Raw genomic sequence first — 57,671 nt, 5'->3', positions numbered from 1 at the left:
GTCGTCGATGCTGCCGTAGAGCATCGCCGCCCAGGCCAGCCGGGTGTGCCAGGCCGACCGCCGCCCCGGGTCGAGGCCGCCGCCGAGCCGGTCGAGCACCTCCACCGACGCCAGCGCCTGCTTGATCTGACCGACCTCCACGTACGCGAAGAGCAACGCCTCCTGGGCGTCCGCCCGCGCCTCGACGTCGCCCTCGGCGGCCAGCGTCTCCTGGGCACGTTCGAGCAGTGTGACCGCCGAGCGGGCGGCCCCCTGGGTCAGTGCCCGCCGCCCCGCCTCGGTGAAGAGCAGGCCGGCGGCGACCCGGTCGCCGGCGGTGAGCCGCAACGTGGCCGCCTGCTGGCACCACTCGCCGGGCAGCCCCGGATGCAGCTGCTCGATCGCGTCGGCGGCACGTTCCGCCAGCCGGGCCCGCCGCCCGGCCGGGAGCAGGGCCAACAGCGACTCCGCCAGCAGCGGGTGGTGGAACGCGTACCAGTCAGGGTTTTGCTCGTCCGGGGTCACCAGGTGCGCCGCCGGGCTGCCGCCGGAGAAGTGTCCGAACAGGTCCCGGTCGTCCAGCCCGGTCACGGCCTGCACCACGGCCAGCGGGAAGCGGTGCCCCAGGACCGCCGCCGTCAAGAGCACCTCACGAGCCTGCTCGGAGAGCTGCTCGAGCCGGTGGGTGAGGCTCGGTGCGACGGTCATCGGCAGCGCGACCGGCACCGGGCCGCCCACCACCCAGCCCCGCTCCGTATGCCGCAGCACCTCGCCGTCGCAGAGATCGTTGAGCAGCTCTTCGGCGTGCAGCGGGTTACCCCCGCTGCCCGCCCAGAGCAGATCCACGACGGCCTCCGGCACGTCGGCCGGTGGCGTCTCCAGGCAGCTCGCGGCGAGATCGCGCACCGCGGCACGGTCCAGTGGGCCCAGCCGGACCTGCGCCGCGAGCCGGCGCTGCACCGACGAGCGGGCCAGCGCCGGCGCGGCGCCGGAGTCCGGGCGGAAGGCCGCGACGAGCAGGGTGGCCTGCCGCCCGAGGTTGTGGATGAGGTACTCGAATACCGCCAGGCTCTCCGCGTCCGCCTCGTGCAGATCGTCGAGGACGAGCACGCAGCCGCCGTCTCGGGCGACGAGGCCGGTGAGCCGCAGCACCGCCTCCGCGATGATCACAAGAGAGTCACCGGCCCCGCCCGCCGCCGCGCCGCCGCCGCCGGCCTCGTCCCAGTCCGGCACGAGGCGGGACAGGATCGGCCGGTACGGCCCCAGCTCGGCGACGTTGACGCGGTGCCCCGAGTGGCGCAACGACAGCAGCAGCTCGGTAAGGCACCGAAAGGGAAGGATCGGCCCGATCGCGCTGCCCCGCCCCCGCAACACGCACATGTCCGCCGAGAGCCCCCGCTCGACGGCCACGTCGGCCAGGCGCGACTTGCCGATCCCCGCATCTCCGGTGATGAAGAGCGTGCCGCCCCGGCCGGAGTGGGCGTCCTCCACCGCGCGATCGATGACGCCTAACTGGACATCGCGGCCTACTACAGCCGCCGCGCGGGCGTACACGTTTCGGATCCTAATGAGACGGCCCACCTCGGGATAGACGCGCAGGGGTTCCGCCGGCGATGCTGCCGCTTCATTCGGTGGGGGGCGGCGGAGACTCGTTCGAGCAGCAGGTCGAATTCCAGGAAGGGGACGGGATGACCTGTACGACCTCCCCGGCGGGCGAGGCGGAGTAGGCGGGTCCGGTCGCCGCAGCCACCCCGAGCAGGGCGGCGACGCCGGCTCCGAAGGCGAACGCGCGGATCGCCAGTGTCCGGCCGGACGGTGCAGGCCCTGCCGGATCGCCCGACTCGTCCGTCACGTGAGGATCTTCCGAGAAATTAGCGCTGGACATCAGATTTCCCCTTCCGAGCATTTCCTCATTGACTGCTTCTTTTGCCGATTCCTACCTGGACGGTCCCGAAAAGGAGCACGGACGGCACCTGCTCCGCAAAACCGGCGCGGAGCAGCCCGTACCCGATGCCGGCCAAACCGTTGAGCAGGCCAGGCGTCGGGACGCCGCCGGGCGTCCCGCATCCCGCGCCGGCGCGGGAGATCACGTCGCAGACCTGGCCCGCCCGGCGGCGGATGATCCACGCCGCCCGGCTCTCCCGCCGGACCGCGAGTGCTTCGAGGATGCCGAGCTCCCCGTGACAAAGGCTCAGGTCGCGGAGCACCGGCCGGGTGGCGTAGCCGTCCAGCACCGCGGGATCGTCGGCGATGCCGGCAGCGTGCCGGGCCGCGTGTACGCCCGCCTGTCCGGCGCACCACCCGTACTCGTCGCCGGTCGTCGCGGCGCCGCGCAGCAGGCGGGAGCCGAGCACGTCGAGGTGAGCGGCGTCCGGCACCGCCGCGCCGGACCTCGCGTGGCGCACCAGCGCCCAGCCGATGCCCGCGTCTCCCGCGGCGAACCCGGTTGAGGTGGAGGGCGCGTCGACCCGCTCCGCGAGGAGCGTCGCGCAGCGGCGGGCCGTGTGCGCCGCCTCGGGCAGGTCGAGCTCCTCGTACACCGCCGTCATCGCCGCCAGGCACCCGGCCACCCCGGTGAACACGCCCAACGGCGCGTCCGGGACGACGCACCGCTCGGCGAGGCCGATCGCGGACCGCGTCCCGTCGCACAGCGAGGCGTCGTCGAGCCGGCCGGCGAGCCGGGCCAGCGCGTACGCGATGCCGCCGAAGCCGGTCATGCCACCGCAGCCCACCGCGCGTACCGTCTCGTCGCTGCCGGAAAGGGCGGCCAGCAGCGGCGGCACCCGGCGGACCGCCGCTCGGGCGACCGACGCGTACCGCTCCACGCCGGTCAGGGCCCACAACTCGGCCAGGAAGAGCGCGACGCCGGTGTAGCCGGTGGCCAGCCCGGCGCCCATCGGCAGCGCGAGCCACTGGCGCTCCTCGACAAGCTCGAGCCCCAGCCAGTTGACCTCGCCGTGCCGGCGCGCCGCCAACGCCACCAGTTGGTCGGCGATGCCACGCGCGGCGGCGAGCAACCGCGCCGGATCCACCGCCGTGGCGCGGCCCTCGGCGCCGGGTCCACCCCGGTGGCCAGCGGGCGGACGGCGGGTGGCCAGCGTCGCCGAGATGATCCACTCCTGGTCCCGGCGGTCCGCGTCGCTCATCGCGTCGAGCTGGCCCAGCGCGCCGGCCAGCCCCGAGCGCTCGAAGAGCCCGTCCACCAGGGTGCCGTCCGCGGTCCGTACGCCTATCTCGGCGGGAGTCGTGGTGAACAGCGGCACGTCGCCCGACCACAGCTCGGCCAGTTCGTGCCGGAACAGCTGGGTCGATCCGGGTTGCGACGTGGCGGCCACCGCCCACAGGGCGTCCAGCACGCGATCCCGATCGAGCGCGTCGCGCAGCACGGCCGGGTGGTTCGACCGGTCCAGAAGCGTCCGGTACAACTGGGTGGGGCGGACCACGACGCGCGTCTCGACGTCCGCGAAATGGCGCAGCAGCGCGCCCACCCGCACGCGATCCCGCATGATCGCGTTGTAGGCGGCGCGGAACCCGGCAAGCAGGTCCGGCTCGTGGTCGACCGGGTCACGCTCCACGCCGTCGAGACGTACGCGGTTGCCACGGCTGGCCAGCGGGGTGCTCCGGCGGCCCAGGCGCATGCGGTCGGTGCCGGGCTCGTCCCAGAAGGCGACGCCCGCGGGTGCGGCGCCGTCGCCGCCGAGCGCGGACATGTCGGCCCGCCCGTGGTCGCCGACCAGCATCATCGGCAGCACACCCGTGCGGTGAACGGACGACGCGAGCCGGTCGGCGGCGGGATCGCTGGTCAGCCACGGCACGGGCGTCATCGGATGCAGGACCGTCTCCACGTCGACCACGACCGGCTGGTCACCGGCGGCGACGAGGTTCTCCCGGTGGATGTCGACGGCCCCCACCAGGTGCAGCAACGCGAGCAACGCGCCCTGCCGGCGGTAGAAGCGATCGGCGGCGGCCAGGTCGGGGACCGGCTCGCCCGCGACGAACTCCAACCAGCCGTAGCCGTCCCGGGCGATCACCGCGGGCGTACGCAGGGCGGTGCCGGCCAATGCGCCGTTGAGCCAGGCGACGAGCGCGGCAAACCGGACGTGTACCGCCACGGCGCGCGGCTTGTAGATCACCCGGCGCCCGTCGGAGAAGACCAGGGCCGCCACCGACCGGCCGCCGCGGTGGGCGTCGGCGCCCATGTCGTGGACCGCGACCAGCCGGCCCGGGTCACGCCCGGCGAGCAGGCCGTCCACGACCACCGGCCGGTCCGCGACGAAGCGGGCGAGCAACTCGCGCCGGCTGTCGACGGCCTGCTGCGCGTGCTGCCCGAGCAGGCGGCCGAGGACCGGGTACCGGGCCAGCAAGGCCGCCAACCGGCCCGGTGCGGCAAGCTGCCGGACAAAGTCGGCGAACCGCTCCCCGCCCTCCGTACCGGACAGCTCACCGCGCCCCTTCGCCGCGTGCAACTCGGCGACCAGGACAGGCGCGGCGACGGCGGCCAGCCGCCGGCCGAGCCGTGCGGCGTACGCGTCATTCAAGGTCGCGGCGTCGACCAGGTCAGACAGCGGCTCGGCCGCCAACTGCCGGCGGATCTCCTCGACGAACGGGTGCACCACGCCGGCGAAGACGTCCGACCCGCGCGCCTCGGCGTCGACCACCGGCAGCGGCGAGATCCCCAGGGCACCTTCCACCACCCGTACCCACGACGGTCGCGAAGCTCGCGCGCCCAGGTGGGACGCCGGCTCGGCGAGCAGCGCCCGCAGCCCGGACTCGTCGATCCCGGCATCGGCCAGCCGCAGCGTGAACTGGCCGGCGCCGGCCCCGTCGCAGGTGCCCCGCCAGGCTTCGATCCGTGCGTCGACGTCAGGATCGGCGCTGGCCAGCTCTGGTACGCCGGCGGCCAGCCGCTCGCCGAGCGCGAGAGCAGCCGCCCACCAGCCCTCCACCGCGGCGGGCGGAGTGGCGGCTGGGGTGGTGGACGATCCTGTCACGCCCCGATCGTGGCAGACCACCCGCGGCCGGACATGGGTATAGGCCGCGTACATTCTCGTCGCGATCAAGTTCGCCGAGTACGTATGTCCACAGCGGACCGGCGGTCAACCCCGCGCCCACATCGCGACTGTCTTGACTGCGGTGATCATGAAGTTAGCGTTGGGGAGAGCGCTTGCCCGGACGCTAACTTCATGATCACCGACCTCAGCGGAGCTGGTGGCCTGGATCTCGAAGTATGGCCCACAGCCATCGGTTCCAGCGGTGGGACTACCGCTATTGCTCCAGTTCCGGAAGACCGAGCCTGATGCGGCCCTGACCTGGACGCCGTAACCGCCACATCCTCCGGCGTATACGCGAAGCTGCGCGAATGCGACGTTCCCAAAATTGCCGTACCGCAGCCGGAACTGGCATGCGGCATCGCCGGCCGAGGCGCCTTGTCCCCTCAGCACCGGGGTGAAGGTGAGGGAGTTCAGGTTGTAATGCAGGTGTGAGTCTGCCGACGCGGGCGCCGCGGCGACCCCGAGTCCGGTCGCTATCAGGGCAACGACGAAGAGAGTCCTCGTCAGCGCGCGAGAGACGATTTTCACATAGACCTCCGCTCGGATTCCAAATTCCCAGAAGACGAGTAGGACGCGTCGCGTACGGCTGGCTTCATTGACCTGGGAGGTAGGCTTCGGGAATAGACAGACGTCATGAAGCTTGATGCCACAAGATCGAAGGCGACGCGAGATCCAGGGGTCCGGTTCGCCGTGGGTTTTCCGGTCCGGATTCGGCGGGGGCGACGGAACGGTAGGTGCCTGAGGTGGGCATGGCGTTGGGACAGCGGGGCACGTTCGCCGATCGGTTCGCTCTGCTCTACGCCGAAGCGGGTAACCCGCCGTTGAAACGGGTGACGGTGGCGGTGGCGAGCGCCGGGCGGGTCGATGAGCGAGGGCGGGCCGTACGCGTGTCCGCGCAGCGGGTGAGCGACTGGCGGCGTGGCCGCAACGTCCCCGCTCGGTTCGCCGTCTTGGCGACGGTCCTGGAAATGCTGATCGGGCACGCCCGCAAGCGGCAACCCCAACCCGTCGTAGCGGGCCTGTACGACCTGGAGGCATGGCGCGCCCTATGGAAAGAGGCCCTGGCGAGTCCCGCCGCTGCGCCCGAGCCGGAAAACGTCGACGAGCAGCCCAGCGCCGAGGACGATTCAGCGCTGTGCCCGTACCAAGGGCTGGCAGCGTACGGCGAGGCGGACGCCGCGCGGTTCTTCGGCCGCGAGCGGGCCACGCGGGCCCTGGTGGCTCGGCTCGGTCAGGCGCTGATCACCGGGGGATCGTGACGCTCGTCGGGGCCTCGGGCTCGGGGAAGTCATCGCTTCTGCGAGCCGGGCTCATCCCCGCGCTGGCCCGCGGGGCGTTGCCGGCGAAAGGCTCGGCGAACTGGCCGGTCGTGCTGACGGTCCCCGGGGCGGATCCCGTGCGTGCGCTGGTCGACCAGATTCCTTGCCTGTCGGAAGCCCTGGACGCATCCGCGGACACGGCAGGGGAAGAGTTCGCCGCCAAGGTGCGTGCGGCGTGTGTATCGCACGCAGAACGACTAGCCAGACCGGAAGCGCGACTTGTGCTCGTCGCGGACCAGTTCGAGGAGGCTTTCACCCTCTGCCGCGACGACGCCCGGCGGTCGGCGTTCATCCGGGCTCTCCAGGCGGCATGTACGCCGGCTACTCCGGGCGGTCCGGTGCCGGCCGTCGTGATTTTGGGATTGCGCGCCGACTTCTACGGTCGGTGCCTGGAGTACGCGGAACTGGCCGGAGCGCTTCAGGACCGGCAGATGGTACTCGGGCCGATGACATCGACCGAGCTGCGAGACGCGATCACGCGCCCGGCGCAGGCCGTGGGTCTGCGTCCGGAGGCCGGCCTCGTGGAGGTGCTGCGACGGGATCTCGGCGGCACTCCCGGCGCGGGCGGCGCAGGTGCGTACGATCCGGGGGCTCTGCCGCTGCTGTCGCATGCGCTGCTCGCCATCTGGCAGCGCAGGCAGGCCGGCAGGCTCACGGTCTCCGGATACCGGGCGGCTGGGGGAATCCACGGCGCCGTGGCGGCGACGGCGGAGCGGGCCTGGGCGCAGCTGCGCCCGGATGGTCAGGCCGCCGCGCGCCGACTGTTGCTGCGGCTCGTGCGGATCGGCGAGGACACGCGGGATACCCGCCGGCGCACCTCGTCCGCGGAGCTGACGCGGCATTCCCCCGACAGCGCGGCGGCGGCGGAGGCGCTGGAGGTACTCGCCAGAGAGCGGCTGGTCACGCTCGACGCCGGGTGTGTGGAGATCAGTCATGAGGCGCTGCTGCGGGCCTGGCCGCGGCTGCGGCGATGGATCGACCAAGACCGGGCCGGAAACCTGGCGCGGCAGCGCCTGGAGGAGGACGCCGCGGCCTGGGAGCGACAGGGGCGGGACCCCTCGCTGATCTACCGCGGAGCCCGGCTGGAGACGGTCCGCTATCAGATGAAACCAGCGGAACGGGTCGAGTTGACCACCGCGGCCCGGGCCTTCCTGACCGCCTCGACCCGACACCGACGGCGGGCGATCTGGGCCCGCCGCGGCGCCGTGGCCGCTGTGGCTCTGGCCGCGGTCGTCGCCGTCGCGGCCGCGGCGGTGGCCGTCCGGCAACGCGACGAGGCGGTGTTCCGGCAGGTGCTGGCCGAAGCAGACCGCCTGCAGGCAACAGACCAATCCCTTTCGGCGCAACTGAATCTGGTGGCTCACCGGATGCGCCGGGACGACAAGGACGTGTACACCCGGCTGATCTCCACCACGAACACTCCCCTCGCCACGCCGCTGACCGGGCACACCGGAGCGGTATACCTGACCTCGTTCCGTCCCGACGGGCGCGTCCTTGCCACGGCGAGCTACGACAACACCGCCCGGCTGTGGGACCTCCGCGACCCGACCCACCCGGCACCGCTTGGCAAACCGCTGGCGGGACACACCAGTTGGGTGACTACGGCCGTCTTTCGGCCGGACGGGCGCTTGCTGGCCACCGCGGGAGATGACAAGACCATCCGCCTGTGGGACGTCACCGACCCCGCCAACGCGTCACCCGTTGGCCGGCCGATCACCGGCACCAACGGCACGGTCTACCTGGTCGCGTTCAGCCCCGACGGGCATACTCTCGCCACCGCCAACGAGGACCACACCGTCAGGCTGTGGGACGTTCGCGACCCGGCCCATCCGGCGCCCTTGGGCCGGCCCCTGACCGGACACACCGCGGCCGTACGGTCGGTCGCGTTCAGCCCCGACGGGCGCCTGCTGGCCAGCGCGGGCGACGACCAGACCATCCGCCTGTGGAACGTGGCGAGCCCAGCCCACGCCGTGCTCATGGGCCGGCCGCTCACCGGGCACAGCGCGCTCGTCCACTCCGTGGCCATCAGCCCGGACGGGCGCACGCTCGCCAGCGGCAGCAAGGACAAGACCATCCGCCTGTGGAACGTCAGCGACCCGGCCCGTCCGGCACCCCTGGGCGCACCCCTCACAGGACACAACGGTCCAGTGTGGTCGGTCAAGTTCAGCCCCGACGGGCGCGCGCTGGCCTCGGGCAGTGTGGACAGCACAACCCGGCTGTGGAACCTTGCCGACCCGTCCACCGCCAACCAGCTCGGCCCACCCCTGACCGCGAACACCGGCATCGTTTTCGCTGTCGAGTTCAGCCCGGACGGGCGTACCCTCGCCGCCGGCAGCGCGGACAGCGTCGTCCGCGTCTGGTCGATCCCCCGGGCATCCTCGCCGGTCACACCGCCAGCGTCGTGCGGGTGGCCGCCAGCCCGGACGGAGACACGCTCGCCACCGCGAGCGACGACCAGACCGTCCATCTGTGGAGCGTGGCCGACCCGAGCCGTCCCACTCCCCTGGGCCAAATCACCAAGCACAAGGGACTCACCTACTGGGCGGCGTTCAGCCCCGACGGAAACACCCTCGCCACGACAAGCAATGACCAAACCATCCGCCTTTGGAACGTCACCGACCGGGCCGGCCCCGTTCCGTTCCGGAAACCGATCGCGACACACAACAGGTACACGGCGCCGGTCGACTTCCACCCCGGCGGACACATCCTCGCGACGACCAGCGACGACCAGACCGTCCAACTGTGGAACACCGTCGACCCCGACCGCCCGACCGCCCTTGGCCCACCGCTCACCGGCCACACCGGCTACGTCAACTCCGTCGCGTTCAGCCCCGACGGGCAACTGCTGGCCACCGCGAGCAGCGACAAGACCGTCCGGCTGTGGGACGTACGGGACCCGACCCACCCGGTGCCTTTCGCGCATGTGCTTTCCGGCCACACCGGGCCCGTGACGCACGCCGTCTTCGCACCCGACATGCGAGTCCTCGCCACCGCGAGCGACGACAAGACCATCCAGCTGTGGGACGTACACGACCCGAACAATCCGACCGCGCTCGGGCCACGCATCAACGGCCACAACGAGTCGGTGAGCTCCGTCGCGTTCAGCCCCGACGGACAACTGCTGGCCACCGCGAGCAGCGACAAGACCGTGCGACTGTGGAGCCTGCACGACCCGGCGACCCCCAAGCCCCTTGGGGAGATCCTGACCGGACATACGGCGGGCATCCGCTCGCTGGTGTTCGGCCCCGAGAACAGCACACTCGCCACGGCGAGCACCGACAGCACCATCCGCCTGTGGGACCTGGACGGCGAACGCGCCATCAAGCGGATCTGCGCGACCACCCGAGGCGTGTTGACGCCCGAGCAATGGCACCAACACATCCCCCAGCTTCCCTACGACCCACCCTGCGCCTAAACGGCGAGCGGGGGGCTCAGGACAGGCTCGTCGTTGTGGTGGGATGGATCCGCGCGACTCCTCTGCGCCAGGGGAACATAGGGTACCCGGCTGTAGTCTCGCCGCTTTAGTTCATCACCCAACCACAGAAGCTCGGCGCAGTACCTGTCATATCCGATTTCTTTGCGCCTGGTCTTGATAAACGGCGCGTAGTGCTTGACCGTATTGATGAGTCGCGGTCCACAGAGGGAGTCCATCACTTCGATGTCGTAGACTCCGCTGGCCACGCCGACCGAAAGGGTCTCAAGGTGACCGAGGTACTCCTTGAGCACGCTGGCGGCAGCAGCATCACCGGCCGCTATGCGTTTCAGGAATGCCGCGACATCTCGTCCATCCCAGTCATCAGGAAGCTCTTTCCTCAGGGCTGCCCATAAAGGAGTCAGAACGCGACCCTCTTACGCAGCAACTTGTCCGCAGCTGGCTGCAGTCCGAGCAGGTGCCGCGCCTCACCGACCCAAACGGGCGGTTCGAATCTGTTGTCAGTGATCAGGGTGATCGACAGGGCGATCTCGTCGGGCCCGGGCGGGACAGCGGGCAGTGCGAGGAGGCCGGCGACGCGTGCCGTCAGGAGTTTGAAGGCTTCGTACGATGGGCTTCCCGAACTGTCCCAACTGTCCAGGAGTTGGCCCGACGGCTGGTACCACGACGGCGTCGCCACACCGATCGGCCGGTCGTTTTGGATGGATTTCCGCAGCGTCTGATATGCCTGTCGGAAACATCCGAGGAGGTGGATATCGTCGTTATTCAGGGTCCGCTCGGTCGCGATCTTCATGATCATTGTCTCGACTCGGGCGTCGGCCGTGCAGCTACGGCGGTACAGCTCGTGGCGGAGGGCCTGGCGATCCTCCAGAGGAAATTTGTCACGGAGGATGCCATCCCACTCTTTCCAGATGCCGAAGAAGTCGCCGTATGCGGCGTAGAAGGACTGGACCGTAGCGAGATCCTGCTCGCGATGCTTGCGTGTGAGGTCCCACTTCGCGGTCACGCGGTTGCCGACAAACCAGCCGAGGGTGAGGGTCGCGAGCGCGGTAACGAGTGATGGAAGACCGTTGATGACGATGTGGCCCAGCGAGTCACCCATTGACGCGTTGCCCTATCGCTCGTCGGTGAGGCGTACGCCTGGCGCGAACGCGTTCAGCGCCTGGGCGAGCTTGTCGGTGTCCAGCCGCCAGCCTTTCAGCGGTTTGCTGAACGCCTCCCGGTTGCCGCGGCGCACGGCGGTGATCACCGGCAGGTACGGGGCCTCTCGTTGACGGGACAGGCGTACCGCCCGCAGTTCGGACCACGGCACGTGCCGGGTGGTCGGCTCGTAGCTGGTCGGCGCTCCACCGAGCGTGAGGCCGGACTCGTCCACGCGCAGCGCCGCCAGCACCGTGGCCCGGATGCCGAGGACGAGCAGCACCAAGCCGCCGCCACCAAAGACGATCAGCTCGACCAAACGCACGGCCGCCGGCAGTGGCACGAACAGGCCGCCGAAAACGAACGCGGCGCAGACGAACAGCAGCCGCGCATAGCCGCCCGGGAACCCGTACCTCACCTCGTACCCCTGCACGGTCGACATGACGTTGATCGTGCCAGGCGGCACCCGCGCAGGCCGACCCGGGAGCGCCCGGATGCGGAGCTGATCCTTGCTGATCTTCGCCGCCGGCGCTGACCGTGCCTAGACTCGGGCTGATGAGTACCTTCGTGTTGATCCACGGCGCGGGTGACGTCGGCTGGTACTGGCATTTGGTCGCGGCCGAGCTGGACGCGCACGGGCACGACGTGGTGGCTCCCGACCTACCGGCCGACGACGATTCGGCGCAGCTGACCGACTACGCCGACGCGGTGGTGACGGCCGTGGGTGACCGGACGGACCTTGTTGTCGCGGGACAGTCGTTCGGCGGGTTCACCGCATCGCTGGTCGCCGACCGGCTGGCGGTGCGGGCGCTGGTATTCGTCGCCGGGATGATCCCGGCACCGGGCGAGCGACCCGACGACTGGTGGACCAACACCGGCTACCGCGCCGCGGTACAGGAACAGGCGGCTCGCGACGGTGGCCTGACCGGCAACGACGACCCGTACGTGTCCTTCTATCACGACGTGCCGCGGGCGCTGGCCGAAGAGGCGATGAGCAAGGAGCGGAACCACCCCTCGTCCACCGCCATGCGGGTGCCCTGGCCGCTGATGGCGTTGCCGGACGTGCCGACCGGGTTCGTGCTGTGCACGCAGGACCGCTTCTTCCCGCCCGACTTCATGCGCCGGCATGTGGCCGAGCGCCTGGGCAGCGTCCCCGACGAGATCGCCGCAGGTCACTGTGTCGCGCTCAGCCGGCCGAAGGAGCTGGCGGACATCCTGCGGCAGCACGCCCGCACCTGAGATGTGGGAAGGTCCATGCCGACAACGATGCGTGCCGTCGTCCTCACCGCGCCCGGACCGGTGGACAACCTGCAGATCCGCGAGCTGGCGGTCCCGGAACCGGCGCCGGGGTGGGTGCGGATCGCGGTGCGGGCGTTCGGGCTCAACCGGTCCGAGTTGCACCTGCGGCGGGGACTGGCCGAGGGTGTGCGGTTCCCGATCGTGCCCGGTATCGAGGCTGTCGGCACGGTGGACGCCGCACCGGGCAGCGACCTGCGCCCCGGCGAGCAGGTGGCCGCGCTCATGGGCGGAATGGGCCGCGCCTACGACGGCGGGTACGCCGAGTACACCGTCGTACCTCGCAGTTCGGTGATCCCGTTCCACTCCGACCTGCCGTGGGCGGTGCTCGGCGGCGTACCGGAGACGTTGCAAACCGCGTACGGCTCGCTGACCACCGGGCTGGACCTGCGGCCCGGGCAGACGTTGTTGATCCGCGGCGGCACCTCCGCGCTCGGCTACGCCACCGCCGCCCTCGCCAAGGATCTGGGCGCCACCGTCCTGGCCACCACCCGCCAGAAAGATCGGCTGGACACGCTCGCGGCACACGGCGTCGACCACCCCATCCTCGACGGCGGCGCCGTCGCCGCCCAGGCCCGCCGCATCGCACCGGACGGCGTCGACGCCGCACTGGAACTGGTGGGCACACCGACCCTGCCCGACACCCTGGCCGCGACCCGCGTCCACGGCACCGTGTGCTTCGCCGGGATGCTGTCCGACCAGTGGACCGTCCCCGACTTCTACCCGATCGGCTACCTGCCCACCGGCGTCCGGCTCACCGCCTACGGTGGCGAGGCCATCGACCTGCCCGCCCCGGTGCTGCAGCGCTACCTCGACCGGATCGCCGGCGGCACCTTGAGCCTGGGACCGTCCCACACCTACCGGCTGGACCAGATCCGCGAGGCGCACCACGCCCTGGACACCAACACCGCCAGCGGGAAACTCGTCGTGCTGACCGGATCGGAGTCGTAGTCGTTCAGCGCCTGAAAGGCAATCATTCGAGCGCCACAGCACCAGCGCTTCGGGCTCGGAGTGCGTTGCGTTGTCGCGGGTTCAGGCGGTCTGGCCGGGTGGTGACGGCGTACGTGTCGGCCCCGGTTGAGGTCAGTGCGAGTGGGTCGGCGAGGGCTGGTCGACATTCGATGGCGCTTAGGGCGTCGGTGACCCGCTTTCGGGGCCAGTCCAGCGCCGCGGCCAGTTCGTCGGCGGCGAGTGGCTCGGCGGCGTAAATAAGGGCGGCGAGCACGGTGTGCGCATCCTGCACGACCATGTCGGCGAGAACGCTGTGGCTCATCTGCTCGCTCAGCCACGCGAAGAACTGGCCCATCTTGTGCAGCCGGGCTCCGGCAGGCGTGTCGGCACCGAGGATTTCGGCTCCTCGCTGTGCCGCGGCCGCGACCTGAACATGCGCACCGGTGTCGGCCCGCCAGGCCCGTAGCCACACGTCGTCGACGATGACGTAACGCTCACGGCGGCTGCCGGCGTCGGGCCCACGGACGACCAGTTCCATCGCTTCGAGGTAGCCGATGGCCTTGGACACCGAAGCCGGGCTGACCTGGAGTTGGCGGACCAACTCGGCGGCCGTCAGGCTCCCGGAGTCGCAGGTGAGCAGGCTGACGAACACGCGGGCGCTCATCCGGGGCAGACCGGTGCCGGCCAGCAGGGCCGCGAACGGTTCCGCGAAGGCGCGCACCGACTGGGTCGGGCGCCGATCGCTGGCTGGTTGCTGCGTCTGGGTCAGCTTGCGACGCCGGGGGCGCGTCGTGCCGCGGCGTACTGCGCGCGGTCGGCCCGGTAGTCGCCAGGCTCCCCGTTGCGCGCGACCTCGCGGCTGATCGTGGACGTCGGCCTACCCAGCCGCCTGGCGATCTCGGCGTACCCCAGCCCGTCGTCCAGCGACGCCGCGATCTGCCGGCGGTCCTCGTGAGTCAGCCTGGCTCCGGGCATCGGATGGCCTCCGCGTCGTCGATGGATCTTCGCGCCAGTTTTGCATTCGTCGACATTCCATTGCAACGGCGGCCTCGATTGCATTAGCTGGCAGACCTGTTGCAACGGCCGAATAATCGTTGTCCTGTAACGGGTTTGACGATTACAGAAGTTGACGGAATGCAAAATGCAACGTAGCTTTCCTAGGCAGGAGAAGGAGGACGGGAGATGCACGTCATGGTCGTTTCCACCGTGTCGGACGAGAAACGCTTCTGGGCCGGGTTGAAGAAGGCGCATGGCCGGCTCCCCAGGGAGGCCAGATGGACGCTGGCGGTGGCGAGCACCGACGGCACGAAGGCGGTGAACGTCATCACGCACGACTCGGTCGACGCGGTCCGCGGCTTCTTCGAGGAGCACGCGGGCCCCTTCGCCACGACGGAGTACTTCGAGGCGGACGCCGCCAACGCTGTCGGCCTGCCGAAGTAGCCCCGCTGATGCCGATCGACACGCGACGGGTGCGCGCCCGGATCCACGAACTCCTTGCCGAGTACGGGATTCCGAGCGCAGTGGTCGGTGTGCTTCATGAAGGCGAGGTCACCGACTTCGCCGTCGGCGTCGCGGACGTGTCGACGGGCGAGCCCGCAACGACCGACACCATCTACCAGTGCGGCTCCATGACCAAGACCTGGACCGCCCTGGCCCTCATGCAGCTCGTAGACGAAGGGAAGGTCGGCCTGGACGAGCCGGTGCGAACCCACCTGCCCGAATTCCGGGTCGCCGACCCCGAGGTCGGTGCGAAGGTCACACCGCGCCATCTGCTGTACCACACCAGCGGCATCGAGGAGGACTTCGGCGACCCGGGCGAGGACGACGACGTGTACGAGCGCATGGTGGCCGACATCGCCGACGCTCCCCAGGTCCACCCGTTGGGCCACACCCACGGCTATAGCGCGGCGCTGGGCTACGCGATCCTCGCCCGCATCATGGAAGTGCTCGACGGCAAGCGGTGGGACACCATCATGAAGGACCGGCTCTTCGACCCCCTCGGCTTGACCGGCACAACCAGTTGCCGTACCCAGGTGGACCACCGGCGGGCCGCGACCGGGCACCTGATCCGGTCCCTCGACGAAGGCCCCATCGTCACACCGGTGGACTACCTGCCGCGCTGCTTCGGCCCTGGCGGCAACGTCAACTCGACAATCCGGGACGTGCTCACGATGGCGCACATCTTCCTCGACGCGGGCAAGGCGCCGAACGGGACCAGAATCGTCTCGGCCGCCGGCATCCAGGAGATAATGCATTCGCGGGTACCGCTGCCTGACCCGTACATGTTCGGGCCGGCGTGGGCCCTCGGGCTCATCGTGTGTGACTGGCACGGCGAGACGGTCTACGCGACCGATGGCAGCACCATCGGCCAGAACGCGCGACTGCGCATCCTGCCCGACTCGAACACCGCTATCGCGATGCTGACCAACGGTGGACCACGAGAAACCTTCTACAAGACCGTATTCAACGAGATCCTGACCGACCTCGACGCGGCCACGATCCCGGACCTACCGCGACCAGACCGGCCTGTTGACCTCGACCTGCCCAAATACGAGGGCGTCTACGGGCGGCCCGGCACGCGCTACGAGGTGGCGGCCGAAGGCGGCAACCTTTATCTCACCTTGGCCCTCGATCCGGTACAGGCGCAATTCCTCGGCAAACCGGACCGCATCAGGTACGAGCTGCTTCCGGTCAGCCACACGCATTTCCTGATGCCCTCGAACGATCCGCTTGAGGACACCCAGACCGTCGCCATCTACGACTTCACGCATGGCTGCGCGCAGTACCTGCACACCAACTGCCGGGTGAACCCCAGACTGGGCTAGAGGTGGGGCAGGATGTCGGTGGCGACGGCGTCCAGCACAGCCTCGTCCCCGGCGTACCAGCCTGCGGCGCGAGGCCAGTAGGTGACGGTATCGGTGAAGCCGTGCTCGGCGGCCCGGCCGACCGCGTCGGCGAAATACTCGATGCTGGACAGCGAGTAGACCGGCGACGCCGGGTCGAGCATCAGATAGCGGTCCACAGTGGATGGATCCCGCCCGGTAGCATCGAGGGCGTCGTCGAAGCGGTGCGCCATTTCGGATACGGTGCGCCACCAGCCGTCCACGTCATCGGAGCGGGTGCCGGTGGTTACCCAGCCGGCGCCGTAGCGGGCGGCCAGGCGCATGGAACGCGGTCCGGTGGCGGCCACGACGAACGGGACGCGAGGCGATTGCACACAGCCTGGCGTGCTGCGCGCGTCGACCACCGCGTAGTACTCGCCGTGCCGGGTAACCGGCTCGCCGCGCAGGATGGCGTCGAGCAACTCCACGAACTCGGTGAACCGGTCGACCCTGCCGCGCGGCGTAAGCGGTCGTTGGCCAAGTACGTGGTTGTCGTAGCCAGCGATGCCGCCGGCGCCGACGCCGATCACGAGCCGGCCGCCGCAGATGTCGTCCAATGCGGTGATCTCGCGGGCGAAGTGGGCAGGATGGCGAAAGTGCGGCGAGGCGACCATCGTGCCCAGCCTGATCCGGGAGGTGGCCAGGGCCGCCGCGGTCAGCGTGGGTACCGCGTCGAACCAAGGCCCGTCGATCAGGTCACGCCAGCCGATGTGGTCGTACGTCCAGACGTGCGCGAAGCCGTACGACTCCGCACGCCGCCACCGATCCGCAGCGACCGACCATCGCTGATCCGGGAGGATCAGAATCCCTACCCGCATAGCCTCGGACGCTACAGGGCGGGCCGGGAGGATAGGAGGCTGGCTATGCCGTCCAGGAGGCGCTGCAGGCCGAACTCGAAGGTTTCGTCCCAGCCAAGGCTGAAGGCGTCCTCGCTGAGCGCGGCCATCGCCGGGTAGCTGCCGGACGTCATCGCCTTGCTCAGCACGGGGATGTGGTTGCGCCAGAACTCGTCGTCGGTCACGCCGGTCTCGTCGGGTAGCGCGGCCTGCTGGACGCGCTGCCGGGCCAGTCCGGTGACGAACCCGTCAACCATGATCATGATGGAGATCTTCTCCTGGTCGGTGACGGGGAGGCCGGCGAGGCCGCGGACGAACACCTCGACGCTGGCGAGCGTGTTCGGTCCCATCACGGGGCGGGTCCAGTTGATCTGCAGGAGCCAGGGGTGCCGCAGGTACATCTGGTACGAGCCGCGTGCCACCATCTCCACCACGGCTCGCCAGCCGGCACCTGCCAGGCCGGCGGCCTCCTCCCCGGGTCGCTGACCTTGTCCAGCATCAGGGCGAGCAGTTCCGCCTTCCCGGGGACGTGCCGGTACAGCGACATGGTGCCGGCACCCAACTCGGCGGCGACCCGGCGCATGGAGAGCGCGTCGATGCCCTCGCGGTCGGCCAGGGCGATCGCGGCGTCCACGATCCGGTCGAGCGTGAGGCTCGGCTTGGGGCCGCGGGCGGGCCGGGCCCATTCGCCCCAGAGCAGATCGATGGTGCGGCGCAGTTGCTCGGTGGGGTCGTGCTGGCTGGTCATCGTGGTCATCCTAATAACCGGATGGATTCTGGGTACGGCGTACGCTAAGCTGCGTACAGCGTACCCAGTTTTGGAGGACTCTTGCCTGGATCCGACTACGCGGTGGTCGCGCACGGCCTGCGCAAGCGATACCGCGACACCATGGCCCTGGACGACCTGCATCTCGCCGTGCAACGCGGCACGGTCTACGGCCTGCTCGGGCCGAACGGCGCCGGCAAGACGACCGCCGTGCGCATCCTCACCACGCTGATCCGGGCGGACGGCGGTCGCGCCGAGGTTGCCGGTCACGACCTGCGGACCCAGCCCCGCCTGGTGCGCCGCCGGATCGGCCTGACCGGGCAGCAGACCGCCGTCGACGACACGATCACCGCCCGGCAAAACCTGGTCATGTTCGGCCGGCTGTTCCACATTGGAAAGGCGGCGGCCCGGCGGCGCGCCGACGAACTGCTGCACCAGTTCGGCCTGGCCGACGCCGCCGACAAGGCTCCAAAGACGTTCTCCGGGGGCATGCGGCGCCGGCTGGACCTGGCCTCCAGCATGATCCTGGCGCCGGAGGTGCTCTTCCTCGACGAGCCGACCACCGGGCTCGACCCGGCCGGGCGGCGGGAGGTGTGGCAGCAGGTCAGCAGCCTGGCAAGCGCCGGCACCACCGTGCTGCTGACCACGCACTACCTGGACGAGGCGGACAAGCTCTGCGACCGGATCGGCGTCGTCGAGCACGGCCGAAACCTGGTCGAGGACACGCCGGACGGGCTCAAACGCCGGATCGGCAACGAACGGCTCGAGGTCGTCGCCGCCGAGCCCGACGACCTGCCCCAGATCACCGCGCTGCTCAACAAGGCCGCCGCCGCCGGCACCGAGGCCACAGTGGACAGCACCGGCCTGGCCGTGAGCGTGGCGGTGACCGATGGAGTCAGGGTTCTCACCGAGATCGCCGTCGAGCTACGCGAGCGGGCCATCACGGTGGCGGACCTCGGGCTGCGCCGACCGACGCTGGACGAGGCATTCCTTCACCTGACCGGACACAGCAGCACTGCGGAGGCCGTCAAATGACCACAGTGGACCTCGTGCCGGACCTGGACGACTCGCTCGCCAGCCGCGCCCGGTGGGCGGTCGCCGACAGCTGGACCGTCGTGCTCCAGGAGCTGACGCACCTGGTCCGCCAGCCCTCGATGTTCGCCTGGCAGCTCGGCTTCCCGATCGTCATGGTGCTGATGTTCGTGTACGTCTTCGGCAGCGCGATGGACGTCTCCGGGCAGGGCGCCGGCGCCGGCTACCTCGAGTACGCCATGCCCGGCCTCTTCGCACTCACCATGGCGTTCGGGTTCATGAACACCGCCTTCGCGGTGGCCCTGACCAAGGAGAAGGGCTTCATCGACCGCTTCCGGTCCATGCCGATGGCCTCTTCGGCGGTGGTCACCGGCCGCGGCGTCGCGGACCTCATCCACGCCACCGTCGATCTGTTGATCCTCGTCGTGATCGCCCTCGTTCTCGGCTGGCGCTCCGGCGGTGGCCTCGGCGACACCCTCACCGCGTTCGCGCTCCTGCTCTGGCTACGGTTCGCGCTCATCTTCGTCGGCATCTACCTGGGGCTGCTGGTGAAGAACAGCGAGATGGCCGGCAACCTCTTCGCCCTCGCGTTCCCGTTCGGGATGGTCTCCTCGGTGTTCGCCCCGCCGGGCCTGATGCCGGGCTGGCTAGGCGCGATCGCCGCGTGGAACCCGGTCTCCTCCACCGCGGGCGCCATCCGGGAGCTGTTCGTCTCCCCCGCCGTCTCCAGCGGCTACTGGATCGAGGCACACGCGACGACGGCCGCGATCCTGTGGCCGGCCGCCATTACCGCCATCTTCCTGCCCCTCGCGGTGCGGCGCTACCGGAACCTCAGCCGCTAGGGCGGCAATCATTTGAGGCCCGAGTGGGCGATGCCTTCGACGAACTGGCGTTGGGCCAGGACGAAGACGACGAGCATCGGCAGTACGGTCATGGTGGCGGCCGCGAGTTGGGTGTTCCACATCTGTCCGCCGTAGGCGTCGGTGAACCGGGTGAGTGCCTGCGGCAAGGTGAACAGCTCAGGTGACGTGATGTAGACGGTTGGTTCCAGGTAGAGGTTCCAGGAGGCGAGGAAGGTCAGGATCGCGACCGCGGACAGCGCCGGCTTGGCCAGTGGTACGCAGATCCGCAACCAGATCGCCGGCCGGCCGAGACCGTCGAGCCGGGCCGCCTCCTCCAGTTCGACCGGAAGCGCGATGAAGAACTGCCGCATGATGAAGGTGGCCAGGACACACGGCGCGGCCAGCGCGGTGACCAGGATCAGCGGCCAGTGGGTGTTGATCAGGCCGGCCCGTTTGAACAGCTGGAACAGCGGCACGATGGTCACCTCGCTGGGCACCAGCAGGCCGGCCAGCACCACCAGGAACAGGGCATTCGCGCCGGGGAACCGGATGCGGGCGAAGGCGTACCCGGCGAGGCTGGAGACGAGCAGGGTGATCAGGGTGACCAGTACGGCGATGTAGACACTGTTCAGGTACTGCCGGGCGAACGGCTGGAAGGTGAAGGCTTCGGTGTAGGCGGCCAGGGTGGGGTGGTCTGTCCACAGTGACGGCGGGGACGCGAAGATTTCGGAAAGTGGCTTCACCGAGGAGGCCACCATCCAGATCGTCGGTATCACGAACGGGATCGCCAGTACGCCCAGCGCCCCCACCAGGAGCGCACGGCGTCCCCATCGTGCGGACTTACTGCTCATAGAAGACCCACTTCCGGCGTAGCTGCCACTGCACGAGCGTGAGGATCATGACGAAGCTCAGCAGCAGCAGGGCCAGCGTCGAGCCGTAGCCGATGTCGTTGAACTCGAATGCCTGCTGGTAGACGTAGTAGACGAGCACCGTGGTGCTCAGCTCCGGCCCGCCCTCGGTCAGCACGGCGATCTGCGCGAACGACTGCAACGCACCGACCACCGTGACGATCACGGCCAGCAGCAGCGTCGGTGAGATCAACGGCAGGGTGATCCTGGCGAAGATCGCGCGGCTGCTGGCCCCGTCGATCCGGGCGGCTTCGTACAACTCCCCGGGCACGCCCTGCAGCGCGGCCAGGAAGAGCACCATGTTGATCCCGACGCTGCGGATGACCTGGGTGATGATCACCGAGGCCATCGCGGTGCCGCCGTGCTGCAGCCAGTTCGGGCCGGTGATGCCGACCGTACCGAGAAGGCCGTTGATGCCGCCGTTGTCCTGCAACAGGAAGCCCCAGACCAGGGTCCAGGCGACCACGGAGACCACGACCGGGGAGAAGAACAGGGTCCGGAACAGCGTGACGCCGCGGAACCGGCGGTTCAGCAGGACAGCGATCAGCAGGCCGAGGGTGATGTTGACGATCACGACGCCGCCGGAGAAGACGGCGGTCGCCAGCAGCACCCTCGGCAGTTGCGGATCGCTGGTCAGCGCCGCGTAGTTGTCGCCACCGACGAAGGTCTGCCGGCCGGTGAAGATGTTCCAGTCGTTGAGGCTGTACCAGATGGCCATCCCGACCGGCAGCAGGACGAACAGCGCGACCCCGGCGAGCTGCGGCGCGATGAACAGGTATCCGGTCAGCACATCGCGCCGGCGGGTGGTCCAAAACGACATCACTTGGACAGGATTGGTTGGATCGCCGCGCACACCGAGTCCAGGACCGCGGGGATGTCCGCGTCCGCCTTCCACATCGCGTCCAGGGCGGTCTTGCCCTTCTGGGCGATCTCGGCCGGACTGGTGTGGTTGGGCAGGGTGACCGCGCCCGGCAGCTGGTCGACCACCGCGGCCTGCAGCTGAGCGGCGTTCAGCACCTTGTTGTTCGCGGCGAGCTTGGCACCGGTCAGCAGCGACTTGCGCGGCGGCGGGAAGAACTGGGCCAGCTTCTCGGCGTTGGCCGGATTCGTCAGGTAGGCGAGGAAGTCAGTCGCCTGGTCCTTGTGCTTGCCGGAAGCGAGGACGCCCACGCCGGCCTGGCCGAGTACGGCGTACCGGCCGGCCGGGCCCGCCGGCAGCGGGTACAGGCCGAACTTGAACGAGCCGGTCAGGAGTGAGGCGCGGGAGACCTGGGCGATGGTGAAGGCGGCATCGCCGGCGAAGAAGTCCGCCGTGGTGCCGGGGCCGGGCATCGCCTTGGTCGTGAACGCCGCGTCGTGCAGGAAGGTGAACGCCTGCCGCATCTGCGGGCTCCCGAAGGTGCAGGTCTTGCCGTCCGGACTCCACGCCGCCGCGCCCCAGCCGGTCCAGACCGTGGCCAGCGTGTTCCACGACTTGTAGTCGAAGTCGCGGATGACGAAGCCCGCCTTGCCGGTCTTGGCGTGCACGGCCGCGCCGGCCGCGGCGACCTGATCCCAGGTCAGCGTGGCCGGGTCGATCTTCTGCCCGGCCGCGGCCAGCAGGTCGGTGTTCACATACAGGGCGAACGGCGAGTTCGAGAACGGGTAGGCGTACAGCGTGCCGTCCCGGCTGAACTCCGCGGTCGCGCTGTCCACCAGGTCGTCGTACCCCCAGCCCTCGGTGGCCTTCAGCTTGTCGGTCAACCCGACCAGCGCGTCGGCGGCGATCAGGTCCTTCGACAGGTCGCCCATCCAGGCCAGGTCGGGGGCGTTGCCGCCGGCGATCTGCGTGGTCAGGGTCGTGTTGTAGTCGGCGAACGGCAGGCTCTCGAACGTGATCGAGGTGACCTCGGGGTGGTCGGCCCGGTAGGCGTCGCCGATCGAGTTGAGCAGCTTGAGCTGGGCGTCGTTCGAGGTCCAGACCGTCATCCGCAGCGCGACGTCGGTGGCGTTGCCCGTCTCCGATCCGGTGGAGGACGAGCCGCAGGCGGCCGTCAGCGCCAGCGTGGTCGCCAGCGCGAGCGCGCCGAACGGTTTTATGTTCATGGTGGGTCCTTTCGTGCGTTTCGGATTTGCTAGTAGCCGGCGATCTCCGGCCAGTGGAGTTCGACGCCGGCCTCGGTCAACCGGCCCTGGAGCCGGTCGACGAGGGTCGCGTCGGTCGCGATCTGCTGCGGGCTCAGGCCGCGGTCGAGGCAGAAGGCCACGAGTTCGCCGGCCGATTCGCCGATGTTCCACTCGACCGGATGCAGCCGGTAGGCGCCGTTGGTGATGTGTGTGGTGCCGATGTTCTTGGCGGCCGGCACCAGGTTCTTGGTGCCCACCGGTACCAGCGCGCCGAGCGGGATCTCGAACGGCGCGCACTCGACGTCGATGTAGTTGTCCCCGCCGGTGGAGGGGTGCAGGTCGATCCGGTACATCCCCACACCGACCGAGCCGTCGAACCGGGCCGGGCCGTCGTACCCCGGGCCTTGATCGAGATGTCCTGCTCGCGCACCGTGGTGAGCGCCCTGATCCGCCGGGACTCGCGGATGTACGGCGCCTGCGCGAACCCGTCGTCGGTGCCGACCAGGTCGCCGCGGAGCCGCAGTCCCGGCCAGCCGCGGCCGCCGTCCGGGCGAGGTGCCTCGGTCTGCAACCAGTACACGTACGCGCGGGACTGGGCCTTCGCGGCGATCAGATGCGACAACCGGTCGTCGGTGTCGATGATCGAACCGCGGACGTAGTCCAGCTGCGGCCAGTTGGCCAGCACGATGTCGCTGTCGTAGAGGCCGTCGACGAAGTTCTGCCGGGCGGCGATCCGCCGGAACTGCCACAGGTCCCGGTCGCCCGAGTCGAACCGGGGATCCCCCGTTGCGTCACTGGCGGGGTTGACGTTCATGGTCCGCTCTTCCGGCACCAGGGTCCGCGGGTTCGGAGCGGTGAAGGACAGCATCGGCGCGCCCCAGAACGGCAGCTCGAACGAGCGCCAGAAGTCGTAGTCGTCCGGTCGCGCGATGGTGTGCTCGCCGGCGACGTGATCGAAGACGAAGCACCAGGCGATCGACTGCACGTTGCCGGCATCGGCGACCTCGGCGGCGCTCGGCTCACCGGTGTCGGCTCGCGCCTCGGCGCCGACGACGTACTCGGTGCCGGTCAGCGGCAGCAGGTCACCGGTCTCGGTGCCGTCCAGGACGAACTCGGCGGCGAGCACCGTCTCGGCGCCGGTGCGCGGGTTGGCGACCGTGACGGTGCGTACCGTCGAGTCGCTCACCTCGGCGGCGACCGGCACCGCGGGCTGCAGGACGGTCAGTCGCCCGCTCGACCGGTACGGCGCGAGCAGCGCGGTGATCACCGCATGGGCCACCCGGGGTTCGTGGCACAGCCGGCTGACCCGGCCACGGCCCGGATTCAGCTCCCGGTCGGCGCTGGCCGCCGGCGACAGCGGGTAGTGATCGCGGTAGTAGCGACGGATCCCGTCCCGCAGCGCGCGATAGCGGGCGGTGACGCCGAACTGCTCCACCCAGATGTGCTCATCGGGCGGCACGGCCTGCGAGGTGAGCTGCCCACCGAGCCAGGCGTACTCCTCGGTCATCACCACGCGGCGGCCCCGCTGCAGCAACGCGAGCGCGGCGGCGACGGAGCCGAGGCCGCCGCCGATGATCGCCACCTCGGTAGTGATCCTGTCGGTCATCGCTCGTCCGTCCGCTCGACGATCGTGTCCCCCGGCTCGACCGCCGCGACCAGCAGGCGCCGCGTGTCCATGCCCGCCCACTCGTGCGGGTCGGTGGTGATGAGGAGCCGCAACAGATCGAGCGCCTCGGCCGCCAGCTGTTCCCTGGGGACGTGGAAGCCGGCCAGGGTCCGGCCCTCGACGCGATGGCCACGCACCTCGCCGAGGGCGGCTACGGAGATCTCGTCTGGCACCGCGACTCCGGCGCCGGCCAGCGCGTACACGACGTCCTCGGTCAGGAACGCGTCCTCCGCGATGATCAAGGTGGCGCCGGTCGCCCTGGCCAACCGGGGCAGCTCGGTGATCCGCTCCTCGCCCACCAGCAGGAAAGCCAGCCGGCCCGCGGCCGAGGCGGCCTCGACGGCGCCGCGCCGGTCCCGCGCGGTCGGTGTGTCCCGGCCGCGGTGAACGTACAGCGCCTGCCGATGCCCGGCGGCCGCGGCCTGATCGATCAGTGTGGTGGTCGGGGTGATGTAGTCGATGGCGACGTGCGGCACCGCGACGGCGGTCTCGTCCCGGCGGCCGATCGCGACGAACGGGAACTGCTCGGCGACCAGCCGCTCCAGCTCGGACGTGACCATCTGCTGCCCGAGCAGGACACAGCCGTCCGTCAAGCGCAGCCGGGTCTTTCGGTGGAAGAGACTCCGGGTGCCGTTCTCGATCGGCGACGAGGTGAAGAACAGCAGATCCCAGCCGATCCGCTCGGCCGCTCGCTCGATTCCGTTCAGCAGCGGACCGTAGAAGTCCATGCTCTCGGGGGACAGCGCGACCTCGTAGGTGAAGACGCCGATGATCTGGTTGTCCAGACCGGCCAGCCGGCGCGCCGCGGGGTCGGCGACGTAGGTGAGCTGCTCGATCGCCTGTTTGACCCGCGCCCGGGTCGCTTCGGGGATGCGCACGTTATTACCGTCGCGGTCGTTCAGCACCACCGACACGGTGGTCTGGCTGACCCCCGCGAGCTCGGCGATCTCGCGCTGGGTGACCCGGCGAGGTCTCGATGGCATCGGTCCTCCGTCGTGATAATGCCTATCTTCAAGGACTGGCAGTGACCTTAACCCAGCAGAAACCACAGCGCAATGACCTCTTGACACTCGGGTTCCGCTCTGGGAGCGTGCCGTTCACGAACGTGAAGATAGGCATTATCAGGCAGGAGTGGACCATGACACTTCTCAACCGCCGCGGCTTTCTCGGCGCGACCCTCGCGGCCGGCGTCGTACTCGTCGCCGAGCCGTCACCGACCACCGCGCACGCCGCGGCTGGCGACGTCACCCTGACCGCCGGCGGCATCAGCCTGCTGGCCAGTCCCGGCGGCCGGCTCGCGATCCGCGACGCTGGCGGCGTCACCCGGTCGGCCGGGTCGAAGTTCCAGGTCAAGGACCGCGTCACCGGCATACACCTGTCCACCGGCGGCACCCCGACGCTGAGCGCGCTCGCGGACGGGACGCCAGCGATCCGGATGGACTACACCTTCGCCGCCGCGGCCGGCCCGACCACCGTCACCGGCTGGTTCAGCGTCGCCACCAACCACGCCGTACTCGAATGGCGGGTCACCGGCGCGGACACGCTCGTCCCGGACGGCTTCCTGTTCAGCCGGGCGATCCAGGCACCGACGGTGCCCGACGACTACATCGCGATCACGGAATGGGTCCGCGACTCCCGCGGCGGTATCCCGTACGAGGACACCGTCGGGGTGGCGCACACCTCGACCTGGGGCAGCCTGCACGGCCTGTTCCTGCTGGACCGGTCGCGGCAGGCATGGACGAACGCGACGTGGGTGCACGCACCGGGAGCACCGGACCCGGACGGCGGGTGGACCAGCCGGGCCGACTTCTTCTTCTCCGCGACCCGCCCGTCGGCCACCGCCACCATCGGCCGCGGCCGCGAACTCGGCCTCGAACTCACCACCAACCGCGACTTCAACCTGTACGAGTCGGCCGGCGAGCAGATGGAGCTCACCGCCTTGGTGGCCAACGGCGGCGCCGCCCGAACAGTCGAACTGGAGCTGCGGGTACGCAGCTTCGACGGCGTGCTGCTGGCCGCCACGACCGTGACCGGCAGCGTCACCGCGGCCGGCACCTGGCAGCACACCTTCACCCTGACCGCACCGCCCGGCGGGATCGCGCTGGCCGAAGTGGTGGTCCGGTCCGGTGCTGACGAAGCGTTCGCCCGGACCAACCTGGCGACGCTGCCGCCGTACGACTACCAGGCCGGCGCGGACAGCATGTTCGGGATCGCCAACTATCCATGGCTGCAACGACCGAGCGCCGACGCCGTGCTGGACCTGTGGGAGCGGGTGGGCATCGGTCTGGTCCGGATCGCGTACGACGGTGGCCCCGGGCTACCGCCCGCCGCCTTCGACGCGCGCGGCATCCGGCACAACATCGAACTACAGCCGTCGCTGGAGGCGACCGACGCCGAGGCGGCCACCTGGGCCGCGGACAAACTGGCGGTGGCGGTGGGCGCCGGCGCCGGCTACTTCGAGGTCGGCAACGAGCTGAACCGGCCGTTCAACACCGGTGCCGCCGCGCAGTCCTATCTGGACAAGGCGCTGCGGCCCGTCTTCGACCGGCGGGCCGCCACCGGCGACACGGTCAAGCTGATGAACAACGGGCTGGCCGGGATGGACAGACCGTGGGTGGAGAACTTCATCGCGGCGGGCGGCTGGGACCTGATCGACGCCTTCGCCTACCACCCGGGACGCGGCAACTTCACCCCCGACTACGTACCGCCGGGTGACGACTGGGGCACCGGCTCCGACGGCAGCTACTGGAACTTCTATGGCGGCCTGCGACAGCTGAAGGCGCTGATGGCCGAGCACGGCGAGAAGGAGATCTGGCTGACCGAGGCGTACGCCCCGACCAAGCCCAACAGCTGGTGGCACGACACCTACCGGCACGCCGCGGAGAACGTGCTGCTCACCTTCGCACTGGCCAAGGCCGAGGGCATCCGATGCGTCTGCTGGTACCAGTTTCACGACAGCGTGCTCGGCATGCCGCAGGTCGCCGACCCGGACAACGTCGAGTACCACTTCGGCCTCATGAACCGCGACCTCAGCCCGAAGCCGTCGCTGCTGGCCTACGCGACCGCGGCTCGCACCCTCGACCAGGCCACCTTCCGGGGCCGGCTGACCTTCGCCGACCCGTTGACCTTCGGCTTGTGGTTCGACACACCCACCGGCCCGGCGGTCGTGCTGTGGAACCGGGCCGACGGCTACCTGCTGAACACCACCGGCCAGCGCACCGACTGGCACTTCCCGGCCCCTGAGGTCTGGGTCGACCCCTGGCCGACCAAGACACCGCTCACGGTCACCGCCCGTCCCGCCACCGCCGTACGAGGGGTGGACCCGATCGGGCAGGTCCGGCAGCTGCCGGTCACCAGGGGCGCGGTGACGCTGACCCTCGACGGCGCGCCACGGATCTACTACGGACTCCTGCCACGGCCGGACGGCAAGGGTCGCTACACCCTCGCGGGCTGCCGCCCTACGGGTGTGCGAACCGAACGGTGATGGCCAGGCCGCCTTCGGGCCGGGCGCTGGTGGTGAGGGTGGCGTGGTGGGCCTGGGCGACGGCGTTGACGATGGCGAGGCCGAGACCGTAGCCGTCGCGGCGGCTGCGCCGGTCGGGCGCCAGTCTTTGGAAGGGTTGGAAAAGGCGCTGGATCTCGTTGTCGGGGATGACCGGCCCGCTGTTGGTGACCGTGAGGCTCACCTGCGTGCCGGAGGTCTCGGTGGTGATCCGTACGTGCCCGTCAGGGTGGTTGTGGCGGATGGCGTTGTCGATGAGGTTGGCGATGAGGCTTTCGACCAGCCTCGGGTCCCCGGCCGTCACCGCGGGCGCCAGGTGTTCGGCGAGGGCGATGCCTGCCTGTGTGGCTTGGTCGCGGCGGGACGCGAGCACTCCCGTGGCGACGTGGGCGAGGTCGAGGGTGTCCCTGCGGGTGAGGCCGCGCTCGCTGGTGGCCAGGGCCAGGAGTGCCTGGACGAGCCGTTCCTGGTGTCCGCCCAGCGCGAGGGCCTCCTGGCAGGCCGTGCGCAGAGCGTCGGCGTCTGCGTCCGGGTCGGCGAGGGCGACTTCGAGGAGGGTTCGCAGGCCGGCGAGGGGGGTGCGTAGCTCGTGGGAGGCGTTGGCGACGAAGTGTCGCTGAGCGTCGAAGGAGGCTTGGAGGCGGGCGAAGAGGTCGTCGAGGATGTAGCCCAGTTCGGTCAACTCGTCGGCGGGTCCGCCGAGGTTGAGGCGCTGGTGGAGGTTTCCGGCGGAGATGGCGGTGGCGGTGGCGGTGATGGCCCGCAGGGGCCTGAGGAAGCGGCCGGCGACGAACCAGCCGGCGGCGAGGGCGATGGGGATGAGGATGGCGAGCGCGACGGCGGAGCCGACGAGGAGCTGGTGCGGGCCGATCCCGTTCCCGTCCCCGGTGCCGGTGACGGTGGCCGGCGCTGAGCTGTGGGCGGGAATGGTCGACTGGATGCCGGCCAGGGGGACGGTGACGATGGCGAGGACCACGATCCCGGCGACGTAGATGCCCGCGGCGTAGAAGAGCGCGAGCCGGGCCTGGAGAGACCGCCTGGTCACGATTCCCCGATCCGGTAGCCGCCTGCACGGATGGTCTGGATCACTGGCGGGTCGCCGAGTTTGGCCCGCAGCCGGTGCATGGTGTGCTTGACCGCGGACGTGAACGGGTCGGCCGCTTCGTCCCAGACCCGTTCGAGGAGTTCCTCGGCGGACAGGACCAGGCCAGGCGAGCCCAGCAGGCATTCGAGGAGCGCGAACTCCTTCGTGCTGAGCTCAAGACGCCGGCCGGCGCGGAACGCCACCCGGCGAGCCGGGTCCAGGGTGATGTCCCCGCAGGTGAGGGTGGGCGGAAGCGGCGGGGTGGCCCGGCGGGCCAGGGCTCGTACCCGGGCGACCAGTTCGGCGAAGGCGAACGGCTTGGGCAGGTAGTCATCCGCGCCGAGACTGAGTCCGTCGACGCGATCTTCGATCGTGTCGGCCGCGGTCAGCATCAACACCCGGGTGTCGGAGCGGTCGTTGACGAGTTGCCGGCAGATCTCGTCCCCGTGGACGCCGGGCAGGTCGCGGTCGAGGATCACCACCTCGTAGCGGGTGACGGCCAGGCGGTCGAGGGCGGCGGTCCCATCCAGGACGACGTCGACGGCCATGCCCTCGCGGCGCAGCCCCGTGCCGATGGAGCGGGCGAGGACTTCGAAGTCCTCGACGACGAGGACCCTCACCGTGTGGGGAGGCCGAACCGGCCGGGTCGAGGTGCCATGCCCTTCACGATGCCAGACCCCAGGTCGCAGCCGGGTCGCAGCCGCTGCGACCGGGCTGGAACCGGGTGCCGCGTACAACCGTCGGCATGAATCCATCAGGAATCGTCGTCGCCGGACTGCGCAAGCGGTACGGGGCCACCCTGGCCCTCGACGGCATGTCCTTTACCGTCCGTCCGGGTGTGGTGACCGGCTTCGTAGGGCCGAACGGGGCCGGGAAGTCCACCACGATGCGGGTGATCCTGGGCCTGGACGCGGTCGACGAGGGCACCGCGCTTATCGAGGGCAAGCCGTACCGCAGCCTTCGGCACCCGCTGAACCACGTCGGTTCACTGCTGGACGCGGCGGCGCTGCACCCCGGCCGGAGTGCTCGTAACCACCTGCTCTGGCTGGCCCATTCACAGGGCCTGGCCGCGCGGCGGGTGGACCAGGTGCTCGAGCAGGTCGGCCTGACCTCGGCGGCCCGGCGTAAGGCCGGCGGGTACTCGCTCGGCATGCAGCAGCGGCTCGGAATCGCCGCTGCCCTGTTGGGCGACCCGCCGATCATCATGCTCGATGAGCCGTTCAACGGCATGGACCCCGACGGCATCATCTGGATGCGTGGCTTCCTGCGGTCGCTGGCCGCTCAAGGCCGCGCCGTCCTGGTGTCCAGCCACCTGATGAGCGAGGTGCAGGACACCGCCGATCACCTCGTCGTGGTCGGACGGGGCAAGGCCATCGCCGACGCCGGCGTGGCCGACCTGATCGCGGCCGCCTCCGGCGGCCGGGTGGCCCTGCGGACCACGGCCGGCACCCACGCGATGAGGGTGCTCGCGCATGCCGGCGCGACCGTGGCGACCACCGGCCGCGACACCATCACCGTCTCCGGCCTGCCCGCGGATCGGATCGTGGCGCTGCTCAGCGAGAACGCGGTGCCGTTCTCCGAGGTATCGGCGCACCGCGCCACCCTTGAGGACGCCTACCTGGCGCTCACCCGCGAGGCGGTCGAGTTCCGCGCCGCGACGCCCACGGCGGTACCACGGTGACCCCCGGCTTCCTCCGGTTGCTGCACGCGGAATGGACCAAGTTCCGGACGGTCCTGGGCTGGGTGACCGGCATGACGGTGGCGGCACTGATGGTGGTGCTGGTCGCCCTGCTCGCCGGGGTCAGCAGCGATCAGAAGGGCGCACCGCCCGTCCCGATCGGACCGGGCGGTGAGCCGGTTACCGACAGCTTCTACTTCGTACGCCAGCCGCTGGCCGGAAACGGCAGCATCACTGTCTCCGTTTCCGCGCTCACGACCAGCGTCCCCCAGGGCCTCGGAGACCTGCGGCCCGGCGTCGTGCCGTGGGCGAAGGCCGGGCTCATCATCAAGCAGAGCACCCGCCAGGGATCGCCCTACGCGGCGATCATGGTCACCGGCAGCCACGGCGTACGGATGCAGGACAACTACGTCCACGACACGGCCGGCCTCCCCGGCCCCGTCTCCGCCGCGTCGATTCGCTGGCTGCGACTGGACCGCTCGGGCGACACGATCACCGGGTACGCCTCCACCGACGGCACGCACTGGACCAAGGTGGGCACCGTGCACGTGACGGGGCTCGGACCGACCGCGCAAGGCGGGCTGTTCGTCGCATCCCCGCAGGCGGTGGCGGGCCTGGGCACGACCGGCAGCGTGTCGACGGCCGCCTTCGGGGACCTTCGTTTCCAAGAGGGCTGGACCGGTGGCGACTGGACCGGCGATCAGGTGGGAGCCGAGTCCCCCACCTTCGCCGGCTACCCGCCGCCCGCGTCGGGCTCGTTCGCAGAATCCGGCGGCGGCTTCACGGTGACCGGCGCCGGCGACATAGCGCCCGCCGTCCGCTATTCCTTGCCGACCGCCGGCACCCTCAGCAACATCCTCACCGGCACGTTCGCCGCGCTGATCGCGGTGATCGTCGTGGGGGCGCTGTTCATCACCACGGAGTACCGAAGGAAGCTGATCCACGTCACCCTGGCCGCCAGCCCGGGACGGAGCCGGGTGCTGCTGGCCAAGGCGATCGTGCTGGGAGCCGTCACCTTCGTCGCCGGGCTGGCGGGAACGGTCGTCGCGGTTCCGCTCGGCGTGCGGCTCTCCCGGGCCAACGGCGTGTACGTGTTCCCGGTGACGTCCTCGACCGAACTACGAGTGGCGGTCGGGACCGCGGCGCTGCTCGCGACCGCCTCGATCCTGGCACTCTCCGCCGGCGCCATCTTCCGGCACAGCGCCAGCGCGGTCACCACCGTCATCGTGGCCATCGTGCTGCCCTACATCCTGATCGCCAACCCGTTCATGCCCGCGAGCGTGGCGAACTGGCTGACCCGCGTCACGCCGGCCGCGGCTTTCGCCGTCCAGCAGACGCTGGTGCAATACCCGCAGGTCGCAAACCCTTACACGCCATACAACGACTACTACCCGCTGGCGCCGTGGGCCGGGCTCGCCGTTCTGGCCGGCTACGCGGCGGTCAGCCTGGCCATAGCGGCAGTCCTTCTCCACCGGAGGGACGCATGAGAACGGCCCTGCACGCGGAATGGACGAAGCTGCGGACCGTCGCCAGCCCACGATGGCTGCTGCTCGGCATGATCGCGGCGACGGTGGCCCTCAGCGCCGGGGCGACCTCGGTGGTGACATGCACGTCCGCTAGCTGCGGCGGCGACATGACCAAGCTCAGCCTCATCGGCGTGGTGCTTGGCCAAGCGCCGGCCGCCATCCTGGCCGTGCAGGTCATCAGCGGCGAGTACAGCACCGGCATGATCCGCACGACACTGACGGCGATGCCGCGTCGGGTCACCGTCTTCGCCGCCAAGGCAATCACTCTCATCGGCGTCGTGGCCGCGGCCGGCACCATCGCGGTGCTGGGGTCGCTGCTGGCGGGGCGGCTCATCCTGCCCGGCGGGAGCTTCACCTCAGCCGGCGGGCCAACCCTGCGCGCCGCCGTCGGGTCGATCCTCTACCTGACCCTGATCGCCCTGCTCAGTCTCGGCATCGCCGCCATCGTGCGGGACTCCGCGACCAGCATCGGGGTCATCCTCGGCCTGCTCTACCTGCTCCCCGTCCTCTCCCAGGTGATCGGCGACGCGCACTGGCGCCGTCTGCTCCAACAGATCGCACCGACGAGCAGTCTTGGCGTCACCGCCGGGTGGGCCGCCGGCGCGCTCGTGGCCGGCGGCCTACTACTACGCACACGCGACGCCTAGAGACCTTCCAGATTTACCCCGGTCCGTGTCACGTGCGGGCCGCATGCTCCCGCGGGCACCGCGCAGGTCGGCGGCTCGCAGAGCGAGCCGAAATCCCCGACCCGCGCTGCCAGGTCCGCGAGACAAGCCCGCCCGGGTCCAACAGGGACACCGCTCGCGGGGTACCGGGTCTGGCTACCGCGATGTCTCCCGCGAGCTGACGACGTCGACGGCCCAGACGACGCCGAAACGGTCCCGCAGCATCCCGTAGGCGGGGGCCCAGCCCGCCGGGCCCATCGGGATCACAATGGTCGCCCCGTCGGTGAGCTTCTCCCAGTAGCCGGTGACCTCTTCGACGGTCTCGCCGCGCAAGGAGACGAAGAACGAGTTCTCGCCCTGGTCGTAGCCCATCCGCGAGGGCACGTCGTAGGCCATGACGTGGAAGCCGCTCTCGGCGAGCACCTGGCCCCACATCACCTGGTCGGCATCGGACTGTTCCTGGACGTTCCCGGCGTCCTTGTACGTGACGACGGCGAGGTGGCCGCCGAACACTGCCTGATAGAACTCCAACGCCGCGCGCGCGTCGCCGCGGAAGTTCAGGTGGGTTGTGGTCGTGACGGACAAGGTTGCTCCTTACCTGGACGTGGTGCCTGACGCGAGAAACGGTCGCAGGGGAAGCGGCCAGGATGTGTCCTCTTCTTCGCGCAGAATGAGAAACATGCCGAAGACCTCAGCACGACTGCTGGCGCTGCTATCGCTGATGCAGGCGCGCCGGGACTGGCCCGGGGCGCTGTTGGCCGAGCGACTGGATGTCAGCCAGCGCACGGTACGCCGCGACGTCGACCGTCTACGCGAGCTCGGCTACCCCATCGTGACCACCAAAGGCCCGGACGGGGGATACCGGCTCGGCTCCGGCACGCAACTGCCGCCGCTGCTGTTCGACGACGAGCAGGCCGTCGCCCTGGCCGTGGCACTCCAGATCGCCACCACCGCCGGCGCCGGCATCGAGGAGGCCGCGGCACGGGCGCTGAACACCGTCCGCCAGGTCATGCCCGCCCGGCTGCGCCACCGCATCGACACCCTCCAGGTCACCGCCGTCGAACGGTCCGCGGCGCCGCAGGTCGACAGTGGCGTGTTGATGGCGATCAGTGGCGCCGTCCGCGCCCGCGAGGTGCTGCGCTTCGACTACGCCACCACAACTGCGCCGCGCCGCGCCGAGCCCCACCACCTCGTCACCTGGGGCGGTCGCTGGTACCTCGTCGCCTGGGACCTCGACCGCGACGACTGGCGCACGTTCCGCGCCGACCGCATCACCCCGCGCACCCCCACCGGGCCCCGCTTCACCCCGCGTGAACTGCCCGGAGGGAACGTGGCCACCTTCGTCGCCAGTAGGTTCGACGGCTCCGACGGCTCGGGCGGCTGGCCCTGTCACGGCGAAGTCATCCTCGACCTGCCCGCCGCCGAGGTGTCACCGTTCATCCGTGACGGGGTGGTCGAGGCGCTCGGCCCAGAGCGCTGCCGACTCGTCTTGGGCTCGTGGTCATGGCCCGCCCTGGCCACCACCATCGGCAGGTTCGACACCGACATCGAAGTCGTCGGGCCGACCGAGCTCAAAGACGCCTTCGCGCACCTGGCCCACCGCTACCACCGAGCGGCAGCGCGGTCAGGTCCAACCCCGGCGAGGAGGGCGCGAACGTCGGGTGGGCGAGTGAGAGCTTGGCGTTGACTTTGGCGGCGTCGGGGTGCCCGAGGGCGTCGAGGATGTCGCGTGCCTGGCTCCAGGTGTGGTGGGCGGCGTCGAGGTTGTTGGCCGCGTACTGGGTGTCGCCGAGGTGGGTCAGGGTGTCGGCCTCGTGGTAGCGGTCGCCGACCTCCCGGTACCGGTCGAGGGCGTGTTGGTAGGAGGAGGCGGCGTCGCGGTAGTGGCGCAGGTGATGGTGGGCGTAGCCGAGGCTGTGCCAGGTGTTGGCTTGGCCGCGGCGGTCGCCGGTCTGCAGGAGTAGCTCGAGCGCTTGTTGGCAGTGGGCGATCGCTGCCAGGTGGTCGCCTTGCAGGGCGTGGTACCAGCCGATGTTGTTGAGGGTGCGGGCTTGGCCGGACAGGTCGCCCAGGGCGCGGTAGAGGCTGAGGGCTTGTTGGTCGTGGTCGATGGCTTCGGCGCTTCGGCCCTGTTTTTCGAGTATCCCGGCGAGGTTGGCGTGGGTGCGCGCCTGGCTGGCTTGGTCACCGAGGTCCCGGTACAGGTCCATGGCCCGCAGGAGATGGTCGTACGCGTCGGCGTGCCGGCGCAGCCTGCCGTAGGCCCGGCCGAGCCCGCGGTGGGCGTGCGCCTGGCCCGCCGGATCAGCGAGCCGGCACGCGGCGTCAAGAGCGACGCGGAAGATATCGACCTGGTCATGCCAGTGCCCCTGCCGGTCGAAGAACTCCAGCAGCGTCCACGGCAGCTGCCAGGCGATCGCGTCCATGCCGGCGTCGGCGGCCAGCCGTACGGCGTTGAGCAGCACGCGGTGGTTCGCGGCATACCAGGCCATCGCCTGCCGGGCGTCGACCAGGTGCTCCGGGAAGGTCTGCGACCCGGCCGCCGCGAGCGGGATCGGGCCGTGGTGCGGGCTCAGCAGCTGGTGGGCGCCGTACGCGGTGTGCAGGTAGTGCTCGAGTGTCCGGTGCAGGGCGGCGCGCCGTTCGCTGCCGGGGTCGTGCCGGTGCGCCAATTCGGCGGCGTAGGCGCGCAGGAGGTCATGGAACGTGTACCGGCCCGTGGTGTGCTCAACGATCAAGTGGGCGCGAGCCAGCGTGGCGAGCATCGCCCGCACCTGCGGTACCGGCGTACCAGCCAGGCTGGCCGCAGCCGCTATCGCCACGTCCGGCCCAGGGTGCAGCCCGAGCAGCCGGAACAGCCGGGCCTCCGCCGCGCCAAGTGCCTGGTACGACCACGAGAACACCGCCCGCAGATCCGCCATCCTGTCCCCGCCGTCGAACGAGTCCAGGCCGGTCTCGCCGAGCTCCCGGGCGAGGGCGGCAAGCGGCTGGCCGCCGTTGGTCGCGGCACGCGCGGCCACGATGGCCAGCGCGAGAGGCAGCTGCGCGGTCCGCGTGATGATCTGGTGTACCGCGTCCGGTTCAGCCGTAGTCCGGTCGGCGCCGAGGCGGCAGGCGAGCAGCTCCTGGGCCTCGTCCCACGCGAGTAGGCCCAGCGTCATCGGGTGTGCGCCATCCAGGGCGACCAGGCCGGTCAGCTGGTTTCGACTGGTCACCACGACCAGACACCCGGGCGTACCCGGCAACAACGGGCGGACCTGCTCGGCGTCACGGGCGTTGTCCAGCACGATCAGTACCCGACGCCCGGACAGCAGGCTGCGGTACAGGCCGGCCTGAGTCTCCACAGTGGTCGGAATCCGAGCCGCCGGAACCCCCAGCGCCTCCAGCAATCCACGCACAGCCTCGCCCGCGGGCGCGGGCGGGCTTTTGTGGTCGAAGCCATGCAGGTTCAGGTAGAGCTGCCCGTCCGGAAACTGGTCGGCCACGCGGTGCGCCCAATGCACGGCGAGTGCGGTCTTGCCAACGCCAGCGGTGCCGGTGATCACACAGGTTGTCGTGGCGGTGGCGGGAGACCGTGCGGTCAGCTGCGCGTCGAGCTGGTGCAGGTACGCGGCCCGCCCCACGAAACCCGCGAGATCCAGCGGGAGCTGCTCCGGCGCCGTTGCGGCCGGCATGTCCCGGTCGGTGTCCCCTGCCGGGCCTGCCGTGTCGGCGATGATGGACGCATGGATCTCACGTAGCTGGCGTCCGGGTTCCAGGCCCAGCTCGGCGACGAGCACCCGACGGGCCCGCCGGTAGGTCTCGAGCGCGTCGGCGCGACGGCCGCACCGGTACAGGGCGATCATCAGCTGGCCGTGCAGCCGCTCCCGCAGCGGAAGCTCCTCGGTCAACCTAGCCAGCTCGGCGACCTGGTTCGCGTGGCGGCCGGCGTCGAGCTCCGCGTCGATCCGGTCCGAGATCGCTGCGAACCGCAGCTCCTCCAGGCCGCCGCACAACCGATCCCGCACCGCGCCGCTCACTGCGTCAGCCAGTGCCGGCCCCGCCACAGCTCCAGCGCCGCGGCCAGGCGCGCCGACCGCACTGTCGGTTCCTTGATCGCTCGCGCCTGGTCGAGCAGCCGGCTGAACCGGTGCAGGTCCACCGAATCCGGCTGGACCCGCAGCAGGTAGCCCCCGCCCCGGGCCACAAGCCGTACTGGTTCGTCGCCGTTGCCCGTCGACCCCAGCACACTCCGGATCCGGGACATCAGTGACGGCAGCGCGGACCGGGTAGCGGACGCCGGCGGCCGTTCCCACAGCAGGTCGACGAGCCGCTCGGTGCTGACCACCCGTCCGGGGCTCAGCAGCATCACGGCCAACGCCAGCCGTTCCTGCCGGCGGCGCAGACGAATCGTCTCGCCCGTGGTGCGGTGAATCTCGACCGGGCCCAGCAGCCGGAACTCCACGCCCGAAAGGCTAGCCCCGGCCGAGTGGATGACGTCCTGCGGATGGCAAACAAATGGCATACCCAGTGGTCGAGCCTGATCACCGCGGGATTCACCCGCGATTGAACGGGGACAATAAGGAGTCCAGGTGGGAAGATCGCAGTGGTTCGGGCGGATGTTCGCCGGGGTGCTCGTCGCGTTGGTCGCGGCGCTCAGCCTCACAGCAGCCGGGGCGAGCGCGTCGAGCCCGGCGACACAGCGCGGCGCGGCGCTCGCCGTGCAGGACGAACCGCTGGGCTGCGCCGAGGAGCGCACCGCGACGGCGATCGGGGCCACCGTGACGATTCGGCCGTGCCTGACGCTGACCGATCCGCCGCCCATTGGCGAAGTGCCCTGGCTGGCGCCTGGCGCGGACCTGACATTCAGCACCGACCCGAACCAGCCGTTGTCCCTGTGCCGGGTGACGGTTTACTTCCAGCCCCACGGCGGTAGTTACGGTTTCGGGCAGCTCCAGGAACAGGCTTTCGGCTGCATGAACCTGGTCCGGTTGGGCGCAGGTACCGTGACGACCATGGGGACCTACTCGGAGCCGACCTCGCCGGTGGAATCGATCACCGGCTGGGTGACGGTGGAGATCGCCGGCTTCGACGGTCCGGTGCAGGTGGTGACCTCACACCAGTACACGTTCACCGGGCCGTTCTGACCAAAGCCCGCGGTGGCCGGCGCCCACCGGCCACCGCGCACTGGATCAACCGACCGGCTGACCGGTAGCCGGCCAGGCTCAGAGCCCCAGCCATCGAGAAATGCCCGACCGGCGATCCGACGGCCGGGGTGTCGCGTCGAGCAACTGGGCCGCCGAGCGCCTCAGTACGCTGGCGCGGCTCGGCGCCGGCACCACGAAGACGCTGAAGCACGTCTCGTACGCGCTGGCCGCGATCAGGACATTGCCGTCGGCGGAATGCGTCACAAACGCCGGCACGCCCCAGCCGTGGCCGAGGACTCTGGCCTCGGCACCGCGGCCGATCAGGTCCCAGCCGCCGGTGACCCGGGCCTGGAACCACCACGACCGGGGATCGTCGTCGGTGTCCGTGGCCACCGACAGCAGAAAGGTGCCGGCGGCGTCGAACAGGGCGAACCGCTCTGCCGCCGCCAGCCAGGCGGCGTTGCCTTTCGCTATCCGGTCCGCGTCGGTGTCGTCGAACGCGTGGTCGATCCGGCCGCTCTCGCGGCCGCACGCGCTCGCGCTCCAGGCGACGTCGGGCGGTGTGACGACGGCGTCGTCGAGCGGCCAGGGCCGGAGCAGCTCAACCCCGACCGCCGACAAACGCCTCGTCCGATCACCCAGGTCCGGCATCTCGTCCGACATATTCCGGGTACGCCTAGCAGCCGCCGGTGGCGCGGGCCGGCCCGCCCGGAACTATCTTGGTGCCCGTCAACACGATTTTCTGGTACTTCTTGTCGTCCACGTCCACCCACCCTACGTCGCCGTACTGGTTCACCAGGATCCGGTAGCGGTCCTGTGATCCAGGGACGTTGTAGATCTGCGAGCCCGTCCATTTCCGTGCCACCTTCGGCGCTACGCCACGACCTTCGAATATGTCGAGACTCTTGTCGGGATTCAGCCGAGCTTCGCCGTTGCCGTTCTTGATGTTTTCGATCGCGGTGGAGACGACGTTCGGAATGTCGTCGTCGTTGTGGACGAGCACCGGGGTGGTGCCGGCCAGCACGTAGTAGGTGTGCAGGTTGGTGACGGTCAGGTTGTAGGCGTCGGCCCGGTGCCACGTCGACTCCAGCAGGCCGACCACGGTGGCCACGCTGCCGTCGGCGGTGCGCAGGCGGTCGCCGGGGTCGATCTCACCGACCGGCTGCCACTGCTTGTCGGTGTCGTTCCAGAAGAAGTGGTCGTCGGTGGTGGTGACGGTGACCGATCCGTCCTGCTTGCGCAGGCGCAGGTCGACCAGGTCGTCCGGGTGCGCCCACACCGCCGCGACGGTTTGCGCGGACTGCTCGCCGGTCTCCGGATCGGTGGCGAGCACCCGATCGCCCGGTTGGATCTCGCCGATCGGCTTGCTGGTGCCATCGGCCATCAGCACCGGGGTGTCCGAGGAGAAGCTCCTGCAGAACGGCTTGCCGGTACCGGAGCCGCGCGAGCCGCGCGAGCCCTTTCCACCACCGCGTCCGATGCCCTCGGTGGCGATGAACTCGGGGGTGCCACCTGAATATCCGGCGAGGACGAAGACCTGGTCGAGCACCTGCATGTGGAAGTCGGGATCGCAGTCGGCGTCGCCGCCGATCCACGCGCACATATTCATGATCTTGTTGACGGTGTCCTGGTCGTCGTACACCCGCGGATCGGTGTCCGGACGTGGACGGCCGTGCTTCTTCAGGTATTCGAAGTCGAAGGTCGGCTTGCGCTTGCCCCCGCTGCTCTTTGCCTTCGCCTTCGCCTGCGGTGAGCGGCAGTCACGGTCGGGCACCGAACAGACCGGAGCCGAGCCGCTCTGCCGCATCCCATACGCCTGGTTGGCCGCGGTCCCGCACCCGTACGGGCAGCCGGTGAACGGGTTGTAGCCGTAGCACTCGTAGTCGACGCCGCACTCGGCGGGGATGAGGCCGGTCGGGTCGCTCATCGTGACCGGGTTGTTGTTCGCGTACGAGTAGCCGTTCATCTGCTGCGGGTCGTTGAGGTCGATGACCGGGTCGACCGAGACGAACCTGCCGATGGACGCGTCGTACTCGCGGGCACCGAGCCGGGTCAGCCCGGTGGTGTCGTTGCGGATACCGCCGACGAACCCGCGGTCTCCACCCGGCCAGGTCGATGCCGGGCCGCGCGGGTTGCCGTACGGGTCGAACCGCCGGGTGGTGGCCGTGAGGGTCGTGGGGTCGACGGTGAGCTGGCTAGTCCCGTGGTGGTCGGCGACCAGCCACTGGAGCGCGCCGCCGGTGCGTACCGCGATGACCCGGTCTCCGACGCTGTAGTAGCGGGTGCCCGTGGTGGCCTTGGTCGCGGTGTTGTAGACCAGCTCGCCGCCGCCGAGGAACACGGTGACGGTGCCGGGGTCGCGCCGGATCAGGGTGCCGCCGGCGGCGTCGTACCGGTAGCTGGTGGTGTTGGCGCCGGCGGTGATGGACGCCAGCCTGCCCTCGGTGTCCCAGGCGAGGGTCTGCTGCCCGCCCGGGCCGGGCCGGCTGACCGTGTTGCCGGCGGCGTCGTAGTCGTAGCTGGCGGCCGCGGAGCCGGCGGTCTGTACGCCGGTCACCGCGTGCGGGCGGGGCTGCCCCGCCGCCGGGTAGCTGTAGGTGCTGAGGACGTCCGCGGCTCCGTTCAGCCCGTGCCGGGTCAGGCCGGTGCGATTGCCGGTCACGTCGTGGCCGTAGCTCTGCCAGTACGGTGCCGGCCCGCCGATCACCGCCGTGCTCGGGGCGGCCGCGCACGCCCCGGTCTGTGTCCAGGCGTCGGTCACCCGGCGCCGGTGGTCGTACCGGAAGCACTGGTTGTCCACTGCCACGCCCGGCATCTCGTCCTTGAGGGAGAGCAGGTTTCCGGTCGGGTCGTAGGCGTAGGACAGCAGGTCCACCCGGAGGTTGCCGGTCTGTTCCCGCTCGGTGAGCGCGGTGGACAGCCGGCGGGTGCCGTCCTCGTACGTCCACTGTTGCCAGACGTGTGGTCCGGCGGCCGGGGCACCGAACTCCATCAGCTCCGGCTCACCCAGGGCGGTGTAGGTGGCCCGGTTGAGGTAGGTCGTGCTGCCGGTCGCCGTGTTGCCCTTCAGGCTGAGCAGGCCGCCCAGCGTGTCGTAGCCGTGGGTCAGCGTCTCGGCCGGCACGTCGGTGCTGAGCGCGGGGAGCCGCACGAGGTTCGGGCTGCCGTCCACTTTGTACGTCGTGGTGGTGGTGAACGAGGCCGTGCCGACGATGCCGATCTCGGTGCCCGGGAAGCTCACCTGCTCTCCGGTGGGCTGGCCGGCCTCGTTGTACCCGGTCACCGCCCGGGTGTACTCGCCGCCCGCCTGGTACCGGGTCGAGGAGGTCAGCAGTCCCGGCTTCAGCGTGTCGTAGATCCACTTCGCCAGCACGGTCGACCCCGACCGCGTGGTGGTCAAGCGGCCCAGGTCGTCGTGCTCGTTGGTGATCGTCTTGCCGCGCGCGTCCGTGATGGTCAGCAGCTGGCTGGCGTTGTCGTAGGTCATCTCGGACCGGCCGGAGTCCGGGTCCACCGCCACCGTCCGCCGGCCGCGAATGTCGTACTCGTAGCGCCAGGCGTTGCCGGCCGGGTCGGTCACCTGGGTGATCTCGCCGGACTTGGTGTAGCGGTACTGGGTGACGTCGTGGTCGCCGGACGGGGTGGCGCCGCGGTACTGCCAGACCTCGGTGGTCTGCCCCCGCGCGTCGCTGATCGTCGTCGTGGGGGGCGCGCCGGTCCGTGGGGTCACGGTGACGCGGTCGCCGCCGTACGCGGTCGAGGTGCGCCATCGCCGACCGTCGTTGGGCTCCGCGTTGAACGTGAGGTAGATCTGTTCGACGGCCCGTTCGACGCCGTTGAATCGGGTCAGGGTCATGCTCGGCACCTTGTTGATGTCGGGCTCGACCAGCGACGTGCCCGGCGCGGCGTCCTGGTGGTAGGGGCCCTTGGCCAGGTACGTCAGCCCGCGTGAGTCGGTGAGCGCGTCGGTGACGGTCCGGCCGCCCTTCGGGTTCGGCGCCTGGGTCTGCCGTTCCCGTAGGAACCCGTCGTGCATGGTGAAGCTGCTGACGTAGTTGCCGTTGGCCACGAGCGTGTCCGTCCGCACCCAGCTCGGCGCGTCGTTCTGTACCGCGTACACGTACCGCACGTTCGGCTGGTCCGGGAGGTCCACTTTGGACCGGCCGGGGCGCCACACGCCGGCCAGCCGCCCCAGCGGGTCGTACGCGATGTCGGTGCGGGCCTGGCTCGCGATCACCACCGTCACCGGCACGCCCCAGGCCGGATTCAGTGTGGTCGTGACGGTCTGCCCCAGCGAGTTCGTCAGGCTGGTGGCCGTGACCGGGCCCTTCTCCGGCTCGTACCGGGTGGCGTTCTTTCGCTGCAGCGCGTCGAACGAGTCCAGCACCCGGCCGTAGCCGTCGTGGGTCGCGGTGGAGACGGTGAGATAGTGGGCCGTGCTGCCGGCGTACGAGTCCGCCTCCTCCACCATGGTCGCGTTGCCGGCGCTCGGGGCGGCGTCCCACGCCAGCCCGTCGTAGTAGGTGCGCACATCGGAGATCGCGTCATCCGGGTAGCTCGGGGTCGCGTCGCAGGCCACCCCGACCGTGGCCACCCGGCTGGGCAGGTTCAGCAGCCAGGCGGTCTCGTTGCGGGCGTAGTCGGTGCGGGTGCAGCGGTCGTCGGCGGCGGTGGCCGTGTCACCGAGGTCGTTGACCTGGGTCGCGTTGCCCTCGTTGTCGTACGCCGTGTCCACCTGGGTCCGGCGGAACCCACCGCCGGCCAGCGCGGTGCGGTTGGCCATACGGACCGTCTGCACCTGGAACGCCTGCCGGCTCCCCTGGGTCGCCGTCGGGCCACGCACCCACGGGTCGTGGATGGCGCCGGAGACCACCGCACCGCCGACTCCGTCGTAGGTGATCTGCTCCCGCAGGCTCCCTGCCAGTGGGTCCAGGTCGGCCAGGGCGGTGCCCGCGGAGTCGGTGACGTCGACCGGCGGCTTGGTCCCGCCGGTGGCCGCGGCCCGGTCCCCGTGCATGCCGCGGAAGTACTGGTACTGGGTGAGCGAAACCGGCCGTCCCGGCTCCTGCACCGGGTCGCCGTGCCGCACCTGCACCTTCTCGTACCCGCGCCACAGCGACCAGGTGCGGTACTTCTCGGCGATCAACGGGTTGTCGTCGTACCGCCAGGCGCCACCGCCGAGGTACTCGTAGTTCAGGACCTCCGTCATACCGCCGGCCACCCGGTCGACCTGGGTGATCTGGCCGACCGCGTACACGTGGAACCAGTCGTCCCGCGGCTCCGGCTCCGGCGACATCACCCACCGCGCAGGGAAGCAGCGCAGCGTGTTGGTGGCGGGCGAGGGCAGTGCCCCCGCCTTGCAGTTCGGCGGCGCGTACACCACATTGAGGTCGCCACCAGATCCATTGTGGACCGTTTCGATCCGGAACTTGTTCAGCTGTGGTGGCCCGTCGGTCGGCGAGTCGACCCGGTTCGCCAGCGCGCTGCCGGCGAACGTGACCGGCGGCAGCGGCTGGCTGCCACCCACCAGCCCGGTGTGGGTGATCCCGCGCAGCCACAGGCCCGCACTGGTGCCGTCTCCGGGGTCGGGGTAGATGTGGTCGAACGACCACTGGTCGACGTCGAGATACGCCGTCCCGGACCGGACCTTGGTGGTGATCGATGCCAGCCGCTTGGTCGACCAGAACGTCGGCGAGTACTTGTCCGGGCAGCTGGCGCCGGTGCACTCCCAGTCCCACGGCACGTCCGGCCACACCGCCCCGGTGTGCTGAGCGCACGGCATGTCCGGCCGGCACCGGTCCGCCACCGCGAACACCACCTGCCCGGCCGCCGGCTCACCGGCCCGGTCACCGTAGTCGATCCGCTCCAGCCAGCCACCGCGCGTGTAGGTCGCCACCGAGGCGTCGGTCTGGTTCCGCGCGTACCGGTTGGTCTCGGCCCGGTACTGGTAGGTGATGGTGCTTCCGTGCGGGTCCACAACGTAGTCGAGGTTCCACCGCCAGGCGCGCACGCAGTCCGAGGTGGCGAACGCCCCACCGCAGCCCTCCCCCGGGCTGTCGCCGAACACCGGCACCGTCCACGTCGACTCCGCCGCCACCCGGCTCCCGTAGTGGTACTGGAACCCGTCGGTGGTGGTCACGACCCAGTACTCGCCGCGCACGTCTCCGTTCGCGGCCTTGTCGAAGCGCTGCTCCACCCGCGTGCCGTCGTCGGCCTTCGGCCGCCACCGCTGGCTCGTCCCCTCGCGTACCAGCTCGTTGGTCGCGCCGCCCAGTGCCATCACGGCGTTCTCGTTGATCCAGCAGAGGTCGCCGGTCTTCGGCTTGCCCTCGGTGTCCGCACAGCCGCGATAGGAACGCTCGACGTAGCCGGGCCACAGGCTCCAGCCCTCCCCCAGCCAGGATGGCTGGTTGTTCGTCGACGCGGTCCGCCCGTCCACGGCGGCGGAGGAGTACGACAGGCTCAGCGACGGCGCCAGGCCGCCCGGCGCCGGCGGGGTCCGCAGGTTGTACGACCACGAGAACGCGCCGCTCTGCGTGCTCACCGCCCACTGGCCGGCCGGTGACAGCGTGGTGGCCGCGAAGTCCCCGGCGGAGCCGCCGGTGGCCGCCGTCACGGCGAGCGTCGAGCCCACCGCGCCAGCCTCCACAGTGGAGGCCAACTTGCCACCTGCCACATCGTTGGTGGCCGGCAGCACCACGTCCCGGTCGACGTCGACCAACCGGAGCCGGGTCGCCCAGTCACCGCCGTACAGGTTGCGCAGCCGCGAGTAGTCGATCGACAGCTTCACCTTCTCGCCGGCCGCCACGCGGCTCATCCCAGCCACGCTGACCAGTAGTCCCTGGACACCCGCGGCGCTCGCCGCGGCCTGGTCCAGGACCCGCACCTGCACGGCGCCCCCGGCGCTGGTGCTGGCGGTCGCCGCGTCGGCCTGCGGCCACGCCAGATCGGGCACCGGCACCTGCGCCGCCTTCGACGCCGGATCCGGCGCCGGGGCCTTCACCGGCACCGGTTCGCCCGGCACCGACGGCATGACCGACGGCTCGGTCGGACTGACGTCCGCCGCCACCGCGGCGGAGGGCTGGCCCGCGAACCCGGCCAGCGTGACCGTCAGGACGACCGTGAGCGCGGCGGCAAGCCTCGACTTGGTACGCATGGCGGCTAACCCTTTCCGACGTGGCGAGGAGCGGGATCAGAGCCCGACGGCGACGAAGCCGACGGAGGCGAGGACGGTCTGGCCCTCACAGGCTGGGTTGGTGGACTCGAACAGGTCCCCCCAGCTGGCCCGGCAGCGGAAGAGTTCGCGGCTGGCGAAGTTGGCCGGCGGCGTGGGCCAGATCCAGCCCATCCGCCGTACCACGGTCTTGCCCTCGCACGCGGTGTCGTTGGACAGGAACGAGTCCGCGCCGTCCAGGCAGCTCCACAGCGCGACGCGGCCGTCCCCGCTGTGCATGGCCAGGCGCCCGAGTGAACCCTCCGGCAGGTAGTCGGCGGCCACGAGCAGGGTGCTGCTGGTGTGGTCGTACGGGTAGGTCGGGCTGGTGTAGCGCACCAGGTGGATGTACGGCCGCGTGTAGCCGAGCTTGAACTCGGTCTGCTTGCCCTCGCACAGCGGGTCGGTCGAGTCGAAGTGGTCCGAGTAGACCCCCGGTTCTACGACCAGGCACCGGTAGATGGCCAGCGACGGCTGGTCCGGCGGCGGGTCCCGATACACCCTCCCCAGTGGACCGAGCACCTCCTGGTTCTCACAGGCGGCGTCGGGCGAGGTGAACTCGTCGTCACCGCCCACCCGGCACAGGTAGAGCATCCGGGTGTTCTCCGCGTCCGCCGGTGCGAAGGCGCCCAGCGAACCCTCGAAGTGGTAGTAGCGAGCGGCCCCACCGGGCACCGTCATGTGGTCCATGCTGGCCGGGTTCAGGGTCAGGAACCGGTTCAGCTGGCCGTCGTAGGCCGAGCGCCGCTGCGACACCGGGGCGTAGAACGCCGCCAGCCCCACGGCCTCGTTGACCCCGGTCCAGGCGTGCACGTCGTCGATCGCGCCGTGCCAGAATCCGGCGGCCTGTCCGTTGCGCCAGTCCCGGCCCAGCACCAGCCGGCCGGTGACGTTCGCGGTGCTGCGGCCGGCGCTGCTGTCGGTCGGCTCGCCGTCGACGTACAGCTTCACCTCGCCGGTCGCCGCGTCGTAGCTGCCGAGCAGGTGGGTCCACGTCGCCGGCGACGCCGTCCGGCCCACCGCGGAGGAGTCCGCCGCGATCGGGACCGGGCTGGCCGCGTCGGCCGGGGACAGCGCGAACGTCCATCCCCTGGTGGCCCGGTTGTATCCCAGCGTGAACCCGGACGACAGCGGGCCGTCCTGGCTCACCGCGGTCAGCGTTCCGGTGCCGCTGGCCACCGCCGGATCGAGCCACACCTGCGCGCTGACCATGAAGCTCTGGTCGGTACGCACCGCGGGCAGGCCGGCGGTCGCCACGCCGGTGCTGGTGCCACCGAGCCGGACCGCGGTGCCCTCGCCGATGATGTCCGCGCCGGGCGTCCAGCTGGCGCCCGCGCCGAGTTGGACGCTGCGGTAGGCCCCGGAGATGTCCGTGGCGGTGGTGCCGGCGCCCTCGTCCAGCGGCAGGAACAGCTCTTCGGTCGGCGCGGACGCCTGCTCGTACGCCTCCCGCGCGGTGATCACCCGGGAGTAGAGCTGCACGTCGTCGATGCCGCCGCGCCAGTAGCCGGTGTACCCGCCGTTGGCCTTTCCGCGTCCCAGCTGCACCGTGCCGTTCGAGACCGGACGCCGGTTACTGTGCTTGCCGACCTGGGCCTGCAGGACACCGTTCTGGTACAGCCGCATGTCGCCGGACGACGGGTCGTACGTGCCGACCAGATGCGTCCACACGTCGGCCTGGGCCACCGCGTCGGAGAGCACCCGGTCCCAGGCCGTGTTGGCCGTGTCGGACTGGGCCATGGTCAACGCCCACTTCTTCACGTCGCCGGCGTACTGCAGGGTGAATTCGCTGGGCTGGTTGCCGTCCTGGCTCACGATCACCTGGTCGGTGGTGCCGGCCTGCCCCAGCTTCACCCACGCCGCCACCGAGAAGCTCGCGTCGGTGCGGACCGCCGGGCCGTTCCCGGTGTTGACGTAGGCGCCGGTCGACCCGTCGAGGAACAGGGCGTCACCGCGCCGGCCGGGGTGCCACTTCGCCGGGCCGAAGGTGACGGCGCCGTCGTGCCGTTGCGGCCGCGAGTCCAGCACCTGGGTGTCCGTCAACCCGTCCAGCCGCCAGTGCGCCACCGGCGGGGTGCCGCGCCCGACGGTGAAGTGGTACTCGTACCGGGTGCTGCTCACGTTGTTGGCGCGGTCCACGCTGTACACGTAGAGGGTGTGCGGGCCGTTGTCCGGCGGCGTCACCAGCGCGCTCGCCACGCCCTGGACCCTGTTCGCCGGCGCGAACTGGGTCGGCTGGTCGTGCAGGCCGTACAGGAACCCGGCCACGTCCGAGGGCACCGGCGCCCGGAAGGTGAAGCCCGCCGTGAACCCGGCGCTCCCGCCGATGTCGTTCTCCGGATAGGTCGCCGAGCTCACCGCGGCCGGAGCCGGTGGCCGGGTCCGGTCGATCGTCGCGTAGCAGTAGTCGGTCCACGGTCCCGAGTCCATCGGGTCCAGGCCGACCACCCGGTACCGGAAGGTCTCGCCGTCGTTGAACGTCCAGCTCGGGATCTGCGCCCCGAAGTGGCTGGTCGAGTACGCCGAGGTGGTCTCGACGCCACCCGGCCGGCTGCCGTCCGCGAGGGACCACTGGAAGCCCGCCCGCACGAGCCCACCGTCCTGGTCGCTGACGTACGCGCGCAGGGTCGGGCCGGCCGGCTGGTCGTTCGGGTTCAGCGGGTTCACGTACGGCTGGTTCGGCACCTGGGCGCAGGGCTTGTGCTCCACGGTGAGGCCGTACGGGCGGTCCGGGTACCGGTTGTAGGTGACTGTCAGTTTTGGACTGTCCGCATTGACCAGCCACTTCTTCCAGGCGTTGATGTCCCGCTCGTCCCGGGCCTGCAGCATGATGGTGGTGGTGCCGAGGCCCCGCCGCAAGGACTCCTGCACCGCGCCGAAGGCGTCCCACTCCAGGAACTGGGCCGCCGCGCAATTGGGGTGGCCGTAGGCCGCGAGCTTCTCCCCGATCCCGACCGCCCACTCCCGGGACGGCTGGTTGTCCCAGTTCGTGCCCTGATGGATCGGCGCCGTCCCGTACGCCTGCACCCACGTCGCGGTGCACGACGGCGCCCACACCTCCATGACCCGGAACTGCGCCGACTTCAGCGCCGTACCCAGTGCCTGGGCGGTGTTGAACTGGAAGTAGGTGCGGTACTTCACGGCCGGACCGTCCCAAGTGGAGTATCCGGACTTGCCCAGGATCGGCGTGGTGTCGTTGGCCCCGTTCCACTTCGGCTGGGTGACGCCCTCCAGCACCAACGTCCAGCCCAGCGCCCCCTCGGTGAAGTCGGGGTCGATGTAGACGGGATAGGTGGTCGCCGGATCGCTGAGCAGCTTCTGGTCCGGCCGCAGCACCAGCCGGTCCTGGCCGACCGCCACCTCGCTGACCGCCTGCCGGGCACCCGGCCGGTCCGGCCCGGCCAGGCCCGCGGTCGCGGCGTCCGGGGGTGGCGTGGAGTCCCACATCAGCGGCGCGGACGCGCCGAAGATGAGCTTGCCCGCGCCGTCCTCCGCTCGGAGGTTGCCGATTTCGTCGGCGCTCACCGACAAGCCGGTGGTGGACAGCCCCAGCGATATGGTCGCCAGCGCCTGGTTGGCCGCCGCCTGCTTGGTCTTCACCACGAGCAGCTGGGAGAACCCGTACGCGGTGGCCCGCATCCGCAGGTCGACGCCTGGCAGCACGTCCGGGTAGACGGCGGTGTCCCCGTCCAGCTTGGCGGTGGGCAACGCGTCCGGCCAGGTCAGCACCAGCTCGTGGGCGTCCTTGCCGAGCCGTACCAGCGGCACCGTCCCACCGCCGGAGAACGCCAGCGTCGGCGGCACCGCCTTCGGCGCCACGGTGCCGTCGGGGCGTGCCTCCAGCGTGGTGTCCACCGGCACCCAGCCGCCCGCGCGGCGCACCCGTACCGGCGCCATGCTCATTTCCGAGGTGAACGAGCCGTCCGGGTTGGCGAACACCTGGCCGCTCTCGGACCGATCACCGACCACCTCGACCCGTTGCCGGGTCTTGGCCGCCTCCGCCTGCGCCGTCGCCCGTTCCGAACCGGAGTCGCCGGGCCTCGGCACCCGGACGCCCGGATCGTCGGGCAGGTCGGCCGCCGCCGGTCCGGCCGCCGTGCCACACACCAGTCCAACCACCGTGATGGTGGCAACCGTGCGGATCCAGCGCCGCACCCCCGTGATCGACCACATGCCGGCAGTGTGCAGCCGCCCTGCTTCATATCGGCTTCATCCCGGCTTCAACAGGCCTCAGCCGCCAGCCCTGCGGTGATCATGAGGTTAGCGTCGGGGAGAGCGCTTGCCCTGACGCTAACCTCATGATCACCGCAGCAATCGGGCGGGTACGGGGGCGTCAACCGCGGAGGGTGAGGCCGCGGGAGCGACGGCCTGGACCGCGACGGGCGTCGTCTCTAGATGTCAAAGGACTCAGCGGGCGTGTCCCCGAACCAGACGGCGTTGTCCAACAGACCGTTCCAGTCCGCGCCCCAGTCCTCGCCGGTGTCGAATGCCGGCGGCGCGTAGGCCACCGGCGCCACGACCGGCGTACCCAATGGCTCCGGCAGGGCGGATTGCCGCTCGGGCAGCCGACCGCCGGTCAAGGTATCTTCCGGTCGTGGACCGGCGGGAACCTGAGCCGGCGACAGTATCTCGGGGAGATCTGGCAACCTGATTCTTGGGTCGTATATGGACTCTCCGGGAAGCCGCCAGTCGATCGGTGGAGAACCCAGGGGTGGCAACAGCCACCTCTCGTCGGAAAGCTGTGACTGCGGCGGCTCCCAACCTTGCACGCCGGTCAGCGATATCGCCCGCGGATCAGGCGACAGCGACGGCCACTCGACAGGTCTGCTGGGCGAGATGCCCGGCAACGGTATCTCGACAAAGATCCCTGCCCACCTGTCTCCAACCGGCGCCCAGGTATAGCTGCGCCCCACCAGGCCGGAATCCGGGCCTTCGGACGTGTAGGTGAATTTCCAGCCATCGGACAACGTGAAGTCCCGCCCGGCGAACCACGGGGTCACTGAGGTGTAGAAACCGTCCTGGTAGGACAGTTTCCCCGTCCAGGTGCCTCCCGCTTGTGGCCTGAAGTGCTCCTTCATTGGCCAGTCGAAGTTTCCACTGTGGAACGTCCATCGCGCTTGCACCCCACATCCCAGGTGGGCGATACGGGATCCGTCGATGACCCGATGCTTAGGCCCGCGCCGAGGCCGAAAAGGAGCATCAGTGACGAGTCGTGGTCGTTCCAGGAGTAGCTGATGCCACCGCCCCACCCTGGCCTATCCCTGGTGCCGAGGAATCCCCGGCACTGATGTTGCGGGTGTCACCGGACGATGGCAGCTCGGGCAGGAGGATCTGCGGCCAATAGGGAAACGCGGGTCTGCCGTAGTCGATGGGTGGCAGGACGGGCAGTTCCTGGCTGGGATCGGAGCTGACCGCAAACGGGTGGACCAACGGCGCGCCGGGCCACAGGCTCGGAGAGTTCTCGGGAGGCAGGAACGTCACGCCGCGAGGGCGTACGGGAAACTCGGGAAACGTCGGCGCGTCGGGCGGCGGGTCGACCAACTGCGGCCTGAACGGTGTGGTCGGCATAAAGGGCAGGATCGGTTCGGGCAGCGGCAGGCCGGGTAGGAAGGGCGTGCCGGGCGGGACCGGCCTGCCGGGCGGGATCGGCGGACCGAAGGTCAGTGGTTTCGGCGGCTCCGCTGCCTCGGCAGAGCTGACAAGGACGCTGGCGCCGAACGTGCCCGCCGGGGTGCCCGGACTCGCCGCCACGCCCTTCCGGTCCGTCGCGTACCGCTCGGCCAGGGCGACCTTGTCGGTAAGGCCGGTCGCGAGCGTCGTGAAACCGTCCTGTACCAGCGAGAGCTGGGCCGGCACCTGGCTGGTGAGATCGACCAGGTCGAGCGCGACGGACAAATTACGCCGCAGGCCGTCGATACGCTCTGCCGCGTTCTGCAACACCTGCCCGAGTTCCCGCGACCCCTGCGGGTCGATCCCCACATAGGACATCGTCGCCGCTCCTCCCGACCCCCGGCCGTGACGGCCTTCTGGCTGGGTTCGCCGGCAGCGTGCCGGACGGTTCCAAGGCCGGGCCCAGGTGCGGCAGGCGGGAGTGACGGTCGTCACAAAGATACGAAATGTATCCGATGCATTTTGTATCCTCACAGCATGGCATCGCGAGAAGAACCCGCTCAGGCGCCGCGCCGGCAGACCCGCCGACGCGAGGAGACTCGGCGCCGCATGCTGGACGCCGCGGCACAGATCGTGGAAGAGCTGGGTCTGACCGCGGCGACCGTGGAGAGGGTGTGCGCGCGGGCCGGGTATACCCGGGGCGCGTTCTACTCGAACTTCGAGTCGATGGACGACCTGCTGATCGCCCTGTTCGAGCGGCACGCCGAGCTGGTCGCCGCGCGGCTGACCGAGGGATTCGGCGCGGTTGAGGCCGACGGCGGGCCGGTCACCGCCGATCAGGTCGTCGAACGGGTGCTGCGCACGTTGCCGCTGAGCCGCCAGTGGTTCCAGGTGTCCACCGAGATGATGGCGCAGGCGCTGCGGCGGTCCGAGGCGGCGACGGTCCTGGCGCAGCACCGCAGCAGAATGCGCGGCTTCCTCGCGGCCTGCCTGTCCTCCGCGATCCAGCGGATGGGCCGCACGCCGACGACATCGGTGGCCGACCTCACCGAAGCGGTCCTGGCCATGTACGAGGGGACGCTGGCACAGGCACACCTCGACGGCAACGACGCCGGACACGACCGGCAGGTGCGGTTCATCGCGATAACCATCCTGGCGATGACAGAACCAGCTCATCGACCATCCTGAAGGGAACGAACACCATGAAACTCGCCATCTTCGGCGCCACCGGACGCACCGGGCGCCCACTGCTCAACCAGGCCCTCGCCCAAGGGCACACGATCACCGCGCTCGCCCGCGACCCCGGCAAACTACCCACGCACGCGAACCTGCATACGGTGGCCGGTGGAATCCACGACGCGGAGGCGGTCAAGCAGGCCATCGTCGGCACGGACGCCGTGCTGTTCGCGGCGGGGCAGAGCCTGACCGCCAAGACGTCCGTGTGCACCGACGCGATGCGCACCATCATTCCCGCAATGGACGCCAGCGGAGTACGCCGCCTGGTCGCCATCAGCCTCTACGGCACCGGCGACAGCCGCCGCACCAGTCCTTTCGTCGTCATCTCCCGGCTCGCCAGCGGCGCCCTGGTCCGTGACAAGGAGGGCATGGAGGCGCTGATCGCCGCCAGCGACACCGACTGGACGATCTTCCGGCCCGCCGTGCTCAAAGACGCCCCGCACACCGGGCACTACCGCACCGGTCACGACCTGAAGCTCGGCTTCCTCTCCCGGATGCCGTACGCCGATCTCGCCGACGCCATGCTGGCGCAGGTCACCGGCGCGGGTCACATCCGCCAGGCCATCTCGATCACATCATGAACGTTCATCACCTCAACTGCGGAACGATGCTGCTGCCAGGCGCACACATGGTCTGCCATGTCTTGCTCCTCGAGACCGACAACGGTCTGGCCCTGGTCGACAGCGGCTACGGGCTGAAGGACATCGCCGATCCCGTCCACCGGGTAGGGCCCGTACGCCGCCTCACGAAGCCGGTGCTGGACCCCGAGGAGACCGCCGCCCGACAGATCGAGCGGCTCGGTTTCCGCCGGGAGGACGTCCGGCACATCGTCATCACACACTTCGACCTCGACCACATCGGCGGAATCGCCGACTTCCCCGACGCCCAGATCCACGTGACATCCGCCGAGGCGTTCGGGGCGATCCACTCCCCGTCCTGGCGGGAGAAGCTGCGCTACCGCCCCGCCCAGTGGGCGCACGGCCCCAAGGTCGTCGAGCACGAGCCCGGCGGCGAAACGTGGCACGGGTTCGCCGCCGCCAAGCAACTCGACGCGATCGACCCCGGGATCGTGCTCATCCCGCTTCCGGGCCACACCCGCGGACACGCGTGCGTCGCCGTCGACACCGGCCGCGGATGGCTGCTGCACTGCGGCGACGCCTTCTACCATCACGGCACCCTCGACGGCCGTAGCCGCGTACCCGGCGTCCTCCGAGTACAGGAGACACTGATCGCATACGACCTGAGGAAGGTCCGGGAAAACCACGCCCGGCTCGCGGAACTCCACCGCCGCGCAGAGTCGAACGTCACGATCATCAACGCCCACGACCCGCACCTGTACGCAAAAATGCGCGCCTAACGGGCCGGGGACCTCGCCGCTAGCCCTTCACGGTCCGGCTGGTCGCGATGGCGGCGTACTCGCCCGCGCTCGGCTTCGGGGTGCGGGAGAATGTCTCCCTGTCCACTGTGTGGAGTCCGAAGTGGAAGGTGTAGCCGGCGGTCCACTCGAAGTTGTCCAGCAGGGTCCAGTGGCAGTAGCCGAGCACCGGCACGCCCTCCTCGATCGCGTCGAGCAGGCCGGCTAGCGACGGTTCGACGAAGCCGGCCCGCAGGGTGTCGTCGTCGATGCCGATGCCGTGTTCGGTCACGAAGACCGGCGCGCCGCTGACCTCGTGGGCGTACCGCACGGCGCCGCCGAGCGACCCGGTATCGATCGCCGAACCCAACTGGTTGAGCGTGGCGCCCGGCGGCGGCGGCAACAGCCCGTCGGCGTCGTAGACCGCGCTCTCGTAGTTCTGGATGCCGATAAAGTCGTCTTCGCGGGCCAGCCGCAGCCAGTGGTCGTACAACTCAGCGCGCTTGCGGTCGCGCAGTGTCGGGTCGTCGCCGGCCACCCGGTCGTCAACGATCGCGATGGACAGGCCCACGGGCAGCTCGGGTCGCCTTGCCTTGAGCGCCTCCCGGGCGGCGAGGTGGCCCGCCGTCATGCCATCCCGCATCGCGTCGAACTCTTCCGGCAGCATGATGTTGCCGACCCGGTAGCGGGGCACGCCCGCGGCGACGCTGGCCGCCTCCAGCGTGGCCCGCTCCAACTCCCGGACGGATGCCGGCGGGTCCACCCAGGACAGCAGCTGCGGCAGGTTCGGCTCGTTGAGGGTGACGGCGGCGGTGATCCGGTCGCCGAAGTGGTCCATCACCTTGTCGCAGTACCGGGCGAACAGCCCCGGCGCGGCGGGATCCAGCCAGCCGCCGCGCTTGGCGAACCAATGTGGACTGGTCAGGTGGTTGAGAGTCACCACCGGCGCCAGACCGCGCTGCGAGCAGCCGTCGACAATAGCCGCATAGTGCTCCAACGCCTCGCTGGCGAAGGCACCCTCCTGCGGCTCGATCCTGGCCCACTCCAGGGAGAACCGGAAGGCGCCCAGCCCCATGGCCTGGACCAGATCGAGGTCTTCCCGCCACAGCTCCCAGCTGTTACAAGCACGGCCGGAGCGTTCGGTGAAGACGGTCGGCTGAACATTCTCCAAGAACCAGGTGTCGCTGCTGGTGTTGTCCCCCTCGGTCTGGTGACCGGAGGTGGCGACACCGAATAGGAAACTGTCGGGGAAGCGCCTCATCCACCAAGCCTAGAGCGACGGTCTGGACCGCGACGAGCGCCGCGGTAGCCTGACCGGGTGCGGCTTGGCTGGGTTCACGACAGGCTTTCGATCAGGATCTGCGCGTATCCGCCGAGCAGGCGGACCTGGTCCGCTGTCGTGTGACCCTGTTGGTACTCCCGGTCGAGCTGCGTCTGATAGTGCTGGAGCGACCGGATCGCGTGCTCGAAGAAACGTTTCCGGTCCGCGGGCTCGGACTGGCCGCGGGCCACCGCGAGAGTGGCCTGATCGAGGGTACGCAGGAGCTGGTCCCCTCCTCGCAGGTAAAGGAAGGCGGTGTGGTCGCGCAGCAACTGGGTGGACGGCTGGATGGGGAACTGGGCCACGTTGGCGCACAGGGGTCCACATTCGAGGTCGCGCCCGGCGAGTGAGCTTTGCGCGTACCGCAGCATTTCCCGCGCGTCGGCGGGCAGGACGTAGCCGGCGTACACGTTCCTCCACGCCACGTCGGTGAACTGTCGCAGGTACGCCTGGCGATCGGGGTAGAGCGTGCGCAGCGTTTGCCGGTCGAACGGGAGGTGCGTGCCGTTGAGGAAGCACAATCCGGTCCCGCCCGGCGGGTTCTCGTTCACGCCGGTGTCGAGGGCGACGGGCACCTCGAACGGGGCCAAACGCAGACCGCCCAACGCATTGCCGCGGTCGTCGCGCAGCACGGTGGCGCCGTCTGCGGCGAGTGTGATGAGCGGCGCCTTCGGTGGAGGTACGCCTCGCCGGGCCCAGGCGGCCAGATGGTGGATCGCGGCGGACAGCGGGAAGCGGTCCGGGATGCGGCTGCGGCTCGGCCGGGCACAGTTGTCCCGCAACGGGGCTGCCGGCTGGTCGCGCTGCAGCAGCGCGTAGCGAACCGCGAACGAGGCCCAGTCCGAGTGGGATGCCCCAGCGATCGACCACGTCCGCATCCGGTTGGTGTCCGGCTGCAGCGAGCTGATCTCGTTGGCCGAGGGCGGTGCGGTGAACTCGGTTTCGGACAGCACCTTGAACACGGGCAGACCCAGGTCGGTGCGCATGCGCTCGCCGCCGATGTAGAGCAGGGCGGCATCGGCGACGGCCCGGCCGCGGGGCTGGATCGCGTTGACGAATACCGACACCCGTCCGGCGGACTGGGACACTCCCGCCGCGACGACGGTCCGCACGCGGTTGCGCAGACCCCCGAGCACACCGGTCGCGCGAACCGCACGCAGTCCTTGGGCGTAGACGTCGTACGACAACGGGTCACCGGACGTGAGTGTCCCGCTGTCGGTGAGGTCGAGGCCGCCGTACCGCTGTGGACTGAACGCCTTGAGGCCGAGAGTCGGATTGGTGATCGGGCCGCTTTGCGCGGTGATGCCGACCCACGCGTAGCCCTCCCGGATCAGGAACTCGTGCGTACGGAACCACAGTGCCTCGACGTCGTACTGGCTGGTGGCGTTGAGCCACTCCACGACCACGGTGCCGTTGAACGCCGCCGGACGGGCCGGACGCCGCACCACCATGCGGGTCCGGTACGGGTGACCGGTGGAGACGATGTTGGCCGTCGGGGACGGCGTGGGCCGGGCACCGATCCCGGGTGCGACGGTCGCGTCGTAGACGTTCGCCAGACCGCTGTAGAAGAACTCCTGCTCGACGTAGCCGCGGGCGGCGAGATCGAGGTCGCTGGCGAAGAACGTGTAGTCGTGGCCCGCACTGCCCACTGTGGAGGGAATCGGACCGCTGACCACAGGGACAGGCACCGCGTCGTGGGCTGGTGCGGCGTGCGCGGTCGACCCAACCGGGCCGGTCAGCCCGCTGGCGAACACCAGGACCGCCACCATCTTCGCCAGCGTAGACATGATCAACTCCGCTCGCCGCAACTAACGTACTAGTCCGTACATTAATCCCGCGACCTCATCGCCCGCCATGGGTCATGACTTTTGTATCCACATTCAAAAGTTCACATTCATCTCTCAAAAGCTCTAGCAGTTTCATCGAATGTGGCTGATGATGATCCCACCGCCGTGACCGTGGTTCTCTCCGTCGCCGGGCAGGCACCCCCGGCGTTGGCTCCACGGCGGCTCCTCACCAGCACCGTCCAAGGAGGAATGAATGCCCCCTCGCCCCCACGAGTGAGCCGCCTAGCCGCGCTCCTCGGCGTCGCGCTCCTCGGTCCGTTGGCCGCGGTCGCCACGCCTGGTGCCGTCCGGGCCGCGGCCCTACCAGCACAGGAACCGGGCATCACGCTGCGTACGTACGACGTACGGGTGCCGCTCACCGAGATCTGCACACTCAAGCCCGGCCAGACACCGAACGTCGACAAGCTGATGCCGGTCGTCGACTGGACCAGTGCGGCCGACTTCGGCTTCGAGGACAACTTCGTCACCCACGTCATCGGCAACATCAACGTCCCGGCCAGCGGCGCGTACACGTTCCGGCTGACCAGCGACGACGGGTCTCAGCTCACCGTCGACGACGCGCTGGTGGTCGACCACGACGGGCTGCACGGAGCGACGTCGAAGGACGGCACGGTCTCCCTGACCGAGGGCTACCACGCGCTGCGGATCGAGCACTTCGAGGCGGGCGGCGGCCAACAGCTCACGCTGGCCTGGAAGCCGCCGGGCGCCGCGGACTTCGCCGTCGTACCCACATCGGTGCTGAGCACGGACGCCGGCGTCGTCCGGGTGACCGCGCCCGGATACAAGGCGTGCCAGGGCGTCGACGACGCGCCCGGCGACGGCCTCCCGCTGGACGCGGTGCACCCCAACTACGCGCTCACCGACCTGCGCCCTGCCGGCTTCGAGCCGCAAGTGTCCGCTATGGACTGGACCGCCGACGGCCGGCTGGTCATCGCCACCTGGGGCGGCAGCGACCAGATGCTCGGCGAGGTGTACATAGTGGACAAGGTGACGGGGCGGACGAGCCCTGAGCGGGTCAGGTACAAGAAGGTCGCCAGCGGGCTGAAGGAGCCGATGGGCCTGGCGGTGGTCGACGGCACCATCTACGTGTCGCAGAAGCACGAGCTCACCGAGCTGCGGGACGTCGACGGCGACGAGGTCGTCGACGAGCAGCGGACGGTGGCGGTCTGGCCGTTCGGCGGCAACTTCCACGAGTTCGCGTTCGGCCTGCTCTACAAGGGCGGCAACTTCTACCTCAACCTGTCGGTCGCGATCAACCTCGGCGGCGCGACGACCGATCCGCAGCCGGTGGGCAACCGGGGC

The 57,671-nt window shown here is 70.1% G+C and carries 46 protein-coding genes and 3 pseudogenes (2 of these 49 only partly in view); 20 read left to right on the top strand and 29 right to left on the bottom strand.

The window, feature by feature from the left end:
- The 3 genes from Prum_RS34755 to Prum_RS34745 form a co-directional block, all read right to left on the bottom strand.
- Positions 1 to 1,533, bottom strand: partial view of an ATP-binding protein gene (locus tag Prum_RS34755; protein WP_173080503.1) — the 5' portion only. The gene continues 1,383 nt to the left of window position 1, outside the view; only the first 1,533 of its 2,916 coding nucleotides appear in the window; the start codon lies at positions 1,531 to 1,533; its stop codon lies beyond the left edge, outside the window.
- Between the two features lie 70 nt (positions 1,534 to 1,603).
- Complete coding sequence (locus Prum_RS34750; RefSeq protein ID WP_173080501.1) at positions 1,604 to 1,831, bottom strand: hypothetical protein; 228 nt, start codon at positions 1,829 to 1,831, stop codon at positions 1,604 to 1,606.
- Positions 1,832 to 1,889: 58 nt separating this feature from the next.
- On the bottom strand, positions 1,890 to 4,970 hold the full coding sequence (locus Prum_RS34745) for a type 2 lanthipeptide synthetase LanM family protein (RefSeq protein ID WP_246278281.1): 3,081 nt from the start codon (positions 4,968 to 4,970) through the stop codon (positions 1,890 to 1,892).
- A gap of 809 nt (positions 4,971 to 5,779) precedes the next feature.
- Here Prum_RS34745 and Prum_RS49965 point away from each other — a divergent pair.
- The 4 genes and pseudogenes from Prum_RS49965 (at position 5,780) to Prum_RS52355 (ending at position 9,764) form a co-directional block, all read left to right on the top strand.
- Entirely contained in the window at positions 5,780 to 6,289 is a 510-nt protein-coding gene (locus Prum_RS49965) for an nSTAND1 domain-containing NTPase (protein ID WP_371871399.1), read from the top strand.
- A pseudogene (locus tag Prum_RS52360) lies at positions 6,286 to 8,700 on the top strand (nSTAND1 domain-containing NTPase); the annotation flags it as partial. The gene Prum_RS49965 and the pseudogene Prum_RS52360, both read left to right, overlap by 4 nt.
- Positions 8,701 to 8,750: 50 nt before the next feature.
- Positions 8,751 to 9,191 (top strand): annotated as a pseudogene (locus Prum_RS55315) (WD40 repeat domain-containing protein); the annotation flags it as partial.
- A 105-nt stretch (positions 9,192 to 9,296) separates the two neighbouring features.
- The gene (locus Prum_RS52355) at positions 9,297 to 9,764 is read left to right on the top strand and encodes a WD40 repeat domain-containing protein (RefSeq protein WP_246278279.1); all 468 of its coding nucleotides are present in this window, start codon (positions 9,297 to 9,299) and stop codon (positions 9,762 to 9,764) included.
- Here the strand turns inward: Prum_RS52355 and Prum_RS55825 are convergent.
- The 3 genes from Prum_RS55825 to Prum_RS34730 are packed head-to-tail and all read right to left on the bottom strand — an operon-like array spanning position 9,761 to position 11,364.
- Positions 9,761 to 10,165, bottom strand: a complete 405-nt coding sequence (locus tag Prum_RS55825) for a DUF4760 domain-containing protein (protein ID WP_425571389.1) — start codon at positions 10,163 to 10,165, stop codon at positions 9,761 to 9,763. The two genes, Prum_RS52355 and Prum_RS55825, sit on opposite strands and share 4 nt — an antisense overlap.
- 17 nt (positions 10,166 to 10,182) lie before the next feature.
- On the bottom strand, positions 10,183 to 10,884 hold the full coding sequence (locus tag Prum_RS34735; RefSeq protein WP_173080497.1) for a hypothetical protein: 702 nt from the start codon (positions 10,882 to 10,884) through the stop codon (positions 10,183 to 10,185).
- 12 nt (positions 10,885 to 10,896) lie between these two features.
- Positions 10,897 to 11,364 carry a hypothetical protein gene (locus Prum_RS34730; protein ID WP_173080495.1) on the bottom strand — a complete coding sequence of 156 codons (468 nt, stop codon included), beginning with the start codon at positions 11,362 to 11,364 and terminating at the stop codon, positions 10,897 to 10,899.
- 113 nt (positions 11,365 to 11,477) lie between these two features.
- Between Prum_RS34730 and Prum_RS34725 the strand changes: the two genes are divergently transcribed.
- On the top strand, positions 11,478 to 12,161 hold the full coding sequence (locus Prum_RS34725; RefSeq protein WP_173080493.1) for an alpha/beta fold hydrolase: 684 nt from the start codon (positions 11,478 to 11,480) through the stop codon (positions 12,159 to 12,161).
- Positions 12,162 to 12,188: 27 nt separating this feature from the next.
- Complete coding sequence (locus Prum_RS34720; RefSeq protein ID WP_173080491.1) at positions 12,189 to 13,169, top strand: alcohol dehydrogenase catalytic domain-containing protein; 981 nt, start codon at positions 12,189 to 12,191, stop codon at positions 13,167 to 13,169.
- A gap of 22 nt (positions 13,170 to 13,191) precedes the next feature.
- On the opposite strand, the gene Prum_RS52350 is transcribed toward Prum_RS34720, so the two are convergent.
- Entirely contained in the window at positions 13,192 to 13,890 is a 699-nt protein-coding gene (locus Prum_RS52350; protein WP_246278278.1) for a GbsR/MarR family transcriptional regulator, read from the bottom strand.
- A gap of 44 nt (positions 13,891 to 13,934) precedes the next feature.
- Entirely contained in the window at positions 13,935 to 14,144 is a 210-nt protein-coding gene (locus Prum_RS52345) for a helix-turn-helix domain-containing protein (protein WP_371871301.1), read from the bottom strand.
- Positions 14,145 to 14,351: 207 nt separating this feature from the next.
- Here Prum_RS52345 and Prum_RS34710 point away from each other — a divergent pair, with 207 nt between their 5' ends.
- The gene (locus Prum_RS34710; protein WP_173080489.1) at positions 14,352 to 14,609 is read left to right on the top strand and encodes a hypothetical protein; all 258 of its coding nucleotides are present in this window, start codon (positions 14,352 to 14,354) and stop codon (positions 14,607 to 14,609) included.
- An 8-nt stretch (positions 14,610 to 14,617) separates the two neighbouring features.
- Positions 14,618 to 15,994 carry a serine hydrolase domain-containing protein gene (locus tag Prum_RS34705; RefSeq protein WP_173080487.1) on the top strand — a complete coding sequence of 459 codons (1,377 nt, stop codon included), beginning with the start codon at positions 14,618 to 14,620 and terminating at the stop codon, positions 15,992 to 15,994.
- Here the strand turns inward: Prum_RS34705 and Prum_RS34700 are convergent.
- The 3 genes from Prum_RS34700 to Prum_RS49930 are packed head-to-tail and all read right to left on the bottom strand — an operon-like array spanning position 15,991 to position 17,635.
- Positions 15,991 to 16,869: an LLM class flavin-dependent oxidoreductase gene (locus Prum_RS34700; RefSeq protein WP_173080485.1), complete on the bottom strand. Its 879-nt coding sequence runs from the start codon at positions 16,867 to 16,869 to the stop codon at positions 15,991 to 15,993. The genes Prum_RS34705 and Prum_RS34700 overlap by 4 nt on opposite strands.
- Before the next feature lie 11 nt (positions 16,870 to 16,880).
- Positions 16,881 to 17,312, bottom strand: coding sequence for a TetR/AcrR family transcriptional regulator C-terminal domain-containing protein (locus Prum_RS49935; RefSeq protein WP_246278660.1), 432 nt, complete (start codon positions 17,310 to 17,312; stop codon positions 16,881 to 16,883).
- Complete coding sequence (locus Prum_RS49930; protein WP_218577480.1) at positions 17,237 to 17,635, bottom strand: TetR/AcrR family transcriptional regulator; 399 nt, start codon at positions 17,633 to 17,635, stop codon at positions 17,237 to 17,239. The genes Prum_RS49935 and Prum_RS49930 overlap by 76 nt, the downstream gene beginning before the upstream one ends.
- Positions 17,636 to 17,716: 81 nt before the next feature.
- Between Prum_RS49930 and Prum_RS34690 the strand changes: the two genes are divergently transcribed.
- Positions 17,717 to 18,688: an ATP-binding cassette domain-containing protein gene (locus Prum_RS34690; RefSeq protein ID WP_173080483.1), complete on the top strand. Its 972-nt coding sequence runs from the start codon at positions 17,717 to 17,719 to the stop codon at positions 18,686 to 18,688.
- Entirely contained in the window at positions 18,685 to 19,527 is an 843-nt protein-coding gene (locus Prum_RS34685) for an ABC transporter permease (protein WP_173080481.1), read from the top strand. Before Prum_RS34690 ends, Prum_RS34685 begins: the two co-directional genes overlap by 4 nt.
- Before the next feature lie 8 nt (positions 19,528 to 19,535).
- Here Prum_RS34685 and Prum_RS34680 read toward each other — a convergent pair whose 3' ends face one another.
- From Prum_RS34680 to Prum_RS34660, 6 genes and pseudogenes are all read right to left on the bottom strand, one after another.
- Positions 19,536 to 20,378, bottom strand: coding sequence for a carbohydrate ABC transporter permease (locus Prum_RS34680; protein WP_173080479.1), 843 nt, complete (start codon positions 20,376 to 20,378; stop codon positions 19,536 to 19,538).
- Positions 20,368 to 21,255, bottom strand: a complete 888-nt coding sequence (locus tag Prum_RS34675; protein WP_173080477.1) for a carbohydrate ABC transporter permease — start codon at positions 21,253 to 21,255, stop codon at positions 20,368 to 20,370. The genes Prum_RS34680 and Prum_RS34675 overlap by 11 nt, the downstream gene beginning before the upstream one ends.
- On the bottom strand, positions 21,255 to 22,520 hold the full coding sequence (locus Prum_RS34670) for an ABC transporter substrate-binding protein (protein WP_173080475.1): 1,266 nt from the start codon (positions 22,518 to 22,520) through the stop codon (positions 21,255 to 21,257). The genes Prum_RS34675 and Prum_RS34670 overlap by 1 nt, the downstream gene beginning before the upstream one ends.
- A gap of 29 nt (positions 22,521 to 22,549) precedes the next feature.
- Positions 22,550 to 22,894 (bottom strand): FAD-dependent oxidoreductase, encoded by a 345-nt coding sequence (locus tag Prum_RS54010; RefSeq protein ID WP_281369073.1) that lies wholly within the window; start codon positions 22,892 to 22,894, stop codon positions 22,550 to 22,552.
- 116 nt (positions 22,895 to 23,010) lie between these two features.
- A pseudogene (locus tag Prum_RS34665) lies at positions 23,011 to 24,147 on the bottom strand (FAD-dependent oxidoreductase); the annotation flags it as partial.
- On the bottom strand, positions 24,144 to 25,190 hold the full coding sequence (locus Prum_RS34660) for a LacI family DNA-binding transcriptional regulator (RefSeq protein ID WP_173080473.1): 1,047 nt from the start codon (positions 25,188 to 25,190) through the stop codon (positions 24,144 to 24,146). The pseudogene Prum_RS34665 and the gene Prum_RS34660, both read right to left, overlap by 4 nt.
- 155 nt (positions 25,191 to 25,345) lie before the next feature.
- On the opposite strand from Prum_RS34660, the gene Prum_RS34655 reads away from it, so the two are divergent.
- Complete coding sequence (locus Prum_RS34655) at positions 25,346 to 27,691, top strand: hypothetical protein (protein WP_173080470.1); 2,346 nt, start codon at positions 25,346 to 25,348, stop codon at positions 27,689 to 27,691.
- On the opposite strand, the gene Prum_RS34650 is transcribed toward Prum_RS34655, so the two are convergent.
- Together Prum_RS34650 and Prum_RS49925 are read right to left on the bottom strand one after the other, a co-directional pair.
- Positions 27,666 to 28,754 (bottom strand): sensor histidine kinase, encoded by a 1,089-nt coding sequence (locus Prum_RS34650; RefSeq protein ID WP_218577479.1) that lies wholly within the window; start codon positions 28,752 to 28,754, stop codon positions 27,666 to 27,668. The two genes, Prum_RS34655 and Prum_RS34650, sit on opposite strands and share 26 nt — an antisense overlap.
- Positions 28,751 to 29,413 (bottom strand): response regulator transcription factor, encoded by a 663-nt coding sequence (locus tag Prum_RS49925; protein ID WP_218577478.1) that lies wholly within the window; start codon positions 29,411 to 29,413, stop codon positions 28,751 to 28,753. Before Prum_RS49925 ends, Prum_RS34650 begins: the two co-directional genes overlap by 4 nt.
- A gap of 125 nt (positions 29,414 to 29,538) precedes the next feature.
- Here Prum_RS49925 and Prum_RS34645 point away from each other — a divergent pair, with 125 nt between their 5' ends.
- Genes Prum_RS34645 through Prum_RS34635 form a run of 3 tightly spaced genes read left to right on the top strand, consistent with a single transcriptional unit; the run spans position 29,539 to position 32,644 of the window.
- Positions 29,539 to 30,474 (top strand): ATP-binding cassette domain-containing protein, encoded by a 936-nt coding sequence (locus Prum_RS34645; RefSeq protein ID WP_173080466.1) that lies wholly within the window; start codon positions 29,539 to 29,541, stop codon positions 30,472 to 30,474.
- The gene (locus Prum_RS34640) at positions 30,471 to 31,958 is read left to right on the top strand and encodes an ABC transporter permease subunit (RefSeq protein ID WP_173080457.1); all 1,488 of its coding nucleotides are present in this window, start codon (positions 30,471 to 30,473) and stop codon (positions 31,956 to 31,958) included. Before Prum_RS34645 ends, Prum_RS34640 begins: the two co-directional genes overlap by 4 nt.
- On the top strand, positions 31,955 to 32,644 hold the full coding sequence (locus tag Prum_RS34635; protein WP_173080455.1) for an ABC-2 transporter permease family protein: 690 nt from the start codon (positions 31,955 to 31,957) through the stop codon (positions 32,642 to 32,644). Before Prum_RS34640 ends, Prum_RS34635 begins: the two co-directional genes overlap by 4 nt.
- 174 nt (positions 32,645 to 32,818) lie before the next feature.
- Here Prum_RS34635 and Prum_RS34630 read toward each other — a convergent pair whose 3' ends face one another.
- Positions 32,819 to 33,247 (bottom strand): VOC family protein, encoded by a 429-nt coding sequence (locus tag Prum_RS34630; protein ID WP_173080454.1) that lies wholly within the window; start codon positions 33,245 to 33,247, stop codon positions 32,819 to 32,821.
- 94 nt (positions 33,248 to 33,341) lie between these two features.
- Here Prum_RS34630 and Prum_RS34625 point away from each other — a divergent pair, with 94 nt between their 5' ends.
- Positions 33,342 to 34,349: a helix-turn-helix transcriptional regulator gene (locus tag Prum_RS34625; protein ID WP_173080452.1), complete on the top strand. Its 1,008-nt coding sequence runs from the start codon at positions 33,342 to 33,344 to the stop codon at positions 34,347 to 34,349.
- Here Prum_RS34625 and Prum_RS34620 read toward each other — a convergent pair.
- Positions 34,234 to 36,669, bottom strand: coding sequence for an ATP-binding protein (locus tag Prum_RS34620; RefSeq protein ID WP_246278277.1), 2,436 nt, complete (start codon positions 36,667 to 36,669; stop codon positions 34,234 to 34,236). The two genes, Prum_RS34625 and Prum_RS34620, sit on opposite strands and share 116 nt — an antisense overlap.
- 8 nt (positions 36,670 to 36,677) lie before the next feature.
- The gene (locus tag Prum_RS49920) at positions 36,678 to 37,106 is read right to left on the bottom strand and encodes an AfsR/SARP family transcriptional regulator (RefSeq protein ID WP_218577476.1); all 429 of its coding nucleotides are present in this window, start codon (positions 37,104 to 37,106) and stop codon (positions 36,678 to 36,680) included.
- Between the two features lie 127 nt (positions 37,107 to 37,233).
- Here Prum_RS49920 and Prum_RS34615 point away from each other — a divergent pair, with 127 nt between their 5' ends.
- Positions 37,234 to 37,788: a hypothetical protein gene (locus Prum_RS34615; RefSeq protein WP_173080450.1), complete on the top strand. Its 555-nt coding sequence runs from the start codon at positions 37,234 to 37,236 to the stop codon at positions 37,786 to 37,788.
- Between the two features lie 78 nt (positions 37,789 to 37,866).
- Here Prum_RS34615 and Prum_RS34610 read toward each other — a convergent pair whose 3' ends face one another.
- The 5 genes from Prum_RS34610 to Prum_RS34590 all read right to left on the bottom strand — a co-directional run bounded on the left by Prum_RS34610 (position 37,867) and on the right by Prum_RS34590 (position 50,989).
- A complete protein-coding gene (locus Prum_RS34610) occupies positions 37,867 to 38,439 on the bottom strand; it encodes a hypothetical protein (RefSeq protein WP_173080449.1) in 573 nt (190 codons plus the stop codon).
- A gap of 25 nt (positions 38,440 to 38,464) precedes the next feature.
- On the bottom strand, positions 38,465 to 44,944 hold the full coding sequence (locus Prum_RS34605; protein ID WP_173080447.1) for an RHS repeat-associated core domain-containing protein: 6,480 nt from the start codon (positions 44,942 to 44,944) through the stop codon (positions 38,465 to 38,467).
- 36 nt (positions 44,945 to 44,980) lie between these two features.
- Positions 44,981 to 49,174 (bottom strand): LamG-like jellyroll fold domain-containing protein, encoded by a 4,194-nt coding sequence (locus Prum_RS34600; RefSeq protein WP_173080445.1) that lies wholly within the window; start codon positions 49,172 to 49,174, stop codon positions 44,981 to 44,983.
- Between the two features lie 218 nt (positions 49,175 to 49,392).
- Positions 49,393 to 50,079, bottom strand: coding sequence for a hypothetical protein (locus tag Prum_RS34595; RefSeq protein ID WP_173080443.1), 687 nt, complete (start codon positions 50,077 to 50,079; stop codon positions 49,393 to 49,395).
- Positions 50,080 to 50,200: 121 nt separating this feature from the next.
- Positions 50,201 to 50,989: a hypothetical protein gene (locus Prum_RS34590; RefSeq protein ID WP_173080441.1), complete on the bottom strand. Its 789-nt coding sequence runs from the start codon at positions 50,987 to 50,989 to the stop codon at positions 50,201 to 50,203.
- 159 nt (positions 50,990 to 51,148) lie between these two features.
- On the opposite strand from Prum_RS34590, the gene Prum_RS34585 reads away from it, so the two are divergent.
- Genes Prum_RS34585 through Prum_RS34575 form a run of 3 tightly spaced genes read left to right on the top strand, consistent with a single transcriptional unit; the run spans position 51,149 to position 53,204 of the window.
- Positions 51,149 to 51,799, top strand: a complete 651-nt coding sequence (locus Prum_RS34585; RefSeq protein WP_173080439.1) for a TetR/AcrR family transcriptional regulator — start codon at positions 51,149 to 51,151, stop codon at positions 51,797 to 51,799.
- Between the two features lie 14 nt (positions 51,800 to 51,813).
- Positions 51,814 to 52,428, top strand: a complete 615-nt coding sequence (locus tag Prum_RS34580) for an NAD(P)-dependent oxidoreductase (RefSeq protein ID WP_173080437.1) — start codon at positions 51,814 to 51,816, stop codon at positions 52,426 to 52,428.
- Positions 52,425 to 53,204 carry an MBL fold metallo-hydrolase gene (locus Prum_RS34575; RefSeq protein ID WP_173080435.1) on the top strand — a complete coding sequence of 260 codons (780 nt, stop codon included), beginning with the start codon at positions 52,425 to 52,427 and terminating at the stop codon, positions 53,202 to 53,204. Before Prum_RS34580 ends, Prum_RS34575 begins: the two co-directional genes overlap by 4 nt.
- A 19-nt stretch (positions 53,205 to 53,223) precedes the next feature.
- On the opposite strand, the gene Prum_RS34570 is transcribed toward Prum_RS34575, so the two are convergent.
- Both Prum_RS34570 and Prum_RS34565 read right to left on the bottom strand, forming a co-directional pair.
- A complete protein-coding gene (locus tag Prum_RS34570; protein ID WP_173080433.1) occupies positions 53,224 to 54,462 on the bottom strand; it encodes a glycoside hydrolase family 1 protein in 1,239 nt (412 codons plus the stop codon).
- A gap of 74 nt (positions 54,463 to 54,536) precedes the next feature.
- Positions 54,537 to 56,309, bottom strand: a complete 1,773-nt coding sequence (locus Prum_RS34565; protein WP_173080431.1) for an alpha/beta hydrolase domain-containing protein — start codon at positions 56,307 to 56,309, stop codon at positions 54,537 to 54,539.
- A gap of 165 nt (positions 56,310 to 56,474) precedes the next feature.
- Here Prum_RS34565 and Prum_RS34560 point away from each other — a divergent pair, with 165 nt between their 5' ends.
- A protein-coding gene (locus tag Prum_RS34560; RefSeq protein ID WP_246278276.1) for a 3-keto-alpha-glucoside-1,2-lyase-like domain-containing protein crosses the window boundary here: on the top strand, positions 56,475 to 57,671 show its start. 1,878 nt of this gene lie beyond the right edge of the window; only the first 1,197 of its 3,075 coding nucleotides appear in the window; the start codon lies at positions 56,475 to 56,477; its stop codon lies off the right edge, out of view.

The sequence above is a fragment of the Phytohabitans rumicis genome (assembly GCF_011764445.1).
Lineage (GTDB): Bacteria > Actinomycetota > Actinomycetes > Mycobacteriales > Micromonosporaceae > Phytohabitans > Phytohabitans rumicis.
Note: the sequence above shows the minus strand (reverse complement) of the source record. Positions and strands in the feature narration are given on the sequence as shown.

Excerpts from the sequence above, each read along its gene's own strand:
- Prum_RS49965 (WP_371871399.1), top strand. The coding sequence starts at position 5,780 with ATGGCGTTGGGACAGCGGGGCACGTTCGCCGATCGGTTCGCTCTGCTC.
- Prum_RS34735 (WP_173080497.1), bottom strand. The coding sequence starts at position 10,884 with ATGGGTGACTCGCTGGGCCACATCGTCATCAACGGTCTTCCATCACTC.
- Prum_RS34730 (WP_173080495.1), bottom strand. The coding sequence starts at position 11,364 with ATGTCGACCGTGCAGGGGTACGAGGTGAGGTACGGGTTCCCGGGCGGC.
- Prum_RS34725 (WP_173080493.1), top strand. The coding sequence starts at position 11,478 with ATGAGTACCTTCGTGTTGATCCACGGCGCGGGTGACGTCGGCTGGTAC.
- Prum_RS34720 (WP_173080491.1), top strand. The coding sequence starts at position 12,189 with ATGCGTGCCGTCGTCCTCACCGCGCCCGGACCGGTGGACAACCTGCAG.
- Prum_RS52345 (WP_371871301.1), bottom strand. The coding sequence starts at position 14,144 with ATGCCCGGAGCCAGGCTGACTCACGAGGACCGCCGGCAGATCGCGGCG.
- Prum_RS34710 (WP_173080489.1), top strand. The coding sequence starts at position 14,352 with ATGCACGTCATGGTCGTTTCCACCGTGTCGGACGAGAAACGCTTCTGG.
- Prum_RS34705 (WP_173080487.1), top strand. The coding sequence starts at position 14,618 with ATGCCGATCGACACGCGACGGGTGCGCGCCCGGATCCACGAACTCCTT.
- Prum_RS34700 (WP_173080485.1), bottom strand. The coding sequence starts at position 16,869 with ATGCGGGTAGGGATTCTGATCCTCCCGGATCAGCGATGGTCGGTCGCT.
- Prum_RS49935 (WP_246278660.1), bottom strand. The coding sequence starts at position 17,312 with ATGGTGGCACGCGGCTCGTACCAGATGTACCTGCGGCACCCCTGGCTC.
- Prum_RS49930 (WP_218577480.1), bottom strand. The coding sequence starts at position 17,635 with ATGACCAGCCAGCACGACCCCACCGAGCAACTGCGCCGCACCATCGAT.
- Prum_RS34685 (WP_173080481.1), top strand. The coding sequence starts at position 18,685 with ATGACCACAGTGGACCTCGTGCCGGACCTGGACGACTCGCTCGCCAGC.
- Prum_RS34680 (WP_173080479.1), bottom strand. The coding sequence starts at position 20,378 with ATGAGCAGTAAGTCCGCACGATGGGGACGCCGTGCGCTCCTGGTGGGG.
- Prum_RS34675 (WP_173080477.1), bottom strand. The coding sequence starts at position 21,255 with ATGTCGTTTTGGACCACCCGCCGGCGCGATGTGCTGACCGGATACCTG.
- Prum_RS34670 (WP_173080475.1), bottom strand. The coding sequence starts at position 22,520 with ATGAACATAAAACCGTTCGGCGCGCTCGCGCTGGCGACCACGCTGGCG.
- Prum_RS54010 (WP_281369073.1), bottom strand. The coding sequence starts at position 22,894 with ATGTACCGGATCGACCTGCACCCCTCCACCGGCGGGGACAACTACATC.
- Prum_RS34660 (WP_173080473.1), bottom strand. The coding sequence starts at position 25,190 with ATGCCATCGAGACCTCGCCGGGTCACCCAGCGCGAGATCGCCGAGCTC.
- Prum_RS34655 (WP_173080470.1), top strand. The coding sequence starts at position 25,346 with ATGACACTTCTCAACCGCCGCGGCTTTCTCGGCGCGACCCTCGCGGCC.
- Prum_RS34645 (WP_173080466.1), top strand. The coding sequence starts at position 29,539 with ATGAATCCATCAGGAATCGTCGTCGCCGGACTGCGCAAGCGGTACGGG.
- Prum_RS34635 (WP_173080455.1), top strand. The coding sequence starts at position 31,955 with ATGAGAACGGCCCTGCACGCGGAATGGACGAAGCTGCGGACCGTCGCC.
- Prum_RS34625 (WP_173080452.1), top strand. The coding sequence starts at position 33,342 with ATGCCGAAGACCTCAGCACGACTGCTGGCGCTGCTATCGCTGATGCAG.
- Prum_RS34610 (WP_173080449.1), bottom strand. The coding sequence starts at position 38,439 with ATGCCGGACCTGGGTGATCGGACGAGGCGTTTGTCGGCGGTCGGGGTT.
- Prum_RS34605 (WP_173080447.1), bottom strand. The coding sequence starts at position 44,944 with ATGCGTACCAAGTCGAGGCTTGCCGCCGCGCTCACGGTCGTCCTGACG.
- Prum_RS34600 (WP_173080445.1), bottom strand. The coding sequence starts at position 49,174 with ATGTGGTCGATCACGGGGGTGCGGCGCTGGATCCGCACGGTTGCCACC.
- Prum_RS34595 (WP_173080443.1), bottom strand. The coding sequence starts at position 50,079 with ATGAAGGAGCACTTCAGGCCACAAGCGGGAGGCACCTGGACGGGGAAA.
- Prum_RS34590 (WP_173080441.1), bottom strand. The coding sequence starts at position 50,989 with ATGTCCTATGTGGGGATCGACCCGCAGGGGTCGCGGGAACTCGGGCAG.
- Prum_RS34585 (WP_173080439.1), top strand. The coding sequence starts at position 51,149 with ATGGCATCGCGAGAAGAACCCGCTCAGGCGCCGCGCCGGCAGACCCGC.
- Prum_RS34580 (WP_173080437.1), top strand. The coding sequence starts at position 51,814 with ATGAAACTCGCCATCTTCGGCGCCACCGGACGCACCGGGCGCCCACTG.
- Prum_RS34575 (WP_173080435.1), top strand. The coding sequence starts at position 52,425 with ATGAACGTTCATCACCTCAACTGCGGAACGATGCTGCTGCCAGGCGCA.
- Prum_RS34570 (WP_173080433.1), bottom strand. The coding sequence starts at position 54,462 with ATGAGGCGCTTCCCCGACAGTTTCCTATTCGGTGTCGCCACCTCCGGT.
- Prum_RS34565 (WP_173080431.1), bottom strand. The coding sequence starts at position 56,309 with ATGTCTACGCTGGCGAAGATGGTGGCGGTCCTGGTGTTCGCCAGCGGG.